Origin of the sequence: Candidatus Synechococcus calcipolaris G9 (genome assembly GCF_029582805.1) — a bacterium.
Taxonomy (GTDB): Bacteria; Cyanobacteriota; Cyanobacteriia; order Thermosynechococcales; family Thermosynechococcaceae; genus Synechococcus_F; species Synechococcus_F calcipolaris.
On sequence record NZ_JAKKUT010000001.1, the window covers coordinates 113,644 to 171,314 of the forward strand.

At 49.7% G+C, this 57,671-nt stretch carries 57 protein-coding genes and 1 tRNA gene (2 of these 58 only partly in view); 26 read left to right on the forward strand and 32 right to left on the reverse strand.

Annotated features, from left to right (window positions below):
• From L3556_RS00585 to L3556_RS00595, 3 genes are all read right to left on the reverse strand, one after another.
• Positions 1–140, reverse strand: the start of a protein-coding gene (locus tag L3556_RS00585) for a 16S rRNA (uracil(1498)-N(3))-methyltransferase (RefSeq protein WP_277865359.1). Its footprint begins 631 nt before the window's first position; 140 of the gene's 771 nt are visible here — the first part of the coding sequence; its start codon is at positions 138–140; its stop codon lies beyond the left edge, outside the window.
• A 137-nt stretch (positions 141–277) separates the two neighbouring features.
• Positions 278–961 carry a MerR family transcriptional regulator gene (locus tag L3556_RS00590; RefSeq protein WP_277865360.1) on the reverse strand — a complete coding sequence of 228 codons (684 nt, stop codon included), beginning with the start codon at positions 959–961 and terminating at the stop codon, positions 278–280.
• Between the two features lie 725 nt (positions 962–1,686).
• Positions 1,687–1,758 (reverse strand) — tRNA-Thr (locus L3556_RS00595).
• 195 nt (positions 1,759–1,953) lie between these two features.
• On the opposite strand from L3556_RS00595, the gene L3556_RS00600 reads away from it, so the two are divergent.
• From L3556_RS00600 to cofG, 4 genes are read left to right on the forward strand one after another with little or no spacing between them, the layout of a single operon-like run.
• Positions 1,954–2,958, forward strand: a complete 1,005-nt coding sequence (locus tag L3556_RS00600; protein WP_277865361.1) for a phosphoribulokinase — start codon at positions 1,954–1,956, stop codon at positions 2,956–2,958.
• Positions 2,959–3,009: 51 nt separating this feature from the next.
• Complete coding sequence (locus tag L3556_RS00605; protein ID WP_277865362.1) at positions 3,010–4,758, forward strand: DUF3352 domain-containing protein; 1,749 nt, start codon at positions 3,010–3,012, stop codon at positions 4,756–4,758.
• Positions 4,758–5,579, forward strand: a complete 822-nt coding sequence (locus L3556_RS00610) for an aldose epimerase family protein (protein ID WP_277865363.1) — start codon at positions 4,758–4,760, stop codon at positions 5,577–5,579. Before L3556_RS00605 ends, L3556_RS00610 begins: the two co-directional genes overlap by 1 nt.
• Positions 5,580–5,630: 51 nt before the next feature.
• Positions 5,631–6,614 carry a 7,8-didemethyl-8-hydroxy-5-deazariboflavin synthase subunit CofG gene (gene cofG, locus L3556_RS00615; protein ID WP_277865364.1) on the forward strand — a complete coding sequence of 328 codons (984 nt, stop codon included), beginning with the start codon at positions 5,631–5,633 and terminating at the stop codon, positions 6,612–6,614.
• A 36-nt stretch (positions 6,615–6,650) separates the two neighbouring features.
• Here the strand turns inward: cofG and L3556_RS00620 are convergent, their stop codons facing one another.
• Positions 6,651–7,352, reverse strand: coding sequence for an SIMPL domain-containing protein (locus L3556_RS00620; protein ID WP_277865365.1), 702 nt, complete (start codon positions 7,350–7,352; stop codon positions 6,651–6,653).
• Between the two features lie 163 nt (positions 7,353–7,515).
• On the opposite strand from L3556_RS00620, the gene L3556_RS00625 reads away from it, so the two are divergent.
• The 4 genes from L3556_RS00625 to L3556_RS00640 all read left to right on the forward strand — a co-directional run bounded on the left by L3556_RS00625 (position 7,516) and on the right by L3556_RS00640 (position 12,173).
• A complete protein-coding gene (locus L3556_RS00625; RefSeq protein WP_277865366.1) occupies positions 7,516–8,241 on the forward strand; it encodes a pyridoxine 5'-phosphate synthase in 726 nt (241 codons plus the stop codon).
• Positions 8,242–8,429: 188 nt separating this feature from the next.
• Positions 8,430–9,788: a MotA/TolQ/ExbB proton channel family protein gene (locus L3556_RS00630; RefSeq protein ID WP_277865367.1), complete on the forward strand. Its 1,359-nt coding sequence runs from the start codon at positions 8,430–8,432 to the stop codon at positions 9,786–9,788.
• A 160-nt stretch (positions 9,789–9,948) separates the two neighbouring features.
• Positions 9,949–11,559: a DUF6930 domain-containing protein gene (locus L3556_RS00635; protein ID WP_422110741.1), complete on the forward strand. Its 1,611-nt coding sequence runs from the start codon at positions 9,949–9,951 to the stop codon at positions 11,557–11,559.
• A 26-nt stretch (positions 11,560–11,585) separates the two neighbouring features.
• A complete protein-coding gene (locus L3556_RS00640; RefSeq protein ID WP_277865369.1) occupies positions 11,586–12,173 on the forward strand; it encodes a hypothetical protein in 588 nt (195 codons plus the stop codon).
• Between the two features lie 31 nt (positions 12,174–12,204).
• Here the strand turns inward: L3556_RS00640 and L3556_RS00645 are convergent, their stop codons facing one another.
• The 6 genes from L3556_RS00645 to L3556_RS00665 form a co-directional block, all read right to left on the reverse strand.
• On the reverse strand, positions 12,205–12,648 hold the full coding sequence (locus tag L3556_RS00645; RefSeq protein ID WP_277865370.1) for an NfeD family protein: 444 nt from the start codon (positions 12,646–12,648) through the stop codon (positions 12,205–12,207).
• 140 nt (positions 12,649–12,788) lie between these two features.
• Entirely contained in the window at positions 12,789–13,415 is a 627-nt protein-coding gene (locus tag L3556_RS00650; RefSeq protein ID WP_277865371.1) for a hypothetical protein, read from the reverse strand.
• Positions 13,416–13,459: 44 nt separating this feature from the next.
• The gene (locus L3556_RS00655; protein WP_277865372.1) at positions 13,460–14,263 is read right to left on the reverse strand and encodes a choice-of-anchor Q domain-containing protein; all 804 of its coding nucleotides are present in this window, start codon (positions 14,261–14,263) and stop codon (positions 13,460–13,462) included.
• The gene (locus tag L3556_RS16250; protein WP_422110745.1) at positions 14,211–14,342 is read right to left on the reverse strand and encodes a HepT-like ribonuclease domain-containing protein; all 132 of its coding nucleotides are present in this window, start codon (positions 14,340–14,342) and stop codon (positions 14,211–14,213) included. The genes L3556_RS00655 and L3556_RS16250 overlap by 53 nt, the downstream gene beginning before the upstream one ends.
• Positions 14,343–14,430: 88 nt before the next feature.
• Positions 14,431–14,754, reverse strand: coding sequence for a nucleotidyltransferase family protein (locus tag L3556_RS00660; RefSeq protein ID WP_277865373.1), 324 nt, complete (start codon positions 14,752–14,754; stop codon positions 14,431–14,433).
• 187 nt (positions 14,755–14,941) lie between these two features.
• Positions 14,942–15,802, reverse strand: coding sequence for an AbiJ-NTD4 domain-containing protein (locus tag L3556_RS00665; protein WP_277865374.1), 861 nt, complete (start codon positions 15,800–15,802; stop codon positions 14,942–14,944).
• Positions 15,803–16,191: 389 nt separating this feature from the next.
• Between L3556_RS00665 and L3556_RS00670 the strand changes: the two genes are divergently transcribed.
• Positions 16,192–17,379, forward strand: a complete 1,188-nt coding sequence (locus L3556_RS00670; RefSeq protein ID WP_277865375.1) for a cysteine desulfurase family protein — start codon at positions 16,192–16,194, stop codon at positions 17,377–17,379.
• Positions 17,380–17,399: 20 nt separating this feature from the next.
• Here the strand turns inward: L3556_RS00670 and rpsJ are convergent, their stop codons facing one another.
• The 7 genes from rpsJ to rpsD all read right to left on the reverse strand — a co-directional run bounded on the left by rpsJ (position 17,400) and on the right by rpsD (position 24,616).
• Entirely contained in the window at positions 17,400–17,717 is a 318-nt protein-coding gene (rpsJ, locus tag L3556_RS00675; protein WP_277865376.1) for a 30S ribosomal protein S10, read from the reverse strand.
• 150 nt (positions 17,718–17,867) lie between these two features.
• A complete protein-coding gene (tuf, locus tag L3556_RS00680) occupies positions 17,868–19,097 on the reverse strand; it encodes an elongation factor Tu (RefSeq protein WP_277865377.1) in 1,230 nt (409 codons plus the stop codon).
• A 19-nt stretch (positions 19,098–19,116) separates the two neighbouring features.
• Positions 19,117–21,192, reverse strand: a complete 2,076-nt coding sequence (fusA, locus tag L3556_RS00685; protein ID WP_277865378.1) for an elongation factor G — start codon at positions 21,190–21,192, stop codon at positions 19,117–19,119.
• A gap of 105 nt (positions 21,193–21,297) precedes the next feature.
• Positions 21,298–21,768 (reverse strand): 30S ribosomal protein S7, encoded by a 471-nt coding sequence (rpsG, locus tag L3556_RS00690; protein WP_277865379.1) that lies wholly within the window; start codon positions 21,766–21,768, stop codon positions 21,298–21,300.
• Positions 21,769–21,883: 115 nt separating this feature from the next.
• Positions 21,884–22,279, reverse strand: coding sequence for a 30S ribosomal protein S12 (gene rpsL / locus L3556_RS00695; protein ID WP_277865380.1), 396 nt, complete (start codon positions 22,277–22,279; stop codon positions 21,884–21,886).
• Positions 22,280–22,894: 615 nt separating this feature from the next.
• Positions 22,895–23,992, reverse strand: a complete 1,098-nt coding sequence (prfA, locus tag L3556_RS00700; protein WP_277865381.1) for a peptide chain release factor 1 — start codon at positions 23,990–23,992, stop codon at positions 22,895–22,897.
• Positions 23,993–24,007: 15 nt separating this feature from the next.
• Positions 24,008–24,616 carry a 30S ribosomal protein S4 gene (rpsD, locus tag L3556_RS00705; protein ID WP_277865382.1) on the reverse strand — a complete coding sequence of 203 codons (609 nt, stop codon included), beginning with the start codon at positions 24,614–24,616 and terminating at the stop codon, positions 24,008–24,010.
• A 227-nt stretch (positions 24,617–24,843) separates the two neighbouring features.
• Between rpsD and L3556_RS00710 the strand changes: the two genes are divergently transcribed.
• The gene (locus tag L3556_RS00710; protein ID WP_277865383.1) at positions 24,844–26,175 is read left to right on the forward strand and encodes a four-carbon acid sugar kinase family protein; all 1,332 of its coding nucleotides are present in this window, start codon (positions 24,844–24,846) and stop codon (positions 26,173–26,175) included.
• A gap of 43 nt (positions 26,176–26,218) precedes the next feature.
• Here the strand turns inward: L3556_RS00710 and L3556_RS00715 are convergent, their stop codons facing one another.
• Complete coding sequence (locus tag L3556_RS00715; RefSeq protein WP_277865384.1) at positions 26,219–27,970, reverse strand: hypothetical protein; 1,752 nt, start codon at positions 27,968–27,970, stop codon at positions 26,219–26,221.
• Between the two features lie 82 nt (positions 27,971–28,052).
• On the opposite strand from L3556_RS00715, the gene L3556_RS00720 reads away from it, so the two are divergent.
• The 8 genes from L3556_RS00720 to L3556_RS00755 all read left to right on the forward strand — a co-directional run bounded on the left by L3556_RS00720 (position 28,053) and on the right by L3556_RS00755 (position 35,890).
• A complete protein-coding gene (locus tag L3556_RS00720) occupies positions 28,053–29,621 on the forward strand; it encodes a glycoside hydrolase family 3 N-terminal domain-containing protein (protein WP_277865385.1) in 1,569 nt (522 codons plus the stop codon).
• A gap of 54 nt (positions 29,622–29,675) precedes the next feature.
• Positions 29,676–32,117 carry an MASE1 domain-containing protein gene (locus L3556_RS00725; RefSeq protein ID WP_277865386.1) on the forward strand — a complete coding sequence of 814 codons (2,442 nt, stop codon included), beginning with the start codon at positions 29,676–29,678 and terminating at the stop codon, positions 32,115–32,117.
• Between the two features lie 16 nt (positions 32,118–32,133).
• Positions 32,134–33,621: a diguanylate cyclase domain-containing protein gene (locus L3556_RS00730; protein ID WP_277865387.1), complete on the forward strand. Its 1,488-nt coding sequence runs from the start codon at positions 32,134–32,136 to the stop codon at positions 33,619–33,621.
• A gap of 93 nt (positions 33,622–33,714) precedes the next feature.
• Positions 33,715–33,993 carry a ssl2009 family thylakoid membrane protein gene (locus L3556_RS00735; RefSeq protein WP_277865388.1) on the forward strand — a complete coding sequence of 93 codons (279 nt, stop codon included), beginning with the start codon at positions 33,715–33,717 and terminating at the stop codon, positions 33,991–33,993.
• A 97-nt stretch (positions 33,994–34,090) separates the two neighbouring features.
• Positions 34,091–34,345 carry a 30S ribosomal protein S16 gene (rpsP, locus tag L3556_RS00740; RefSeq protein WP_277865389.1) on the forward strand — a complete coding sequence of 85 codons (255 nt, stop codon included), beginning with the start codon at positions 34,091–34,093 and terminating at the stop codon, positions 34,343–34,345.
• Positions 34,345–34,749: a KH domain-containing protein gene (locus L3556_RS00745; RefSeq protein WP_277865390.1), complete on the forward strand. Its 405-nt coding sequence runs from the start codon at positions 34,345–34,347 to the stop codon at positions 34,747–34,749. Before rpsP ends, L3556_RS00745 begins: the two co-directional genes overlap by 1 nt.
• A 4-nt stretch (positions 34,750–34,753) precedes the next feature.
• Positions 34,754–34,927, forward strand: coding sequence for a 30S ribosomal protein S21 (gene rpsU, locus L3556_RS00750; protein WP_277865391.1), 174 nt, complete (start codon positions 34,754–34,756; stop codon positions 34,925–34,927).
• Between the two features lie 9 nt (positions 34,928–34,936).
• Positions 34,937–35,890: a PhoH family protein gene (locus tag L3556_RS00755; RefSeq protein ID WP_277865392.1), complete on the forward strand. Its 954-nt coding sequence runs from the start codon at positions 34,937–34,939 to the stop codon at positions 35,888–35,890.
• An 11-nt stretch (positions 35,891–35,901) separates the two neighbouring features.
• Here L3556_RS00755 and L3556_RS00760 read toward each other — a convergent pair whose 3' ends face one another.
• Complete coding sequence (locus tag L3556_RS00760; RefSeq protein WP_277865393.1) at positions 35,902–37,338, reverse strand: FAD-binding domain-containing protein; 1,437 nt, start codon at positions 37,336–37,338, stop codon at positions 35,902–35,904.
• Positions 37,335–37,658, reverse strand: coding sequence for a hypothetical protein (locus L3556_RS00765; protein WP_277865394.1), 324 nt, complete (start codon positions 37,656–37,658; stop codon positions 37,335–37,337). The genes L3556_RS00760 and L3556_RS00765 overlap by 4 nt, the downstream gene beginning before the upstream one ends.
• A 262-nt stretch (positions 37,659–37,920) precedes the next feature.
• On the opposite strand from L3556_RS00765, the gene gcvP reads away from it, so the two are divergent.
• From gcvP to L3556_RS00805, 8 genes are all read left to right on the forward strand, one after another.
• A complete protein-coding gene (gene gcvP, locus L3556_RS00770) occupies positions 37,921–40,839 on the forward strand; it encodes an aminomethyl-transferring glycine dehydrogenase (protein ID WP_277865769.1) in 2,919 nt (972 codons plus the stop codon).
• A gap of 82 nt (positions 40,840–40,921) precedes the next feature.
• The gene (gene serS, locus L3556_RS00775) at positions 40,922–42,193 is read left to right on the forward strand and encodes a serine--tRNA ligase (protein ID WP_277865395.1); all 1,272 of its coding nucleotides are present in this window, start codon (positions 40,922–40,924) and stop codon (positions 42,191–42,193) included.
• A 128-nt stretch (positions 42,194–42,321) separates the two neighbouring features.
• Entirely contained in the window at positions 42,322–43,104 is a 783-nt protein-coding gene (locus L3556_RS00780) for a DUF4382 domain-containing protein (RefSeq protein WP_277865396.1), read from the forward strand.
• Positions 43,101–43,670 (forward strand): carboxypeptidase-like regulatory domain-containing protein, encoded by a 570-nt coding sequence (locus tag L3556_RS00785; RefSeq protein WP_277865397.1) that lies wholly within the window; start codon positions 43,101–43,103, stop codon positions 43,668–43,670. Before L3556_RS00780 ends, L3556_RS00785 begins: the two co-directional genes overlap by 4 nt.
• A 38-nt stretch (positions 43,671–43,708) precedes the next feature.
• Entirely contained in the window at positions 43,709–44,353 is a 645-nt protein-coding gene (cbiM, locus tag L3556_RS00790) for a cobalt transporter CbiM (protein WP_277865398.1), read from the forward strand.
• Positions 44,354–44,408: 55 nt separating this feature from the next.
• Entirely contained in the window at positions 44,409–45,125 is a 717-nt protein-coding gene (gene modB / locus L3556_RS00795; protein ID WP_277865399.1) for a molybdate ABC transporter permease subunit, read from the forward strand.
• A 45-nt stretch (positions 45,126–45,170) separates the two neighbouring features.
• Positions 45,171–45,959, forward strand: coding sequence for a molybdate ABC transporter substrate-binding protein (modA, locus tag L3556_RS00800; RefSeq protein ID WP_277865400.1), 789 nt, complete (start codon positions 45,171–45,173; stop codon positions 45,957–45,959).
• A 43-nt stretch (positions 45,960–46,002) separates the two neighbouring features.
• The gene (locus L3556_RS00805) at positions 46,003–46,470 is read left to right on the forward strand and encodes a TolB family protein (protein ID WP_277865401.1); all 468 of its coding nucleotides are present in this window, start codon (positions 46,003–46,005) and stop codon (positions 46,468–46,470) included.
• 54 nt (positions 46,471–46,524) lie between these two features.
• Here L3556_RS00805 and L3556_RS00810 read toward each other — a convergent pair whose 3' ends face one another.
• The 12 genes from L3556_RS00810 to L3556_RS00865 form a co-directional block, all read right to left on the reverse strand.
• Positions 46,525–48,738 (reverse strand): heavy metal translocating P-type ATPase, encoded by a 2,214-nt coding sequence (locus L3556_RS00810; RefSeq protein WP_277865402.1) that lies wholly within the window; start codon positions 48,736–48,738, stop codon positions 46,525–46,527.
• A 44-nt stretch (positions 48,739–48,782) separates the two neighbouring features.
• Positions 48,783–49,472, reverse strand: a complete 690-nt coding sequence (locus tag L3556_RS00815; RefSeq protein WP_277865403.1) for a DUF4340 domain-containing protein — start codon at positions 49,470–49,472, stop codon at positions 48,783–48,785.
• Between the two features lie 28 nt (positions 49,473–49,500).
• Complete coding sequence (locus L3556_RS00820) at positions 49,501–51,381, reverse strand: serine/threonine-protein kinase (RefSeq protein WP_277865404.1); 1,881 nt, start codon at positions 51,379–51,381, stop codon at positions 49,501–49,503.
• A 287-nt stretch (positions 51,382–51,668) separates the two neighbouring features.
• On the reverse strand, positions 51,669–52,142 hold the full coding sequence (locus tag L3556_RS00825; protein WP_277865405.1) for a lysozyme: 474 nt from the start codon (positions 52,140–52,142) through the stop codon (positions 51,669–51,671).
• 3 nt (positions 52,143–52,145) lie between these two features.
• Positions 52,146–52,523 (reverse strand): D-Ala-D-Ala carboxypeptidase family metallohydrolase, encoded by a 378-nt coding sequence (locus tag L3556_RS00830; protein ID WP_277865406.1) that lies wholly within the window; start codon positions 52,521–52,523, stop codon positions 52,146–52,148.
• Positions 52,524–52,742: 219 nt separating this feature from the next.
• Positions 52,743–53,072 (reverse strand): hypothetical protein, encoded by a 330-nt coding sequence (locus L3556_RS00835; protein ID WP_277865407.1) that lies wholly within the window; start codon positions 53,070–53,072, stop codon positions 52,743–52,745.
• Entirely contained in the window at positions 53,062–53,367 is a 306-nt protein-coding gene (locus L3556_RS00840; protein ID WP_277865408.1) for a hypothetical protein, read from the reverse strand. Before L3556_RS00840 ends, L3556_RS00835 begins: the two co-directional genes overlap by 11 nt.
• Positions 53,364–53,765: a hypothetical protein gene (locus tag L3556_RS00845; RefSeq protein WP_277865409.1), complete on the reverse strand. Its 402-nt coding sequence runs from the start codon at positions 53,763–53,765 to the stop codon at positions 53,364–53,366. The genes L3556_RS00840 and L3556_RS00845 overlap by 4 nt, the downstream gene beginning before the upstream one ends.
• 26 nt (positions 53,766–53,791) lie before the next feature.
• On the reverse strand, positions 53,792–54,190 hold the full coding sequence (locus L3556_RS00850; RefSeq protein ID WP_277865410.1) for a hypothetical protein: 399 nt from the start codon (positions 54,188–54,190) through the stop codon (positions 53,792–53,794).
• Between the two features lie 2 nt (positions 54,191–54,192).
• On the reverse strand, positions 54,193–54,975 hold the full coding sequence (locus L3556_RS00855) for a hypothetical protein (RefSeq protein ID WP_277865411.1): 783 nt from the start codon (positions 54,973–54,975) through the stop codon (positions 54,193–54,195).
• 25 nt (positions 54,976–55,000) lie between these two features.
• Complete coding sequence (locus tag L3556_RS00860; RefSeq protein ID WP_277865412.1) at positions 55,001–55,756, reverse strand: hypothetical protein; 756 nt, start codon at positions 55,754–55,756, stop codon at positions 55,001–55,003.
• Positions 55,757–56,096: 340 nt separating this feature from the next.
• Positions 56,097–57,671, reverse strand: the 3' portion of a protein-coding gene (locus L3556_RS00865) for an IMCp domain-containing protein (protein WP_277865413.1). It continues 702 nt past the right edge of the window; 1,575 of the gene's 2,277 nt are visible here — the last part of the coding sequence; the start codon falls outside the window, past its right edge; it ends in the stop codon at positions 56,097–56,099.

The following is a 57,671-nucleotide window of genomic DNA, read 5'->3' on the forward strand; positions in this document are numbered from 1 at the left end:
GGATTTAGACGTAATACCCGATAAAGATAATGACACTGGGCCGATGTCAAAGACAGGTTATCATCCCTCACCTGATCGGGGGCGATGACAAGACGCTGGAGATTAGCTCCGATCTTCTTTTCCTGGGGTTGATTACTCATTGCCGGGTTGGCATCCCTGGGGCACTTTCACAGATCAGCAATAAATTTCTGCTGCAAACAACGAAAAAAGCCTCGGAATCCAGCCAAGATTTCAGGAATTCATCCGAGGGCTAATAGTTTGGTTTTTACCTATAAACCTATTGATTGGTATAGGACGACAACAGTTGAACCAACTGCTGCACAATGGCTTCCTGCTCCCGCGTCACCTGGGGATAGCTAAAATCTTCGCGGATATGAACTTCAAATCCGGGCAAGACCTCTACCCGTTGCCATGTTTCTGGCAATGCCTTACCCTCATGGGTCACCTCACTACCTGCAACCGCTACGGAAGGTGTGGCAGGGGCAGCTACAGTAGAGCGATTTCCAAAGGGGGTCAGCGGCGGTGACGAGCGATCGCGGAGTTTCATTTCCGAGCGTTCCTGCACCTGCTGTAAAAATGCCAGGGCCGGGTTGATCGGTGGCGGGGTTAACTGAAGATGAACCCCCTGCTCCAACAAGGCCCGCAACTCTGGGGTTGTCATCCGATGCAATAGTTTGTAGATGGCACTAGCCGTATAGCCTTCCATCAATAAACGACGCACGACTAACACCTGGACTAAGTGGCGGTAGCTATAGCGTCCTTCTCGACCAATCCGGGTTGGCCGATCGATCAGCTTACAGGAGGTGTAATGGCGAATAAGACGAGGATTCACTTCCTCAAGAACGCGATTCTTGGAATCTTCCTGAGGCAAATGCTGCGGGAGAAGTTCATTTGCAATCTCCACCAGCTCGTCTAGAGACCACTGATCTTGGACATGGGAAAAATCATCAATAGTTGTCATGGCTCAGTTCTGACGATCCATACTGATAATACCAAGAATATTCTTCACGCCGTTTCCTTCCTTATTTGACTCTAAATGGTTGATATAGGCACTTGTCTGAATCAATAGTACATTGATTTAATCATCAGTCAAACCCTAGAGTTCCTGATATTTTTCTGACACAATGATACAGACTTTTTTTTACTTTGACGAAGGTAGACCTAGGGAAACACTACAAGTTTGGAGGTAAAACGGTACAGTCTATGGCTGTTCCGAAGCAGAAGCCTAAAGCCCAGGTACTTTTATAACTTTCGCCATCTAAAGTTTTAGAGATCGCTAAGATGTCTTAGGTTTCTACGCTTGATTCCAATTATAGCAATTTTATAACAACTGAGCTTGAAGCCGTCAATTAAGGTACTCTGACACAATATTTGGCCCAGTGATCATGGCTCAAAACCCGTCCTTAATAGTTGCCAAACCCAACCTAAGACAGGGATTCAGCCCGTTGAAAATGGTTAATTATCCTTGTGACGCTTTCCTTAGACAGTATTACGAAATTTTACGCTTCACGGCAGCTACCGCTGTTGATCCTCATTTACACTATTGGGTATCAGTCTCAAGAAATCTGTGGCTTAATTTAATTCTTTGAAAATATTTTGCCCATGGGACTTTGGTGAGAAATGGGACGTTAGGGAGCTAGATAATAGATATAATTCTATATTTACTCTAAAGTCAATATTTATCAAAGCCGATGATGGGATTTGAACCCACGGCCGCTCGATTACGAATCGAGTGCTCTACCACTGAGCTACATCGGCAGGGCAAGAATGACTTCTTATTTATTCTTAGTCATTTAATACTATCACAGGTGATTCAGGCCAAGACCGAACTGGATTTTGTACCTGAGGGTACATAAGGGGCCAAGAGCCTAGTAATATCAGTAAGGGATATACTTCCTCTCCCTGCAAATGTAGGGAATGCAAATTTTCTGAGAGTAAAGGGAATCGTCAGCTATGAGCAGTAAGCCAGACCGTGTGGTTCTCATCGGCGTTGCCGGAGACTCCGGCTGTGGTAAATCAACATTCTTGCGCCGACTGGCCGATCTGTTTGGCGAAGAATTTATGACGGTCATTTGTTTAGATGACTATCACAGTCTTGATCGCAAACAACGGAAAGAGACAGGGATCACTGCCCTCGATCCCCGCGCCAACAACTTTGATCTGATGTACGAACAGATCAAGTCCTTAAAAAATGGCGACTCGATCATGAAGCCCATCTACAACCACGAAACGGGCCTGCTCGATCCCCCTGAGCCAATTGAATCAAACCATGTCATTGTCATTGAAGGCTTACATCCCCTTTACGATGAGCGGGTACGGGGACTGTTAGACTTTAGTGTTTACCTAGATATTAGTGACGACGTAAAAATTGCCTGGAAAATTAAGCGGGACATGGCTGAACGGGGCCATAGTTACGATGATGTTCTCGCTTCAATCAATGCCCGCCGTCCCGATTTTATGGCCTATATTGATCCGCAAAAGCAATACGCCGATGTGGTGATTCAAATTTTGCCGACACAGTTAGTCAAGGAAGAAAAAATCGGCAATATCCTACGGGTGCGGATGTTGCAACGGGAAGGGATTGCTGGGTTTGATCCGGTCTATCTCTTTGACGAAGGCTCAACGATCAGTTGGGTTCCTTGCGGCCGTAAGTTAACCTGTTCTTACCCAGGTATTCGTCTCAGCTATGGCCCCGATGAATACTACGGCCACCAAGTCTCCGTGCTGGAGGTGGATGGTCGGTTCGATAAATTAGATGAAGTGATTTATATCGAAAGCCACTTGAGTAATACATCCACGAAGCACTACGGCGAGATGACCCATCTTTTACTCCAACATCGCGACTATCCGGGGTCTGATAATGGATCCGGGCTATTCCAAGTCTTGACCGGCTTGAAAATGCGGGCGACCTACGAACGGTTGACCACCAAAGAAACCCAAGCTGCCGGAAAACGGTAATCAGCTATTTCTGTCGGCAGAAACCCTTTGGGGTCTGGTGGCATTGCCTAAATGTCTAAAATTGTGTCTTTGGCCAGAGAGGATATGGACATGGAAGCATTATTCTGTCGATTTAGGGCAGCGGTGCGGGGTGTGGTTCTAGTTCTCATTCTGGTTGCGACGCTGGCAATGGGCATCCTACCCCCTGGGGTGGCTTGGGCCGCATCTCAAACGGACGCAAGCCTAGGGGCGATCGCCCAATTTATTCCCCGCCAGGCCCTAGTGGCTCTCTCCCTTGCCAAGCCGGTACAGGAACTTCCTGGGCCCTTAGGTACTCCCCTAGAGCAGATCCTGCGGGATGAATGGCAGAGGTTGGGAATCGGTGAACTTCGCCGGGTGAAGGACTGGGCGGATAATGAAATGGCCATTGCTCTATTACCGTCAGATACTGGTTCAGAAGCTCCGACTCTCCACGGTATAAATCAAGGCACAAACTTGGGCGATCGCCTCCTTTGGATTATTAAAATTCGCCGTAATGAGGCTGCTACTAACTTTTTAGATCGACTCTGGCAAGATAGACAGGGGAATGGGAGTAAGTCAGAAACCTATCAAGGGGTACGGGTGCTCTCCGCTGCGGGAAGCCCTCGCCTAGCCAATCCGAAATCCCTTCAGAATGGGCTGCCGGTGGCTACGGCCCAGGTAAAGGATCGGGTGGTTTTGATTGCCACCAATCCCCAACTCATTAAAGCGGCCCTGGCCAGTGCCCAAAGTCCCGATGCATCCCTGGGCATGATGGCAAGCTATCGTCAGGCGATCGCCACATTGCCCCCGAACCCCTGGGGATTCCTATATGGAAATTTACAATCCTTGGGGGATCCGTCCCAACTGTCGCCCCGCTACGATCGCCTCTTTCTGGCCCTTTATCAAGACGGAAAGCAACTCCTGATGGATATGGCCCTCAAGGGAATTGGGGAAACACCGGCTGAAGAGACTGGGGCAAATTCAACGATCGCCAGTGGTCTTCATTCAGACTTAGTTCAAGCCTGGCCAGCGGATCCAGGGATGGCCCTCATGGGTAAGGCCCTTCCCCAAGCCTGGCAGGATCTCAATGCCGCATTAATCACCTATCCAGCGGGCCGGGCCCAGTCAGGGGAGTCTATTTTGGAACGGGCGATCGCCGATCTAGGCCACCAATGGAAAATTGATCTGGTCAATACCATCTTTCCCCTAGGTTCCCAAGCCTACGCCCTAGGATTATGGCCCCAAGCACCGGATTCTACCCAACTGGATTGGCTGTGGACATCCCCGATCACCCCAGAAACCGATTCCACCTTAGCTACCCTAGATACCATTGCCACGGATAAAGGCTTTTCCCGCGATCCTATTCCCGTGGGTTCCCAATCCTTCCAGGCATGGACTAAACTCAATCCCGATCTTGAGAATACAGGCCGTTTAATCTCCCAGGTGGCAGGAGTCTACGGCCAAAATGGGGAGACGGTTTGGCTCGGTTCATCTCTGGTCACCCTATCGGAGTATTTTGATCATCTTGCCCACCCAGGCACAGACAAATCTAACCCATCTAGCTCGTGGCTTAAACTCAATCAATGGGGTGTAAAGGAGCGTGACATCCAGGGATTGCTGTACCTCAACTGGTCAAAGTCTCGTTTTTTACTAGAGCATCGCTTCCCATTTCTAAAAATCCTAGATACCTGGACAATGCCCCTAGGGGAGCAGTTGCAATCCATTGCCTTGATTAATCAAGGTCGTCAGGGCCCATTCCAGCGGGCAAGGGCAATTATTGAATGGGAGCAGGAAAGATAATGGCACATGAACTAATCTGTGGCGAATCACGGCTGACGGTGGTTCCAGAGCGGGGGGGCTTGATTTCCGGTTGGCAGTGGCGGGGGCAAGAGATTCTTTATCTGGATCGCGATCGCTTTGCCAACCCAGACTTAAGCGTGCGGGGAGGCATTCCGATCCTATTTCCCATCTGTGGAAACCTGCCCAACAATGAATTCATCTATGAAGATCAAAAATATAGTCTTAAGCAGCATGGCTTTGCCCGGGATCTGCCCTGGCAGGTGCAGGATCACCAAGGGAATTCCATTGTTTTAAGGTTAGGGGATACGGAGGCAACCCGTGGGGTCTATCCCTTTGAGTTTGATTTGGAATTTACCTATACCCTAGGGACTGATAGCCTGGGCCTGGAACTGCGGATCACCAATCCAGGGGAGCGGCCCCTGCCCTTTAGTTTGGGCTTGCATCCCTATTTTGCAGTTCAGGAGAAGGAGCAATTAACGTTTAATCTGCCCATCAATGGGATGGTGGATCAAAAAACACAGCGGCCCCTAACCTTTGCCGGTGGTTTTGATTGGGCTGCCCCGGAACTTGATTTAGCCTGTCGGCCCCTGTTGGGTCATCGGGCCCGGGTGAGCGATCGCCAGCGAGGGTATCATCTAGACCTGAACTTTAGTCCCGAATTTACGACTTTGGTGTTTTGGACGCTGCACGGGAAAGATTACTACTGTTTAGAACCCTGGACTGCCCCCCGCAATGCCTTGAATAGCGGCGTTGATTTAATTCATTTGCCTCCCCAAGCCTCGATGGTGCTTCAGGTTGAGTTACACCTTTCAGCCATTTAAGTTGTGCCAGACTTTTTGCCAGCGTCTTTGCCCGATTCAGGCGGTGATTGGATGGCTCTCCCCACCATGGCCCCGCAAAGGATTACCTACAGTCCAGCCTTTACCCTAGTGCCCACCTACGAATGCTTTAACCGCTGCACCTACTGTAATTTTCGCCAAGAGATTGGCCAGGCGAGTTGGTTGAGTATCGACCAGGCTACCCAAATACTAAAAAGTCTTCAAGGCAAAGAGACGATTGAAATTTTAATCCTCAGTGGTGAGGTGCATCCCCAAAGTCGCCACAGATCTACCTGGGTTGATCATAGTTTCCACATTGCCCAACTGGCCCTAGAGTATGGTTTTTTGCCCCACACCAACATTGGCCCCCTGAGCCGGCTAGAAATGGAGAAATTACGGACAGTGAATGTCTCCATGGGACTGATGCTGGAACAATTAACCCCCACATTACTGGATACCGTTCATCGCCATGCCCCCAGCAAGGATCCCCATTTACGCCTAGGACAATTGGAGCAGGCCGGTGCATTGGGCATTCCCTTTACCACGGGACTCCTTTTAGGTTTGGGGGAAACGGCCCAGGATTGGCAGGATACCCTAGGGGCGATCGCCGCGAGTTTTCATCGTTGGGGCCATATCCAAGAAGTGATTTTACAGCCCTATCGCTCCGGTCAAACCCAATTGGCCCCCTTGCCGGATTTCCCCCTAGACCAACTCCCCCAGGTGGTGGCGATCGCCCGTTCCATCTTGCCCGCTGAAATTACGATTCAAATTCCCCCCAACCTGGTTAATCATCCCGGCATTCTCCTCGACTGTTTGGCGGCAGGGGCCCGGGATCTGGGGGGGATTGTGCCCCAGGATCATGTGAATCCCGATTATGACCACGCTCCCCTATCTATTTTGAAGCAACTGTTGGCAAACCAGGGTTGGCAGTTGCAGCCACGCTTTCCCGTCTATACCCCCTGGAAATTCCAGTTTTCCCAAGAGGTTCAGGACAGACTGGACACTTGGTATCAACCCATCTCCCCAGACCAAGCCTAGGTGTAACTTGTCATTAATGTGTGTTGACTAATATGACTAATAGCTGATCTGCAATGTCACCGTCGCCTCAACGGTCAACTCCCCTGGCAATACGGGCGTGGCATCGGCGGAGAGGGCCGTTGCTCTCATCACCGGCAGACTGGGGGGAGTGGCCTGATTAATTTGAATATTCACCACCTGATTAGGACGGAGATTCAAGCTAGAGAGAACCACCTGAGCCTGGGTTTGGGCATCTTGGGTGGCCCGCTGCAAGGCAACATTACGGGCATCGGTGAGGTTGGCATCGGGGGCCGTGAAGGAAATATTATTAATCGTTGTGGCTCCGGCATTCACGGCTCCATCTAAAATTTGCCCTGCCCGATCGCCGCCAATCTGAAAACTGACGGTATTGCGGCCAATGTATCCCACCAGAACCCGTTGATTATTGGTGTATTGATAATTGGGCATCAAACTAATTCCCGTGGTTTGTAACTGACTGACATTGCTACCACGGAGGGCATTCACGACGGCATTGGAACGGCGGGCAACCTCCTGCTGCACCTCCTGGGCGGTTTTACCCTGCACCTCTACCCCCAAAGATACGTCGGCTAGGGTTGCCGTAATGGCTTGACTACCCCGGCCCGTCACTGTTAAAGTTCGTAGCATTTCTTGGGCCAGGGCGGGTTGAATGGCAAACAGGGCCAGGGCGATCGCTAGGACTGCCGATCGTTGGATCGGGGCAACGGAAAAATAAATCAAGACTATACCTCAGGATAGAACTATCAAAATAGGGTTTCTCAACTCCCTTTACTCTGGCATAGGGTTGGGGTGGGGATGGGGCTGTTTCAAAAATTGTAAAATCGATCCCTGTATGATCCTTTATCATGGCTAAACAGAAACTTGACATTCAGGTAAATCAACATTGCCTACCCTCGGTGTAAATATTGATCATGTGGCCACCCTCCGTCAGGCCCGTCAAACCATTGAGCCGGATCCCGTTGCCGCCGCTATTCTCGCAGAATTGGGGGGAGCCGATGGCATTACGGTTCACCTGCGGGAAGATCGCCGCCATATTCAAGAGCGGGATGTGCAAATTCTGCGGCAAACGGTACGTACCCATCTCAACCTGGAAATGGCAGCCACGCCGGAAATGGTGGCCATTGCCCTAGATATTCAGCCGGATTATGTCACTCTAGTTCCGGAACGTCGCCAAGAGGTGACAACGGAAGGCGGCCTCGATGCGATCGCCCAAGTCGAATCCCTAACCCAGGTTGTGGCTACCCTGCAAAACGCCGATATTCCCGTCAGTTTATTTATTGATGCGGATCCGGATCAAATTCGTGCTGCGGCCAAAACCGGGGCCAAGTTTATCGAACTCCATACCGGCCAGTATGCGGAAGCTGTGGGGGAAGGGGCCCAACTCCAAGAGCTACAAAACCTCGCTCGTGGCCTCTGGCAAGCCAAGGACTTAGGTTTGCGGGTGAATGCGGGTCATGGCTTAACCTATTTGAATGTTTACCCCGTGGCCCAATTGGAAGGGATGGAAGAACTGAATATTGGCCATACCATTGTCAGTCGGGCAGTTTTAGTGGGACTAGAGCGGGCCGTGCAAGAAATGAAGCGGGCGATCGCCGGCCGATTCCCCTAAGTTTCCCTAAATCTGGGGCGGGTATCCATGGGTTCCTTGCCGAGGATCCTCAAGGATATTACCGTAAGAAAAGCGTTTCCGCCTCATTCCTTGTTGTTGTGTATTTCGTTTATCTATCTCGGTTTGCCTATCTCGTTATTGTCCATCTTAATTACTGTTTACTGTCCATCTCGTTACCGTGGAAATTCATGACCCTTTCGCCCCCAGAATCTTCGCCTAACCCTACTGCCACCTCACCCATGGCGATCGCCCCCGTGATCGTGGATCGGAAAGACATTGATGCCAATATCTGGATTGCCCTCCTGGCTGCGGGTGTGGGAACCCTGGGGATTTATATTTTGCTGTTCCCCCTACGGGCGACCTATCTGGGCCAACTACTCTTTGAGCGGGGCTGGACCCAACCTGTAGCGATTTTGTTTGCCATTTTTGTGATGGCATTTACACTGCTGAAGGCCCTTGCCCTTCTTAGTCAATTGGCATCCCTGCGTCAAGGGTGGGTGCCCATGAACTTTCCCCTAAAATCTCCCACCGATGCCAGTTTAGCCCAGTTGCAGCATACCCTGGCCCAACGGCGATCGCTCCTGCCCGTGCGCTGTGCCCGTACCCTAGGGGCCTACATGGTGGGGGGCAGTCGGGAAGCGGCCAATGAAGTGGTGGCGGAAGATAGTAGTGCGGCCGCTGCGGCCTCAGAAGCCTCCTACACCATTCCACGGGTCTTGGTTTGGGCCATTCCCCTGTTGGGGTTTATTGGTACGGTGGTCGGTATTAGTCAGGCGGTCAGCGGCTTTTCTAGCTTTCTGCAAACAGCCCAAGAAGTCGATCAGATCAAGGAAGGAATTGGTGGCGTAACGACGGGCCTAGCCGTTGCCTTTGATACGACCCTGGTCGCCTTAATTCTGAGCGTGCTGGTGATGATTCCCCTTGTCATTGTGGAGCGGCAAGAATCTAAACTCCTCCTCACCATTGATGGCTACATTAACGACTACGTTTTAGCCCGACTTCCCATGGCCACCCCCACCGCCAGCTTAACCACCTCAGACCTGCAAGAAACAATCCAAGCCGTTCTCCGGGAGGAATTACCCAGTCCAGAAGCCCTGATGGAGCCAGCCCAGGCTACCCTGGAGCAATTAGTGAATCATTTAGGCCGTTTAGCCCAGGCCCTCACCAGCGATCGCAAACAGTTTCTCACCACCCTAGAGGAGCAGCACCATAACCAAGATCAGGCCTTCCAGCAGTTACTCCATGAATTTCAGGAGCGTAGTCAAGTCCTAGTGACCGAACTCCACCGTAGCCAGGACGACTTTTCCGGACACATTTCCAATCAGACCCAGGCCCTTGCCCAACTTCTAGAGCAAAGTAGTCAAACTCTGCAACAGCGATTGGAACTACTGGCCTCCCTGAATCAAGCCCTCAACGCCCTAGCGGAAACGGGGAGCCTTCAATTGGTAATCCATGACCTGAACCAAAGCCTAGAGCAACTTCAACCCGTACTCAAGCAACTTTCCCAGCCCCGCCGCGTCATGCTCGTTGAACAAAATGCGGAATAAATACCAGGGAAAAATTTTACATTTCTCAAAATTTGATTGCCAGTCCCCTGAATAACGGCCTACCTTAAGATAAAAACAGTCCATTAGATCATTATTGCTATTTCATTATTCCTATCACTCTCAATTCATTATCAATGTCCTCTATTCATACCCTACTCACGTGACTCTTCCTGCCTCTACGGTTCGCCGCCTCAAACGTCTTCCACAATTACCCGTCGTTTGGGAGGGTGCTTGGCGCACAATCGTTAACCCCAGAAATGAAAACGATCAACAAACCTGCATGGTGTGGGTCGATAGTACTAGCCCCGGTGTCAGGGCAATGGAAGTTATCAAAACTCCAGTCACACCAGAAGTTATGACGCGGCTATTGATGCAGGCTATAGAAAAACCCCAAGGGGGGCAGGAGGGTTCTCTACCCCAAGAAATTATCACTAGCGATCGCGAGTTTCAGTTTTTTTTGCGGGGAGCATTAAAAGATCTGGATATTGATATTACCTATGCGGATCAACTCCCTTTTAGCAGCGAATTATTTAACTACCTGGATCACGCTTCCACCTCAACCCCCGATGAGATTCCTGAGCCTTTGCAAGGAGTCATGGATGATGTCGTCGATCGCCTCTGGACAGCAGCCCCCTGGCAAAATCTCCTAGATAGCCAGATATTCCGTATTGCCTGTAAAGCCTTGGACAGTTGCTTCTTCGCCACATTTTTAGGATTTCTGGGCGAAGAGTATGGCGTTCTTCTCTATCGTAATCTTGATTCCCTCATCAGTTTCCGCCAAAATGTCTTCGAAATAAATTTAGAGACCAGTATAGAGTCTGACAATTTCAATGAGTCCGAGACAGCCTTTCTACGCCAAGACTGTATATTTCTGACCTTCAATCTTACGGATGAGGGAGATCGGTACCCTTCCCTGCTCCCTAGCCCGATGGACTCCCCCCCCAGCAGTAGCACTGTTGTTGTCCCTTCCTTTGGCAGTATTCATCCCTTAGAAGGGTTACGTACCTATCTGGACGAAGAAGAAGCGGCAATCATATATATGGGGCTAGAGGCATTTCTCAAGTTCTGGCAAAAAAATAATAAAAAGATTAACGTTAATCGATTTCCTGCCCTTGAAGCAACCACCAAGATCAAGCATCCGATCGCCCAGACCAATATTAGCTGGGTTGTGAGTACGTTGCCCGATGTGACCGCTACATTGCAAGCCATGGAGCCGGACAAGACAAATCCTTTTCTAAGGACAACAGGGGATGGTCTAGACCTGAAAGTTATCCCCATTAATGACAATTTTGTACCAGATAAGTCCTTGGTTTTCCTGGATGAGCGGCCCATGGCTTGGCTGGAGGAGGCGAAAAACTATACCAGGTATTACCAGGAGGGAGAATTACCCTTAAAAGCGTCTTCGATGGCAACCCTGATCATTCAAACGAGTCAACCAAAAGTACGGACAATGGTGCAAACCTTAGCGACAGGGGATGGTTTGAATTGGGTTCAAATCGTGAAGTCGGATGCCTCGCTCCATGAATCACCAAAGCATATTCTAATGCTACAAACCAGTGGCGGTGAGTTTATCTACTGTAATGAATACGATCCTGAAGATAAAGGGTACATGAAAGTCTTCAAACAATGGGATAAACTATGCCGGAAAAGTGGGGGGTGGTGTGTCGTCCTTTTAGCCAGTGGCATCACCGGAAAGGGACGGATGAACCCTCAATTTTCTGATCTATGGGCTTTCCTAGAGGTTCCCTATCTTTCCTTAGTAGATGACTAGAGCATTAGATGATTAGATGAACCCCCATGAAATTTCATCAACGGCTAGCAATCGCCCTATTTTTTCCCTTTTTACTAACGGCTCTGACGGGAGTTGGCCATCGCATTGGCCGTAGTTGGTTGGGGCTACCGAAATCCTTTGGCCGGGCGATGATGACCCTCCATGAAGGCCGATTTTTGGGGGAGAGCCTAATTCCTGTATATGTTTTAGTCTTGGGCCTGGGTCTTTTGGCCATGATTGCCAGTGGTTTTCTGCTATTCTTTCAACGACCAACGCCAGGGCTCTTCACGGCTCGAAAAATTCATCACCTGATTGCCCCCATCGCTGCCCTGCCGCTGATTGTCAGTGGCATCACCGGTATTTCCTATCGACTGGGTCGGGCCTGGTTTGGCCTGAGCAAGGAACAGGCGGCCATTTTCTTGTCCATTCATCAGGGAACCTATCTGGGGCCAACATTGCGACCCTTTTATATTTTGCTCATTGGCTTGGGGGCGATCGCCATTTTACTGAGTGGCGTTCAATTGATTCCAGAAGTTCGTCAACACCTTATTTTGCCCTTGAGAAAAATAGGTAAGAGATTCAAAAACTCAACCGTTGATGAAAACCCCACCTAGGTTAGGTAGCATCCAAATTATGGTCGCCAGATTACGGGCGATTGCCTAGGGCATCTTCGGGCATAATAATCAGCGTCGTTCCTTCCCGCCGTAGCACAAACACTTTTTTAGATTGGGGAATTTCTAGATAGGGATCATCACAGCGGGCCTGCCAAGAATTCCCTTCGTATAAAACCCGCCCGTGGCCCCCTGGAGCAATGGCCGTCAGGGTTTCTGCTTCAACGGCATCCTGGAGTAGGCGATCGCCCCGGCGGGGCATAAATCGTCGTCCCACATAAATCAGCATTACCGCTAGGATCAGCCAGAGAACAACCTGAAGCGGAAAGTAAGGAATCAGTAGGGAAACAAAGGCAATCACAAAGGCACTGAGGCCCAGCATCATTTCCACAAAGGCCGTAGGAAAAATAACTTCTAGGAAGCATAGGACGGCCCCTAAAATAATCCAGAGCCAAAAGGGATCAATCACAGCAGCCATTTTTTAGACTTCCCTGAGTAAATTAATGGGTTACATTTAGGACATGGAAAGGCTTTTTGGGGAATTTTAATATTTTTGATATTTATATTGTATACGGCTGACTTTAGCAGAACATTGGCAGGAGACTCTTTTTGATCGTTCTACCAAGTTTTTGCCTTAAATTTATCATCATTGAGAATCACCATACTATCACCAGACTGAGCTAGGACAAATAAACCCTGATGATAGGCATAGCGGGCAACCTCCGGTGGAACGACCATGCCAGCCACGGCTCCCATTAGTTTCATGGAGCGATGTTGGGGGGATAAGCGTCTAAATTTGGCAATGCGTTCGAGATGCTCATTCACATCGGTTTGGCTGAGTTTACTTTTGACTTCGACGGCAACAGCTTCATCACCATTGACCACCAGTAAATCAATTTCCAGGCTATCTTCCCCTGCTTCAATCGTGACATCACTGGCAAGTTGACGCACAGCGATACCCCGCTCTCGAAAGAGACGGACGGCGGCGGGACGGACTTGCCACTCGACAAACTCCCCAAGGCGATTGCCTAGATTACCAATTTGTTGATTAACTTGCTGGATTTGGCGATCGGTCTTGCGAGCTTGATCTTTGAGGATTTGCTCTGTTTCCTGGAAGCGGCGTTCTGCTTCCTGGAATCGACGCTCTGCTTCCTGAGACTGCTCCTTGAGAAGTCGTTCGGTTTCTTTTTGGGCTTCGGCGAGTTCACCCAATAAACGCCACACATCATCGGCGGTGGTTGCCATGGTTTTGACCCTAGATTTTTATGGCTTGTCTATCTCTAGGATACCTAACTGCACTCCGCCGCTAGGGCAGACTCTACGGGCACACCATCAATCTCTAAGACTATCTCATCTCTTTCTTCGAGTAATTGACAGAGGCTTTGCTCTAGGGGAAGTTGGGTTTGCTCCTGACCTTGCAAAATGGTTAGTAGCTCTTGGGGAAATTTCAACTCTACTGGCGCAGGCACAAAGACAAAGATGGTTGGTGGTGGTGTCACTGGGGGTACAGGAGGTTGGGGCACAGTTGATGTGACAGGTGTAACTACTAGCGGTGCTGCGGGGGGTTGCACGACAGGAGTCATGGCTGGAGTTGTTGTAGGAGGATCAGTAGGAGTAACGGGTAATTGAAACTGATATGCCCCCAAATCGAGCAAGCCATCCCTGAGACGAGGCTCCCCCCGCTGATCTGTTGCCGGCAAACCTGTTTGGCTAGGATCACCTACGGCTAAGGCCGGACTGTCCGGTAAGAGGGCATGGGTTTGGGTGGGGCCGCCATTGTTGGCGAGGGGGCCAATAATTTGACTGGTTGGAACTGAAGGAGTAATGACGTTGCCTGCCCCACTGGAGATCCCGCCACCAATGCCCAGAGTGTTGTTTTGCCCAACAAGGTTATTGCCGGTAAAGTTTAGAGCGCCACCGTTATTAATTTCAGGGCCGACAGTAGCAGTAGACTCATTACCACTAATAATGCTGTTGGTCACGTTGACCGTAACATTATTCACAATCCCGCCGCCGCCGCCGGATGAAGGATCCGTAGCCTTATTGCCACTGATCGCGCATCCCAGCCATCGCTCGCCACTCAATAGCATCATATTTCTGACGCAACCCATCTGGTAACTGTTTGACAGCTTCACCGATTACTTCAATACTACAAACGTAAGCGCGCTTCAGCGTTTCATCTTACACAAATTTCGCCTTGTCTAAACTCGTAGAACTCGCCATGATGTAGGTTGTTTCATCAAGAATGTGCTGTAAGTATTCACGAGCCAAGGGAGACATACTCGACCTCATCGAATATACGCGGACCAATATAAGGACTTAATGATTCTATCGTGATGAGGTCAACTGCTCTACCAAAAATATCCTCTAGAAAAAAAGATAGGTGTATAAAGTTATCAAACGTTTTCTGGGCTGGCTCAAAAGCAACCAAAATATCAACATCACTTTGAGGGTGAATTGCAGTGTCACGGGCAAATGAGCCGAAAACACCGCATCGTCTCACTCCCAAACGGTGTAACTCCTGGTGATACTCGTGGAGCAGAGCTAGTACTTGGGCTTTCATTTGTACTGGCATCGTTTGCATAGACTAATCATCTAATGCTGAGTCTATCACAGCACAAGAGGCTCACAGATAACACTCAAGCACCGTCCCAAACAGGATATAAAGCAGCCCAACGACCCTGCGTTTGTGCTGCGGGGCGACCAAGTCTGAAGTTAAGCAAAAAATGCAAACCCGTCAGCACGAAACGCTTGTTAGCGATCTGCTGGAATTATAAGTTACTTTTTATTTTTGCTTGTTTACTACTCAATAAGTTAATAAAAGCACTGCATGACACAATCATAAACAATGCATCTTCTTGATCTAAATTGTCAGCGTCAAGTAAAGCATGTCTTATTCCATCTGCATCACTTGTGTACCCATATAAACTTGAAAATGCTTTCAGTAAAGCAGGGTGAATTGTCTTATTATTTTCAATAATCTTTAATGCTTCTCCAAGTGTTGCCTTATCTTTATTAGCAATTTGTTTACAATGTGCTTCTACAGCGCTTATTGCTTCTTTAATTGAATTTCTATAATCAGGGTTTACTCTATCAGAGATAAGTTTTAGCGCGGATTTCAGATGAATCTGAATAGAGTTAGTTAAAGATTTATTATTTAAAGAATTTTCAATGGATATAATCTCTTCTTCGTTAGTAATTGGTGTAATTATATCATCTACAAATCGATATCCAGATAATTCAATTTTTAATACTTCATTAACATACTGTATGAATTTCTCATTGGTTTTGTTACCTGAATAGAGTTCTGTAAAATAATTTGGTAGTATTTCTATAAAATTATAAACCTCGTACCATTGGGCAGAGAAAAAATACTCTTTTAGATAACTTTTGATAAGATAAGTTTGAGATGATAACTCGTCAATTCTATTTTTAAAATAGTATACCCATAAGCTATTAATCAATTGCACAAAATCAGAGTTATTATCGTGAAAATAAAATGCATTAATCTTATTCAAGTAAAATATATTAACAGCATTCCATAGAGAGTTTCTGAGATTATCGTCTATTGAATCAATCTGTATTACTGATTTTATAGGTGTAATTCCTAATCTTTCGGAAAAGCTTGGCATAAATTTAGTGTTAAATGTATGATTTGAAAATTGACCGCTAACTACTATATATGCAGAGACTTTCCATATATACGCCAAAGTAGTGAATAGCGTAAAATTTATTTCCTAATCTGGATTGTAGCCATGCTAACACTCTGATTTTTAGGTGTCAATATTGACTAAATAGCTGACATAAAAACTGCCAAAATTGGGATTTAAGCATGGTTGGTCAAGGGATTTGGCTGGTGGGGTAGGGCCTGTCATGTGGAACTTTACCGTATAATGTGCCTATTTGGGATGAAATAAAGCGATTTGATGCATATATATCCTGGCGAAATTAGAATCAAAGAATCTCTGTTGTAACCATTTAGAGATTCACAAAGAATTAAGGATTTCAGGCAATCAATAGGATGTCCCAGCAACCGATCTATTTAGATGCCCAGGCCACAACTCCCCTAGATCCAGTGGTTTTAGAGGCAATGTTGCCCTACTTTATTGAGCGGCCGGGGAATCCTTCCAGTGGTGGGCATCGCTATGGCTGGGAAGCGGCAGCGGCGATCAAGGAGGCGAGGAAGAGGATTGCGGAGGCGATCGCCGCAGAGCCCCAGGAAATAATCTTTACCAGTGGGGCGACGGAGGCCAATAATTTAGCCATTAAGGGGGTAGCTGAAGCCTATCTCACTAAGGGACGACATCTAATTACCGTCGCAACTGAACATCAAGCGGTTCTGTCCCCCTGCCGGTATTTAGAATCCGTCGGGTTTGAGGTCACTTACCTATCGGTACAAGGGGATGGCTTAGTTAACTTAACTCACTTAGAGCAGGCGATTCGAGCCGATACGGTTTTAGTCTCGATCATGGCGGCCAATAATGAAATTGGGGTTCTTCAGCCCATATCCGAAATTGGTGCTATCTGTCGTCAACGGGGAGTTTTGTTTCATACGGATTCCGCCCAGGCGATCGCCAAAATTCCCCTGAATGTTCAAACCCTAAATGTAGATTTAATGTCCTTAACCGCTCACAAAATCTATGGACCTAAGGGCGTAGGCGCTCTCTATATTCGCCGGCCCTCGGTCAAACTTGCGGCCCAAATTCATGGCGGCGGTCAAGAAAACAACTGGCGATCGGGAACCCTAGCCACACCACAAATTGTCGGTTTTGCCAAGGCAGTCCAGATGGGACTAGAGCAACTTGAATCGCAAACCCTTCGATTGCAAGCATTGCGTCAAAAACTTTGGCATGGACTAGAGTCCCTCCAGGGGATTGAACTGAACGGTCATCCCCAGAACACCCTAGCGGGTTGCTTAAATGTGACGATTCATGGCGTTGATGGCCCACGACTGTTGGCAGAATTGTATCCCCACTTAGCCATCTCTTCCGGATCGGCCTGTAGTTCTAACCAGGGGCAACCATCCCATGTCCTCCTCGCTCTGGGGCGATCGCCCGCCCTAGCAAAGGCCTCACTACGATTTGGTTTGGGACGATACACGACGGAAGCAGAGATTGATCAGGCCATCCATATCATTCAAAACACCGTGGCAAAACTGCGGGGGTACAATTACTTAAATCTACTTAAACCATCCCAAAGCAAGAAATAAATTTAGAGATAATAAAATGTCTAGAGCTTCACTTCAATATCAACACCGGAGGGTAAATCCAGTTTCATCAGGGCATCAATGGTTTTAGGAGAGGGTTGATAAATATCAATAATGCGGCGATGGGTGCGGGTTTCAAAATGCTCCCGCGAGTCCTTATCTACGTGGGGCGATCGCAGCACACAATAAATTTTACGTCGTGTCGGCATGGGGATCGGGCCCACAGGGGAGGCCCCTGTACGTTTAGCCGTATCTACAATGCGATCGCAGGATGTGTCGAGTAATCTGTGGTCAAAAGCTTTTAAGCGGATGCGAATTTTCTGCTGTTGCAGGATAGCCATAATAAAGTCCTTAAATTTTCTAGGTTCAGTTAAAAGAAAAAATAGCCGTCAACATCAGGAACACAGAATTCATATCCAAGGAATTCACAATCAAAGGCCGCCCATTGAACCCTAGAGAGTATCAACTTAGCGGCCTAGATCATGGATTGCCTACTTCAAGATTTTGGAAACCACACCTGCTCCGATGGTACGGCCGCCTTCCCGAATGGCAAAGCGCATTCCCTGCTCAATGGCGATCGGGTTGATCAACTCCACCGTCATTTTGATGCGATCGCCGGGCATCACCATTTCCGCATCACTGCCATCATCAGCGGTAAAGGCCGTAATGGTACCCGTTACATCCGTTGTCCGCACATAGAATTGAGGGCGGTAGCCAGAGAAGAATGGCGTTTTCCGTCCCCCCTCTTTGTCCGTCAAAATATAGACTTCCCCTTCAAATTGGGTGTGGGGGGTAATCGAACCGGGTTTGGCAATCACCATTCCCCGCTGAATATCTTCTTTTTTCAAACCCCGGAGCAATAAACCCGCATTGTCCCCAGCCATCCCTTCATCAAGACTTTTCTTGAACATCTCAATGCCGGTGACCGTAGTTGTGCGTGTTTCCCGTAAACCCACGAGTTCCACCGTTTCATTTACCTTGACCTTACCGCGCTCAATCCGGCCCGTGGCCACCGTACCCCGACCAGTAATCGAGAATACGTCTTCCACTGCCATCAAGAAGGGCTTATCCACATCCCGCGTTGGGGTAGCAATGGACTCATCCACCGCATCCATCAGATCGTAGATTTTATCAACCCACTCATTGTCACCCCGCTTCAGGGTGGGAGTTTCCGTCATTGCCTCTAGGGCCATTAAGCCAGAACCACGAATAATGGGCAAATCATCGCCGGGGAATTCATACTCACTCAAAAGCTCCCGCAGTTCTAGTTCCACGAGTTCAAGGAGTTCATCGTCGTCCACCTGATCCACTTTGTTCAGGAAAACAACAATGCTGGGAACCCCCACCTGACGAGCCAAAAGAATATGCTCCTTGGTTTGGGGCATGGCACCGTCTGTTGCTGCCACCACGAGAATAGCTCCATCCATCTGGGCGGCCCCAGTGATCATGTTTTTCACATAGTCAGCGTGGCCCGGACAATCCACGTGGGCATAGTGGCGTTTTTCCGTCTCATACTCGACGTGAGCCGTATTAATCGTAATCCCCCGCTGTTTTTCTTCGGGAGCAGCATCAATTTCATCGTACTTACGGGCGGAAGCTTGGCCCAAAGCCGATAGGGTCATCGTGATCCCAGCAGTCAGAGTTGTTTTACCGTGATCAACGTGACCAATGGTACCGATATTAACGTGGGGTTTTGTCCGTTCAAATTTAGCGCGTGCCATGTTTTTCCTCTATGTGTAACTATGCGTTCCCTTTATTTTTGGCAATGATGGTTTCAGCCACATTACGGGGTACTTCGTCATAATGGCTAAATTCCATTGAGAAGATACCCCGCCCCTGGGTATTAGAACGAATATCAGTGGCATAGCCAAACATCCGTTCTAGAGGAACCTTGGCTGTGACTTTGGCAAGACCTGCCTCCGTTGTTTGTCCCTCAATTTGACCGCGACGGGAAATCAAATCTCCCATCACGGTTCCCAGGAAGTCTTCTGGAACCTCAACTTCGACCTTCATCATTGGCTCCAGTAATACCGGATTGGCCTTCATTACGGCACTCTTAATGGCCATGGAACCGGCAATCTTGAAGGCCATTTCAGAGGAATCGACATCGTGGTAAGACCCATCCACTAAGGTGATTTTTAGGTCAATCACGGGATAACCTGCCAAAATACCCGATTCACAGGCTTCTTTCATCCCTTGCTCTGCCGGGCCAATATACTCCTTGGGTACAACCCCACCCACAATCTTGGAAACAAATTCAAAACCTGTTCCTGACTCAGCGGGTTCGAGTTCGATGACCACATGGCCGTACTGACCTTTACCACCACTTTGGCGAATAAATTTACCCTCGGAACGAACCGGTTGACGCACGGTTTCCCGATAGGCAACTTGGGGTTGACCAATATTGGCTTCCACCTTAAACTCCCGCAGCATCCGATCCACAAGAATTTCTAGGTGGAGTTCGCCCATGCCAGCAATGACCGTTTGATTAGTTTCGGAGTCAACACTCACCCGGAAGGTGGGGTCTTCCTCGGAAAGGGACTGGAGGGCTTTGGAAAGCTTTTCCATATCCTGCTTGGTCTTGGGTTCGACTGCCACCGAGATGACTGGCTCTGGGACAAATAAAGATTCTAGAACAATGGGTGAGGCATCTTCGCAGATGGTATCCCCCGTAAAGGTATCCTTGAGACCGAGGGCAGCCCCCAGATCCCCCGCCCGCAGTTCATCCACTTCAATGCGATCATCCGCTTTGAGGACAATGAGGCGGGAAATACGTTCCTTCTTATCCTTAGTGGCATTGAGGACATAGCTGCCTTTTTTGAGAATGCCGGAGTAGACGCGCACAAAGGTGAGACGACCATAGGGATCGGACATGATCTTAAACGCCAAAGCCGCCAAGGGTTGGGTATCATCCGCAGCCCGCGCCACCTCACTGCCATCGGGCAGTAAGCCCTTAATGGCCGGCACATCAATGGGAGCCGGTAGGTAGTCCACTACCGCATCTAGCAGCAATTGTACCCCTTTATTTTTGAATGCAGAACCGCACAGCATCGGCACGATCGCCCCGGAAATGGTGCCTTGACGCAGGGCAGCGCGAATTTCCGCTTCAGTTAAATCTTCCCCTTCCAGGTATTTCTCCATCAGGGTGTCATCGGTTTCGGCGACAGCTTCCACCAGTTTGATCCGGTATTCTTCCGCCAGTTCAACCATATCGGCTGGAATTTCCGTATCTTGAATGTCTTTGCCCAGATCATCCTTGTAGACCTTAGCCCGCATCCGCACTAGGTCAACAATACCCGTTAAATTATCTTCGGCACCAATGGGGAGTTGAATGGGGACGGCATTGGCCCGGAGGCGATCGCGAATTTGGCCATACACTTTGTAGAAATTAGCCCCGGTGCGATCCATCTTATTGACGAATACAATACGAGGCACACTATAGCGATCTGCCTGCCGCCAAACTGTCTCTGACTGGGGTTGAACACCACCGACAGAACAAAAAACAGCAATCACACCATCGAGAACCCGCATGGAACGCTCGACTTCAATGGTGAAATCAACGTGGCCGGGGGTGTCAATAATATTAATTTGATGATCATTCCAGGATGTACTAATGGCGGCAGCCGTAATCGTAATGCCCCGCTCCCGTTCCTGGGCCATCCAGTCCGTGACGGCCGTACCGTCATGAACCTCACCCATTTTATGGACGACACCAGAATAAAATAAAATCCGTTCGGTTGTGGTTGTCTTACCCGCATCAATATGAGCGGCAATCCCGATATTTCGCACTCGCTCGAGCGGGGTCGTCCGTGCCACAGCTACCTCCTTATCCTTAGCATTGCTTTAGAATTCTTAAATAATTGTATCCAACTCCTGAACCCCTTGCGTGATCCTTGAGTAATCTCACCAATCAGACGCATATTAATAGCGGTAATGGGCAAAAGCTTTATTTGCATCCGCCATTTTGTGGGTTTCTTCCCGCTTACGGATCGTACTTCCAGTTTCGTTGGCCGCATCCATCAATTCATTGGCAAGCTTGGCCGTCATCGATCGCCCAGCCCGCTTCCGGGAAAATTGCACCAACCAGCGCAGGGCCAAGGCCACACCGCGATCGGAGCGGACTTCCATGGGGACTTGATAGGTGGCACCACCAACCCGACGGGCCTTAACTTCCACTAGGGGAGTTGCATTTTTGATCGCCCGCTCAAATACCTGCAAGGCTTCCTCTCCCGTGCGCTCTTCGACGGTCTTCATTGCGTCATAGACAATCCGACTGGCAATAGATTTTTTGCCACTGAGCATAATCCGCTGAATCAGCATACTGACTAAGCGATTGTTGTACACCGGATCCGGAGCCGTGGGGCGTTTTTGAGCACGAGTTCGACGGGACATAGTTCCTTGGGGTGATGAGACTTAAATAACGTAGAACAAAAAAAGATAACCGGGAATTTCAACGGGGACTAAGCCATTAGGGGAAAAGTCCCTGAGGGATAAAGATCCATCTGGCTTATTTCTTGCCAGCGGCAGCCCCTTCCTTGGGACGCTTGGCCCCATATTTAGAGCGGCCTTGCTTGCGATCTTTCACGCCAGCGGTATCCAGAGTGCCACGAATAATGTGGTAACGGACACCGGGTAAATCCTTAACCCGACCACCGCGAATCATGACGACCGAGTGCTCTTGGAGGTTATGGCCAATGCCTGGAATATAGGCGGTGACTTCAAAGCCAGAAGTTAAACGTACCCGCGCTACTTTCCGTAAAGCTGAATTAGGCTTTTTTGGGGTCGTAGTGTAGACCCTCGTGCAAACTCCCCGCCGTTGAGGACAGCTTTTGAGGGCAGGCGACTTGGTTTTCTTTTTGAGAAGTTCCCGCTCTTGGCGGATAAGTTGCTGGATGGTGGGCATTACCGACACTACTGATTATTTCACCGAACTATCATTGTAGTGATCAGAGGGGATAGGTGTCAAGACAAGCTCAAAAAATCTAATACCGTTGCTCAATGGTCGGTGCTTGTCTAGGTCATCGTCGTTCTGGTTCGACCAGTTCCACTCGCTAAGGAGATAGTTTATATTTCTGCCCATTGCTGGATCAGGATATTACTGATTACTATTGTGAAGGCTTGGGGTATGAAGCTGGCCGAGTTTTTACGCCAAGTGAGAAAGTTTTGCTGGCAGTTATGAAGCAAACGAAGAAGACAAGGAAAGAGATTGATCAATTTTGTTGTAGATGCCCAAATTATCGGTTGCCAGGCTAGAAGAGATTGGTGAGACGCTATGGAAAAGTTAATCGGAGCAGATAACGCCGACCCAGATGAGGAATTGTTTTACTGTCCATTAATAGAACAACCCATGTGTTCTGCCTATTGCTATGACTTGAACTTTCAATCGGCTGGTGATTTTATAAAACCTACTTTTTTGCTGACAGTGATGAGGGTGACAAACAAGACCAAGGAAGAAGTTGATGAGTTTTGCTCTAAGTGCCCTCGGTATAACTTCTAGGTTTTAAGACTTCGCCAGATTTTATAGGTTCTGATCCGCCGCCAGTTGGGCTAACTGTTCCTGCTGATCTCGACTAATGCAGGATTGAACCACCGTTTCGATGTCCCCTTCCAGGATGGAACTCAGGCTAAAATTTTGGGCGAGGCGATGATCGGTGACGCGATCGTCTTTGTAGTTATAAGTGCGAATCTTTTCGGAGCGATCGCCCGTGCCCACCTGAGACCGCCGCATTGAGGTAATGGCATCTTGGTGTTCCCGCAATTTTAGTTCGTAGAGCTTGGCCCGTAAAATCTGCATCGCCCGCTCTTTATTTTTTAATTGACTCCGTTCTTCCGTACAAAAAATACGAATACCCGTGGGTTTGTGGAACAGATCAACAGCGGTTTCAACTTTGTTGACGTTTTGCCCCCCCGCACCACCGGATCGGGCCGTACTCATTTCAATATCTTTGGGATCAATCTGAACCTCAACTTCATCCACTTCCGGCATAATTGCCACGGTAGCCGTTGAGGTATGCACCCGTCCCCCCGCTTCCGTGAGGGGAACCCGCTGCACCCGATGCACGCCAGATTCAAACTTGAGTTGGCTATAGACGCGATCGCCCTTGATTTCCAGGATGGCTTCTTTGACCCCCCCCATCTCCGCCAAGGATTCGCTCACTAAGTTCACTTGCCAGCCCTGGGTCTTGGCATAGCGGGTATACATCCGCACCAGATCTCCGGCCCAGATGCCCGCTTCATCGCCACCGGCCCCTGCCCGAATTTCCAGCATGATGTTTTTATCATCGTTGGGATCCCGGGGCAGCAGGAGTACCTTTAGGTGAGCTTCTAGGTTGGCAATTTTTTCCGAGAGGTCGGCAACTTCTTCCTCGGCCATTTGCCGCATTTCAGCATCGCTGCCGGTATCCTTGAGTAGTTGCCGAGTTTCCCTTAACTCTTGGGTGAGGGACTTCCAAGTATCGTAGACTGTTACCGTTTCCTCTAGGGCAGCCCGACTTCTGGCGACCCGCTGAAATTCATTGGGATTCACCGCTACATCCGGATCCGCCAAACGCCGCGTCAATTCATGGAACGTTTGTTCAACGGAACGGAGTTTATCCAGCAGATAGGCTTCAGCCATGGCTAAAAAAGGAATTTAGACCTTACGAGAGTAGAACTCAACCACTAGGAGTTCGTTGACTTGCAGGGCAATCCATTCCCGTTCCACAATGCCATTCACCTTACCTGTCAGGTTGTTTTTGTCAAACTCTAAGTGACTAGGAAGATTGGCTAAACCAGGATTTTGAAGATTAGCTTCCACTAGCTTACGGGAGCGATCGTTGTTGCGAACCCCAATGATTTCCCCAGGGCGGCATTGATAGCTGGCAATAGAAACGGTTTTGCCATTGACCGTAATGTGGCCGTGGTTGACCAGTTGCCGGGCCCCAGGGATGGTGGGGGCCATGCCCAAACGGAATACCGTATTATCTAGGCGCATTTCTAGAAGTTGCAATAGGGCTAATCCGGTGGAACCACTTACCCGCCGTGCCTTGCGAACATAGCGCACTAACTGCCGCTCGGATACACCATAGTTAAAGCGTAATTTTTGCTTCTCATCTAAGCGAACTGCATACTCAGAACGCTTCCGCCGCGCTTGGCCATGTTGACCAGGGGGATAGGAACGTTTGGGTGATTTGCGGGTTAACCCAGCTAACTCACCGAGACGACGAACAATTCTTAAACGGGGGCCACGATATCGAGCCATGTAACGTTACCTACTGTTTGTAACCTTTAGGAAAAGAACAGGGTGTCTAGACATGGGAAATCCAAGACCCCTACCGGATCGGCTTTCCTAGTATAGCGAGGGATGGGGGCGATCGCAAGATCAATTCTGCAATTAAAATCGATCCTGGAATTAATCTGGAATTAATATGGACTGGGATTAAAATGGTGAGTGTTGATTAAAAATACGTTGACGGTGACTGGTTTCCGATGGCGCACCCTACCAAAATTATTGTTCTAGACGATGATCCGACGGGATCCCAAACCGTTCATAGCTGTTTGCTGCTGACTTGCTGGGATGTGCCGACCCTGACTATGGGTTTGGCGGACAGTTCACCAATCATGTTCATTTTGACCAATACCCGTGCCCTCCCTGCGGATCAGGCAGAGAGCGTCACGAAGGAGGCTTGCCAAAACCTCAAAATTGCCCTCCTCGACCAACCCAACGTGCCAGATTTTTTAGTGGTCAGCCGCTCCGACTCCACCCTGAGGGGGCATTATCCGATTGAAACCGATGCGATCGCCACGGCATTGGGCCCCTTTGATGCCCATTTTTTAGTCCCGGCATTCCTAGAGGGGGGACGCATTACCCGTGATAGCATTCACTACCTGAAGATTGACGGGAAACTAACGCCGGTGCATGAAACGGAATTTGCCCAGGATTCTGTCTTTGCCTATCACCACAGCTACTTGCCGGACTATGTTGCCGAGAAAACCCAGGGGCGGATTCCGGCGGATCGGGTGGAGCAATTTTTGTTAAAGGACATTCGTCAAGGCATTCAACCCCGATTGGCCCAGCTTCAGGGAAATATATGTGGGGTCGTGGATGCTGAAACCCAGGGGGATTTGGATCGGTTTGCCGAGGATGTCTTGGCCGTTGCCGCCACCGGAAAACGGTTTCTATTCCGCAGTGCGGCCAGTCTGCTCACGGCCTTAGCCCAATTACCACCCCAACCCATTCCTGCCGAGTCCATGGGGCAATATCGCCGTAGTTCCCACCCAGGGGTCATTGTTGTCGGCTCCCATGTTCAAAAAACCACGGAGCAGTTGACCTGTTTGCTTGGAGATTCCGGTGTGGTCGGCATTGAGTTGGCGGTGGCGGAGTTAGTCGATAACGGAGATGCGGCCCCCGAGTTAATTCAGGACAGTTTAGGGCAAATCACCAGGGTGTTTGAGGCTGGTCAAACGCCGGTACTCTTTACCAGTCGCCAGGAATTACAGTTTGCCGATACCACCACCCGCCTGGCCTTTGGCCTCAAGGTCTCCGAGGTACTCATGGCCATTGTCCGGGAACTGCCGCCCCAGATCAGCTTTTTGATCAGTAAGGGGGGCATTACATCCAACGATGTTCTGAGTACGGGACTCAACTTACCCACAGCCCGACTGTTGGGACAAATTTTACCGGGGTGTTCAGTGGTACGGACTGGGCTCGATCATCCCCGTTTTCCAGAGTTGCCGGTGGTGCTATTTCCCGGAAATGTGGGCGATCGCCAGGGGTTACTTACGGTGTATAAACGCCTCATGGCTTGTGATCTCGCCTAATCTCCCTGGTTCCGAATGCGAATGACGATTCCTCATAGCCGTTTTAACTATGGGGATGATCCAATTTGTTGACAAGGTACTTGAGGGCATCTTCATTAAACAACATGGCTTCAAAGTCCCCAAGCATCTCAATGTCAGGGCTGTAGTAGAGATTGACGTTACCGCGATCAGTGTCTTCCCAAAATTTGGGTTGGGCTTGACGCAGGCGATCGCAATTGTAACTGACGGTTCGCCGAAATAGCTCGAGGCCAAGCACATCCGCGTCTTCTAAAATATCGTTGGCAATGCGTTGGGCAAAATCTGGGTAGCGATGCTTGAGATAAAACAACCCCAGGCCCATTTGAATGAGACGGACACCATTATTAAAATTAGGAGCCTGATCCCGCTGATCTCTAGAGTGATCTCGGTGGCGATCGCGGCGATGGGCCTCCGGCGGATTATCCAGTAACAGCATTTCCTCCAAGAGTTCCCTTTGACTCTGCTCCGACCAGTTTTTCTGATGCACGAGGATTAATATCTTTTTCATTTCAGCGGCAAAGACATCCACAATAAAATAGAGGGCTGGACTCGTTCTCGCCAGGTGATAGATTTCATTCCCATAGAGGCGAAGATAGTGAAAACTCTGTTGGGCCGTATCCATTTGTTGATTCTGAATCAGACATTCAATGAAGCGACGATAATGAAAGGCTAAGTTATATAAGTTACGAGCTTCATTATGTTTAATGCCATGCTTAATGGCAAAACGCAACATGGTGTTCAAACGAATAATGATTAAATTGAGTAAATAATAGTTTTTGCTGACTAGGGTTGCATCGGTAATACTACACATTTCTGCCCCACAAAGGGAGGCCAGGTCAAATTCGTCCCCATCTAAAAAGCGAATATAGGCATTGCCCAAGAGCCGGAGACATTTTTGTTCATAAAAGGTTTGTTGAGTCTCAATCTGCTCAAATTGATCAAAGAGGGTTTTGAAGGAAATATCGGAACAGACGGCGGGGGTTAGCTGGAAAAAGGGAGTAGGGATATTTTTCTTATGAAATATGTAATTTTGTAGTAATAGGCTAATGGCTTGAATAATATCGGCCTGGGGTTCCTTAAAATCCACATAGGTGAGGAGATCATCTAGCTGATTTAGGCTATCTAAAAGTTTCTTTTGCCAACGCTGCACATAACTGGAACGCTTAAATAAACTCTCATTGCCAGATTCAGCCAGGGCATGAATGATTAACTGTTGACGATGGTAGATTTGGCTAACGACATTTTCCGGTTGGGTTGATTTCAGAATATAGAAAATATAGGGAAGGGCAGTAATAATGGCAAAGGGCAAGAAAATATAGAGATTGAGGAGGGTACTGCCCAGGGAGGGCCACCCCAACTCCGTAATAATTTTGACGTAAAGAATGTGAGTTCCGGAGAGGACAAGAAACCAGACATAGATCAAGCTGATCCAGTCCTGCATATACAATTCGGTGATTTTGGGAATGCTTTGGGCGGCAATGGAAATGACAATGATCAGGGTTCCCAGGGTCAGTCCAATGACCGCCAACCAAACCTCTGGGGCAAAGCCAATGTCAATGAGGGGATCAATATCCGCAAAAATGCGCTGAAGATAATCGACAAAATAAAAATCCTGTTCGATAACAAGCTGGCTAAAAAAATCCAGGCCACTAAGAATGGTGAAACTAATTAAAAAGGCGCTCAAGGATCGGGGCAAAGCCTCCAGGAGCGATCGCCCCCGCTGGATCAAGCGGTTCAATGTTTGCCCACTGGCAGGAGTTCGCTGAATACTGGCCATGGCTACCACCCCGATAAGCTACCCTTAAGATTAATCCCTAATTGCTGCGCTGCGTTCTTCATTTTTACCCCTGTGGTTGTCTATGACTGGTTTACCTCATCCCGATCGCCTCTCCCTGGCCCAATTGGTGGCCCAAATGATCGTTGTTCGCGCCAGTGGCTATCTGTTCGATCACCAAATTCAATATCCAGACTGGGAGCCAAACCAAGCCACCCTACGGGGGTTGATCCAGGATTTTGGGGTGGGGGGTGTCATTCTCTTGGGGGGAAGTGCCGCCGAACTGGCCTATCGCTGCCAGGAACTTCAGTCCTGGGCCCCCATTCCCCTACTCATTGCTGCGGATATAGAGGAAGGGGTGGGGCAACGGTTTGTCGGTGCAACTCAGTTTCCACCGTTGGGGGCCCTGGGTTCGATTGCCCAAAAGGATTTAGAACGGGCCAAGGAACTGGCCACCGCCATGGGTGCTGCCACGGCCCAGGAGGCGATCGCCCTGGGATTGAATTGGATTTTAGGGCCGGTGGTGGATGTCAATAATAATCCCCAAAATCCGGTCATTAATGTCCGTGCCTTCAGCGATCGCCCGGAGATCGTAGCCCAATTGGCCATGGCCTTCATTGCCGGAACCCGACCCTATCCTGTACTGACGGCGGCCAAGCATTTTCCGGGCCATGGAGATACCCAAACCGACTCCCATTTAGAGTTGCCGGTACTGAGTCATCCCCGCGATCGCCTCGAAAAACTCGAGTGGCCACCCTTTGCCGCTGCGATCGCCGCCGATGTTGATGCCGTGATGACGGCCCATTTACTCCTCCCTGCCCTAGACAAGGATGTTCCGGCAACCCTTTCCGAGCCAATCTTAACGGAGATATTGCGTCAAGAATTGGGCTTTGAAAAACTGATTGTCACCGATGCCCTGGTCATGGGGGCGATCGCCCATCGCTATGGCGTGAATGAAGCTCCCCTGTTAGCCCTAGAGGCGGGGGCCGATATTTTACTCATGCCTGGGGATCCCGCTGGAGCGATCGCGGCCATTGTGGCGGCGGTAGAAACCGGGCGTGTTAGTCGGGAACGCATTCAACGATCCGTAGAGCGAATTTTCCAGGCCAAGGAACGGGTGTTCGTTCAATCCCCCCCCGTTTCCCTGAGGGATCTGCATCAACCGGCCGCCGTCCAGACCGCCCAAGCCATTACCCAGGAGTCCATGGTACAGATTCCCCTAGAGCCGGTAGCATCGGGTCTAAACTGCATTATTGTGGATAACATCCTCAACTGCCCCTTTTTAAATCGCCAAGCACCGGCCCTCCAGATTCCACCGAAGTTGGGACACACCAAGGAACTGATCATTGATCAACGGATGCCCTCACCGGCAATTGCTCACTTACCCACCCCCCCCACCCTGATCCAGATATTTAGTCGCGGTAATCCCTTTCGGGGGTCTGCTGGTCTCAATGTAACGGCCCGGGAAGTCATTTCCCACTACCTCAAAAACAGGGCGATCGCTGGCCTGATTGTCTATGGCAGTCCCTATATTTTCCAGGAGCTTTCGGCCCAACTGTCGCCGGAAAGTCCCTGTTTATTTAGCTATAGCCAAGATGCCGCAGCCCAGGAAGAAATATTCTCATTTATGTCATCGATGTCATTTATAAAATAATCAAAATGGTCTTGAGTAGAATGAAACATTCAGCCACCGCTACCCCCTAAACCCATGGCCCAGTTCAACTGGAAAAAACTTTACCCCTATGGCTTCCAACTCAATCGTCGCCGCTGGTGGTTAGAGATTGGCACGATCGCCCTGCTCTATACCCTATTTTGTTGGCTTGTACTCAAGCGGTTGCCCATTTTAGAAGCCACCTATGGCTCCCCAGTGTGGCCCGGGGCAGGGATCACCGTCGGCGGACTCTTGGCCTGGGGCAGACGACGCTGGTTTGGGGTTTTTCTAGGGGCGGCGATCGTTAACTTTTTGGTCAAGGACGATCCCGCTTGGGCCGCCACCATTGGTACCCTAGCCGTAACTGTGGGAGTCGTCCTCACTGTTTCCGCCATGAATCAGTGGATTGGTAAAGCTCATCCCTTTGAAAGGGTTAGGAATGTCGTACTTTTTACCCTTTGCTCCCTTTTTAGCGGCACTCTGATTCAGTCCCTCGTGGGGGTCACTTTAATTTTCATTACCGAGCAACTACCCAGGGAACAATTTCTAGGATTTTTAGCCAACTGGTGGATTGGCGACAGCATCGGCGTCTTAGTGATTGCCCCAGTATTTTTTACCTGGTGCGCCCCCGCCAAGAAATTCGACTCTATCCGATATTCTCTGTTAACACCAAAACGACCCCAGGAATTCGTTATTATTTTGGCCAGCTTAGGGGCGATTGGATTAGGGGCCTTTGGCTTGAGTCAACCCGTAGATTACCTCCTATTTCCCCCCCTGCTCTGGTGTGCCTTTCGCTTTTCCGCCCAACTGACGACCCTACTCGTGGCCATTGTTGCCACCAGTGCCGCCATCTGCACCGCCTACAAACTGGGAACCTTTTATCGAGTTTTTCAAGAGAGCGAATCCCTACTCCTATTTCAGTTATTTATTGGGGTGATGGCCGTAACAGTGCTAGTGGTCTTGGGAATTGTGGCAGAAAACGAACGGGCCCAACAACAACTCAATCAACTCAACAGCGAACTAGAGCAGCGCGTCCTCGATCGCACCAGTGCCCTCCAAGCCAGTGAAGCCCGGGCCCAGGAACTCGCCACCAAAGCAGAGGCGGCAAACCAAGCCAAAAGTGCCTTTATTGCCAACATGAGTCACGAATTGCGATCGCCCCTGAATGCGGTTCTTGGCTTTTCCCAACTCATGCTCCGCAGCCGTGAGTTACCCCCAGATCAGTACGAAAATGCCGGGATCATCTATCGCAGTGGTGACTATCTTTTAACCTTAATTAATAACATTCTGGATCTATCCAAACTCGAAGCTAATAAAGCTACCCTTAATCCCCATAGCTTTGATCTGGTGCGTCTCCTCGAAGACTTGGAAGATATGCTGCATCTGCGTGCCTCCAGTGCCGGCCTAGACTTGATTTTTGAGTGGAGTGATGACCTGCCACGGTACATCTACACCGACGAAATGAAACTGCGCCAAATATTGATTAACTTACTGAGTAATGGGATTAAATTTACCAGCGCTGGGCGCGTCTGGCTTACCGTTGACCATCAACCCACCAATGACCCGGAAACCTGGCAATTGAATATCGTCGTTGGAGATACGGGACTAGGCATTGGAGCCAAGGAATTAGAGCATTTATTTGATCCATTTACCCAGGGACAAGCGGGGCGGGAAAAGCAGGAAGGTACTGGCCTGGGACTTAGTATTAGCCGCAAATTTATTCAACTGATGGGGGGCGAGATTCAGGTTGAAAGCACCCTGGGCCAGGGAACCCGTTTTTCCTTCCATATTCCGGTGCAAATCGGCACGGGAACCCTCATCGATAGTGACTCTGGGAAACAACAGGTCAAGGCCCTAGCTGCGGGGCAGCCCACCTATCGCATTTTGGTCGTGGATGATAAGGACGTGAATCGTCAACTCATGATCAAATTATTAACGCCCCTAGGCTTTGAGGTGCAAGAAGCCGCCAATGGTCGCGAGGCGATCGCCCGCTGGGAAGAATGGGATCCCCACCTGATTTGGATGGATATGCGGATGCCCGTCATGGACGGCTACGAAGCCACTAAATTTATTAAATCTACAACCAAAGGCATGGCCACCGCTGTCATTGCCCTCACCGCTAGTGTCCTGGAAGAAGAGCGGGCCGTCATTCTCTCCGCGGGTTGTGATGACTTTCTCCGCAAACCCTTTGCCGAACACACTATTTTTGATGCCCTGACAAAACACCTAGGCGTAACCTATATCTACGAAGATAGCTCTACCCCTGCCCCGCAAATGGAGGCCCAAACCCTAGAATCCTCTGAGCAGTTGGCCGGATTACCCCAAGACTGGCTCAATTCATTTTTTGAAGCGGCCCTAGAAGCGAACGGCCAAGCGGCAACTGACCTCGTGGATGCAATTCCCCCCTCCCATCAACATTTACAGGCTTCCCTAAAAACCCTAACTCGGCAGTTTCAATTTGAAACCCTTGTTAACCTAGTAGAACCACTGATGAGTTAATTTTGGGGTTCATGGTATGACTATTAAATTACAGAATAATAGTGATAATAGTATTGTGCTGAGTACCAACCCTGCCCCACAAAAAGACATTGTACTTAAATCTCCTGATTTTGGATTTTCCATGACCGCCGATGCCGCCCCATACACCGGTAAGGGAACCATCCTGCTCGTGGATGATATTCCTGAAAATCTCCAGTTACTCGGCGATATTTTAATTCGTCTCGGTTATACAGTACGCAGTGTCACCAGTGGCAAAATGGCCCTGAAAACCGTCCGGGTGAAACAGCCAGATATTATCTTGCTTGATATTAAAATGCCAGAAATGGATGGGTATCAAGTCTGCGAAGCCTTAAAAGCCGAGCCGGAATTGCAACATATTCCAGTGATTTTTATCAGTGCCCTAGATGACGTGTTGGATAAGGTCAAAGCCTTCTCCTGCGGTGGAATTGACTATATTACGAAACCCTTTCAGGTGGAAGAGGTGGTCGCTCGTATTGAAGGGCCCCTCACAATTCAACGGCAGCAAAGGCAACTGCACGAAGAAGTCAAAAAACGGCGGGAAGCCGAGGAAGTTCTCTACCAATCCCGCTCCTTACTGGCCAGTGTGTTGAATTCCTCTTTGAACGGGATTGCCGCCATGCAGGCGGTACGCAGACCTGCCACCGGGAATATTGAGGATTTTCGCTGCTTAGTAGTGAACCCAGTCATTGCCCGGGCCCTCAACCGCGATCGCGAAGAACTGGTGGGCAAAATGGGTTTTAAGCGGTTTTTGCATCAGTTTGAGATTGATCTCTTTGAGCAGTTCGTGGCGGTGGTGGAAACCGGAGAGCCGATCGCCCAGGATCTTTGCTTACAGGGACAGGACACCTTTTGGTATCACCTCACTGCCGTTAAATTAGGGGATGGGTTTGCGGTGACGCTCCAAGATATTACCGATCGCAAGTCCATTGAAGTTAAACTCCAACAGGCTAACCAAAAACTAGAAGAACTAGCCAATCTGGATGGACTCACCCAAATTGCAAACCGCCGCTGTTTTGATCAACGCATTCAAGCAGAATGGTTGCGCCTCAGCCGTGAGCAGCAGCCCCTATCGCTGATCATATTGGATATTGATGCCTTTAAGGCCTACAACGATTTCTATGGCCACTTAGCCGGAGATGACTCTTTAAGGTTAATTGCCCAGGCGATCGCCCAGACAGTGAAGCGGCCGGCAGATATGGTTGCCCGTTTTGGCGGAGAAGAATTTGTCATCCTTTTGCCTGCTACCGATAGCGAGGGAGCCATTAAGGTGGCAGAAGACGTTCAGTCCCTTATTGCCGAACTGGCCATCCCCCACAAGCAGTCCCCAATTAGTGAAATGATCACGGTCAGCTTGGGCATTGCCACCCTGATTCCTGATACGGATAGGAATTCTAACCTATTGATTGGCCGGGCGGACGAGGCCCTCTACCAAGCCAAAGATGGGGGACGAAACCGTTACATTGTCGCTTCTTCGACGAATTAAACTATCGCAAATCTCTGTTAAGCTAGAGCAGAACGGGCGGCCAATCACTGTGATGGGCCGGTTTAGACGCTATATTGTTGGCTTTACCGAACTATGGATAATCGTGGCGATCGCTTTGGAGTTGGCTTTATTGCTGGGGCTATTTTTGGGGGCGTAGTGGGATCCTTAGCCAGTATTTTGATTGTTCAGAAATTATCAGAGTCGGGCGGTGAATCCTTGGCACTGAAGGGCAAAAAAAACGCAACGGACACCCTCAATGGTAATGATGAATCCGCCATGGAAGATATTCGGATTGAGCTAGAGTCCAAAATTGCCCAGATCAACGAAGCGGTGGATGATCTTCAGCAACGACTCAGCAGTGAGCAAACCTAAGAGTAAGCAAACCTGAGGATCGGGGTCTTTACGTCTCTCCTATGATCCTGTAAGATGGAGTATTGCAGAAAAAATATTGGAGTCGTTGCCGGTCAGAATGATTAAACTCAGACTCAAACGCTACGGGAAAAAGCGTAACGCTACCTATAGAATCGTTGCCATGAACAGTCGCGATCGCCGTGATGGTCGTGCCCTTGAAGAACTCGGCTTCTATGATCCAATTCGGGATGAAACCCGCCTCAAGGTGGATGCCATTGTGCAGCGGCTACAGCAAGGGGCCCAACCCACGGAAACCGTGCGGCGCATCTTTGAAAAGGCCAATCTTTTTGAGCAGGTGAAGGCTTCATCCTAATGGTGACTGGTTCATCCCTAGAAAGCTCAGATCCTTCGGCAACAGGTTATGTAGTGCCAGATTATGCCGCGTTGGTGCGTTATCTCCTAGAGCCATTTATGGAGGCCCCCCAATCTCTGCGGCTCCATACTGAGCAGTCCCCAGCGACGGCCCGGCTCTGGATTCGTGTCGCCTTTGACGGCGAAGATAAGGGGAGAGTCTTTGGCCGCCATGGCCGAAATATCCAAGCTGTACGCACCGTGGTAACGGCGGCTGCCCAATCTGCGGGCCATTCCATTCACCTTGATATTTATGGTGAGCGAGATCAACGCAGTGACTCTAGAATAAATGATACTGACCGTTCGTCTCGGCGACCGCGTCGTCCATCCCGTCCATCTAATTCCCATCCAAGGAGGCAAAGTTAATCGCGTGTCTGAAGTGCGTTTAGGTGAAAATGAAACCATTGAGTCGGCCCTGCGTCGATTTAAGAAAAAAATCCAAAAAGCGGGTATCTTATCAGAAGTCAAACGGCGGGAACGTTACGAAAAACCCAGCCTAAGACGGAAACGGAAACAGGAGGCCGCCCGTAAACGCAACCGTTAGGCGTTGCCTATGACAGAATCCTTAACAATTGATTTAAGCAGCACCGAAAATGCGATCGCCCTGGCCGGAGAACAAGAAGCTAACTTAGCTATATTTGCCGCTCAGACTGGGGCGAAACTTGTTTTACGGGGTCAGGATCTCTACATTTCCGGTACCTCTAACCAGATCAAACTCTGCGAAAAAGTTATCCAGGATCTGGGAACCCTGTGGCGGGATGGTCGCCCCATTTCTGGGGTTGATATTCTCACCGTTCGCCATGCCATTGATACCCAGCAGCAGGATGCCCTAAAGGATCTCCAGCAAGATGTTTTAGTGCGGACGCGCCGGGGGGATGTAATTCGGGCAAAAACATTTCGGCAGCGGAAATATATTCAAGCCATTCGTCACTACACCTTAACCTTTGGGATTGGCCCGGCGGGAACCGGAAAAACCTTTTTAGCCACGGTGTTAGCGGTACAGACCCTATTGGCGGGAAAATATGAGCGTTTGATTTTAACCCGACCCGCCGTGGAAGCGGGAGAGCGTTTGGGCTTTTTACCGGGAGACCTTCAGCAAAAGATTGATCCCTACCTGCGGCCCCTCTACGATGCCCTCTATGAATTAGTGGAACCGGAAAAAATTAGTAACTTAATGGAACGGGGTGTGATTGAAGTTGCCCCCCTGGCCTACATGCGGGGGCGTACCCTCAATAATGCCTTTGTGATTTTAGATGAAGCCCAGAACACAACTCCGGCCCAGATGAAAATGGTGTTAACCCGCATTGGCTTTAACTCCTGCTTAGTGGTGACCGGGGATGTGACCCAAACGGATTTGCCCCAGCATCAGTCATCCGGCTTAACCGTGGCAGCAAAAATTCTCGCCGACGTGGATGGAATTGCCTTTTGCTACCTAACGAAGGGGGATGTGATTCGCCATCCTCTCGTGGAAAAGATTATTGATGCCTACGAGCGTTATGGGAATTAACCCTCAAATAATTAACCCTTAAAGTGCCGCTGGTAGAGCGCTTTGAAATGCTGCTGCTGGACACGATGATCGACGATCGCCGCCGGATAGTCACAGCGTTGGCGATCGAGGGGGGGGATTTGCCCTGTCAAGAGATCGGCGGTATCAATTCCCCGCAACTCCGGTAGCCATTGGCGAATGTACTCTCCTTCCCCATCAAACTTTTGGGCTTGACTTGCCGGATTAAAAATCCGTAAAGGCTTGGGGTCCATACCACTGGAGGCACTCCACTGCCACCCCCCATTATTCGAGGAGACATCCCCATCAATCAGATGTTGCATGAAGTATTTTTCGCCCCATTGGGGTTGAATCACTAGGTCTTTGGTTAAAAAACTGGCCACAATCATACGACAGCGATTATGCATCCAGCCCGTTTCATTCAGTTGGCGCATGGCCGCATCCACAATCGGGTAGCCCGTTTGCCCCTGACACCAAGCTTCAAAGTAATCTAGGCGATTTTCCCAGGGAAAGGTGGCAAAGCCGCTGCGGTAGGGCCCAGCCTCTAGTTCGGGAAACCAATACATGACGTGCTGATAAAATTCACGCCAAGCCAGTTCCTTTTGCCAGGTTTGCACACTGGCGCGGGCTTCGTCACTATTGCAAGCAGCCATGGCCTGCTCACTGGCGGCCCAAATCTGACGGATCCCCACCACGCCAAATTTAAGGGCGGGACTCAGCAGGGCCGTTCCCGGCTGGCCAGGATAGTTGCGGGCTTCGCCGTAGTCGTAAATGGCTTGAGCAGTAAACCCATCTAACTGGTTTTTTGCTGCCCGTTCCCCGGGTTCCAAAACGAAGGGCCCATCCCAATGAAATCCTAGATCCTTGGCGGTGGGGAGGGCGATCGCCCCCAATTGCTTGACCTGCTCTAACTCATCGGCGGTTAATCCCAGCAAATGGGTGGGGGCAGAGACCGGGGCCGGCTTGTCCAGGGAGACCCATTTTCGCCAAAAGGGACTATAGACGGTGTAGGGGGTGTCCTGTTGGGTGTAGACCTGATCGGGGCTGTGCATTAATTGATCCCAGCAGGTTTCCACCTTAATGCCCCTAGCTTGGAGATGATTCACCACCTGGCGATCGCGCTCCTTGGCATAGACTTCCACATCATGGTGCCAGTGAACCGCTTCTACGTTCAGGGCCTGGGCAAGGGCAGGAATGAGTTGAATTGGGCTTCCCTGAACAATCAGCAAAGTCCCCCCCAAGTGTTCATAGGATCGTTGTAATTCCTGAAGAGAGCCGATCATATAGTGAATCCGCACTGGAGCCATATCATCCCGACTCAAAATAGCTGGATCCAAGCAAAATACACCCACAACTCGCGGGGTGTGGGAGCAAGCCTGGCTCAAACCAGTATTATCGTTAATCCGCAGATCGCGGCGATGCCAAAATAAACGAAGGGGAGGCGAGGTCATTGTTTGAACGAAAACATTTTTGCCATACATGCCCGCTCAATGGGCTGTAATGTCGAGTTATCCGGGGCATCCCCTAGCTGCTGAAACTCAGCAAAGCTCATTTGATCCTGAATGCCTTGGATCATGCAGGTACAAAAACTGGTGCCGCGATTACTAAAACCTGGGGGGGCCTTTTGCTGAAATTTTTGGGTACAGTCGGTGATAAAGCTTTCTACTGCTTCGGGGGGGTAACTTTCAGCTAGGGCAGGGGCGATACCCCCAACGGCCAAGCTAAATAGGGGGGCCATGACAAAAAGAGGAACGGCAAAAAGAGATTTCATAGAAAATTAACCTGAAACTGCGGGATTGTATACATTCAGTCGATTATTTTATTCTCGCAGATCAATGGTGGCAGATCAAAAACCGCCCAACTGACTGCCGCAGGGTTCGTAAAAGGCTCGTTTTCGGAAAATTGCATAGGCAAGTGGCCATCGGCTCAAAAATCGTTAAGATTAGTAAACAATATCCGCCTTTTTATTTTGTATCTATATAAATATGCACCCTTCCGTTGCCCCAACCCTTTCCATTCCCAGCCCTCTTGAGATGAATGGTTCTCATCCAAGTCATACACTGGCTCATTTTAGCGATCGCCACATTGGCCCCAATGCCCAAGACATTGCCGAGATGCTAGAGGCCTTGGGTGCAACCGATTTAGAGACCTTCACCGATCAGGTGATTCCGGCGGCAATTCGCAGTGCCGATTCCCTGGCCCTATCAACGGCCAAGAGCGAAACCGAAGCCCTTGAAACATTACGGGCGATCGCCAGCAAAAACCAAGTGTGGCGTAGTTTTATCGGCATGGGCTATGCCAACTCTATTACGCCGGCGGTGATTCAACGCAATATTCTCGAAAATCCCGGCTGGTATACCCAATACACCCCCTACCAAGCGGAAATTGCCCAGGGTCGTTTAGAAGCACTCTTAAATTTCCAAACCCTTGTCTGTGAGTTGACGGGCCTGGACATTGCCAATGCCTCCCTATTGGATGAGGCCACCGCAGCGGCGGAAGCCATGACCATGAGCCTCAATCTCTGTAAAAATTCCCAGGCAAATTGTTTTTTAGTGGCCGCCAATTGTCATCCCCAAACCCTAGGGGTGCTGCGTACCCGGGCTAATCCCCTCGGCATTGACATCCAGGTGATTGATCCAGAAGATCCACCCACGGAATCCCCCCTGGTCTTTGGTCTGCTCTTGCAGTATCCGGCCACCGATGGGGCCCTCATTGACCATCGCCATCTGATTGAGTGGGCCCATCAGCAGGGCCTCCTGGTGACCATGGCCACGGATCTATTAGCCTTGACCCTACTAGCCCCCCCTGGAGAACTGGGGGCAGATATTGCGGTGGGTAGTAGTCAACGGTTGGGGGTTCCCTTGGGTTATGGAGGCCCCCATGCGGCCTTTGTTGCCACCCGTGCAGCCTATAAACGGAATTTACCCGGTCGCTTGGTGGGGGTGTCCAAGGATGCCATGGGTCAACGGGCCCTGCGTTTAGCACTGCAAACCCGGGAGCAACATATTCGCCGGGAAAAGGCTACGAGTAATATCTGTACGGCCCAGGTTCTGCTGGCAGTCATGGCCAGTATGTACGCGGTATACCACGGTCCCCACGGTCTGCGGGCGATCGCGCAGGGGGTCTATGATCTGACGAACCAATTAGCCCAGGGCTTGGAACAGTTGGGCTATTCTCTCAAGCACGATCACTTTTTTGATACCCTCTGGGTTTCCCTGGGTACTTTGCCCCTCGATATTCTCAAGGAGCGGGCGGCGATCGCCCAGATTAATTTACGCTATGGCGATGGGACGTGGGTGGGCATTAGTTTAGACGAAACCACCACGGAAACGGATATTCGGGATCTGCTGGGATTATTTACCCCCATTGAGCAACGGGAGTCACAAGACCCCCTAAATTGCCACCCCCTGACAATGACTGCCTCTGGGAATGGTACCGTCCCCAAGCGCATCCCACCCACCCTCACCCGAACCAGTCCCTATCTGAACCAACCCGTTTTTAATACCTACCATTCTGAGCACGGTCTCCTGCGCTATATCCACCGTCTCCAGGCTAAGGATCTATCCCTAACCACTTCGATGATTCCGCTGGGATCCTGCACGATGAAGCTGAATGCTACGGCAGAAATGATCCCCGTCAGTTGGCCCGAGTTCAGCCAAATTCACCCCTTTGCCCCCCTGGATCAGGCCCAAGGCTATCAAACGCTGTTTCACTCCCTGGAGGGAATGCTGGCGGAAATTACCGGGTTTGCCGGGGTCTCTCTCCAGCCCAATGCTGGTTCCCAGGGGGAGTATGCCGGCCTGTTAGTCATTCGCCGCTACCACCAGGAACGGGGCGATCGCCAACGCAGCCTTTGTCTAATTCCCACCTCAGCCCATGGCACCAATCCCGCCAGCGCAGTCATGGCCGGCATGGAGGTTGTCACGGTGAATTGCGATGCCCAGGGCAATATTGATCAAACCGACCTGAAACAAAAAGCTGAAGCGGCCGGCGATCGCCTAGCGGCCCTGATGATCACCTATCCCTCGACCCACGGTGTCTTTGAAGCCGGAATCCGGGAGATCTGCCAAATCATCCATGATCAGGGTGGTCAAGTCTATATGGATGGGGCAAATATGAATGCCCAGGTGGGATTATGCCGCCCCGGTGAGTTTGGCGCGGATGTGTGTCATTTGAATCTCCATAAAACCTTCTGTATTCCCCATGGTGGGGGTGGACCGGGGGTGGGGCCCATTGGCGTGAAGGCCCATTTAGTCCCCTTTTTGCCCAGTCATCCCCTAGAAGATCACCGCACCAGTATTGGCCCGGTCACGGCGGCCCCCTGGGGCAGTGCCAGTATTTTGCCCATTTCCTGGATGTACATCACGATGATGGGAGGCGCGGGGTTACGTCTAGCTACCCAGGTTGCTATTCTCAATGCCAACTATATTGCCCAGCGGTTGCAGCCCTACTACCCTGTCCTATACAAAGATCACCAGGGCTTAGTGGCCCATGAATGTATTTTGGATCTACGCCCCCTGAAAAAGACCGCCGGCATTGAGGTGGAAGATGTTGCCAAGCGACTAATGGATTATGGTTTCCATGCCCCAACGATTTCCTGGCCCGTAGCGGGAACAATGATGATTGAACCGACGGAAAGTGAAACCAAGGCGGAGTTGGATCGCTTCTGTGAGGCGATGATTTCCATTCGGGCTGAAATTGCCGCCATTGAAAATGGTACGAGCGATCGCCGGGATAATCCCCTCAAGCAGGCCCCCCATCCAGCCCTAGCCGTCACTGCGGATCATTGGCCCCATAGCTATCCCCGTTCCATAGCGGCCTATCCCAGTCAATCAACTCAGGATTTTAAGTTTTGGCCCGCCGTTGCCCGGATTGATAATGCCCATGGCGATCGCAATTTAGTCTGTACCTGCTTACCGGTAGAAGCCTACAGCGAACAGTCAACAACTTAATGGCTATAAATTCTCAGGTCACTCACTCCCTAAGCCTCCCTTCTTGGTAGGATGATCACCAGTCCTTACCACCTGTCCCACCGTGATCGATATCAAGCTACTCCGTGATGATCCAGAGGCCTTTCGCAATCGTCTGGAGCGACGAGGGGACTATGACCTCGAACCCATTTTGGAATTGGATCGCCAACAACGGCAACTTGAACAGGAGCGATCGCAACTACAGGCCCGTAGCAATACCATTGGTGGCTTCGTGGGGGCAAAAATCAAATCCGGGGTATCCCCAAAATCCGCCGAGGTTAAGGCACTAAAAGACGAGGCCAGTGAACTCAAGGGGCGTCTGAGCCAACTGGAACCCCAGGAACGGGAACTCAAGAGCCAGTTAGACCAGTTGCTTCTGACCATTCCCAACTTGCCCAGTGACACCACACCCATTGGCAAGGATGAGCAGGATAATGTTGAGGTGCGGCGTTGGGGGGATGATCTCATTGCCGGGGGCGATCGCCTACCCCATTGGCAGATTGCCGAGAAGTTGGGCATTTTGGATGTGGCTCGATCTGTAAAGGTTGCCCAAAGTCGATTTGTCACCCTAGTGGGGGCCGGTGCTGCCCTAGAGCGGGCCTTGATTCAATTCATGCTGGATCGCCACACCGCCCAGGGATATATTGAGGTGCTGCCCCCCCTTTTAGTGAATACGGCCGCCCTCACGGGAACGGGTCAACTTCCCAAATTTGCGGAAGAAAGTTTTCGCTGTGCGGAGGATGATCTCTGGCTTATTCCCACCGCCGAAGTTCCCGTTACCAATCTTTACCGGGATGAAATTATTCCTGGGGAGCAACTGCCCATTTACCACTGTGCCTATACCCCTTGTTTTCGGCGAGAGGCGGGCAGTTATGGACGGGATACCCGTGGTCTCATCCGTCTGCATCAATTTAGTAAGGTGGAACTGGTGAAATTTGTCCCACCAGAAACCTCAGCCCAAGAACACGAAGCCCTAGTGGCGGATGCAGCAGCTATTTTAGAGGCCCTGGGTTTGCCCTACCGCGTCATCGAGCTTTGTACCGGCGACTTAGGATTTTCAGCGGCAAAATGTTATGACCTCGAAGTGTGGCTACCAGCCGCAGGTTGCTATCGGGAAATCTCCAGTTGCTCTAATTTTGGGGATTTTCAAGCCCGTCGAGCCAAGATTCGGACAAAGGAAGCAAAGCAAAAAGGAACCCAATTTGTCCACACCTTAAACGGCTCCGCCTTAGCAGTGGGACGAACCATGGCGGCTATTTTGGAAAATTATCAAGAGGAGGGGCGAGTGCGCTTACCAGAGGTATTACAACCCTACTTGGGCCGGGAATTTCTCTAAATCCAAAATAGTACAGATGTTAATGACCTATCCCCCCTAGGTGCATTGCGTCAATCAAATAACCGGGGTTTACTAGGATCGTTGCTCCGTCAATGGGGTGACAAATAGTAATCATTTTTTGGTGTCCGATGCGCCCCAAATCATTCTTGAGTTCAACCATACCCCTATTAGCCATCACTGTGGGCCTTGCTGGTTGCCAGGGAACTCCAGAGGGAACCCTAGATATTTTTGTGACTGGGGAAGAACGAATTTCCGAAGGGTTTGAAACAAAAGATGGCTGGCAACTCCACTTTGATCATGCTTACGTGACCCTGGATAACATAACGACCTACCAGACCAATCCCCCCTTTGAACCGGGGCAGACCCTACAAGCGACCACTGAGGTTAAACTTTCTGGCCCAAAAACGGTAGACATGGTTGCCCCTGACCCCGTCCTGATTGAGTCGGTCATGGCTCCCACAGGCCATTACAATGCCCTGTCCTGGGAGGTAGTTGAACCCACGGCGGGCCCCAGTGCCGGAAGTGCCCTGATGTTGGTGGGAACGGCCCAGCGGCAGGATGAGGTGGTGAATTTTTCCCTAGGGTTTCCCATGGCTCTGCGTTTTGTCTGTGGGGAATACATTGGCGATGAGCGCAAAGGCCTGGTGAGTACGGAAAATAGGGCTGATCTGGAAATCACCTTTCATTTTGATCACCTGTTTGGGGATGCAAAGAAGGATAAGGAATTCAATGACGCTGCCCTAGATTTTTCTACCCTGGTGACCCTCAGTGGCGATCGCCCCCTGGAATTGGATGCCGCCGCGATCGCTGAAAAATTAACTCCTTCCCAGAGGACACAGCTAGACAAGATATTGGCAAGTTTGGGCCATGTCGGTGAAGGTCATTGCCAAGAGGAGTCCACTAGATTATGACGATGAACCCTAGATCGGTTGCTTTCCCTTGTTCGTCTAATGCCCTATCCCAGGGTGTAACTGCCCTAGGGCTGATGCTATTGACCTTTGGCCTTCCCTTGGTTTGGTCGGGCCGGGCTCTCGGCCATGCAGTGGTGCTGAACTACCAACCCATTCAAGAAATTGAAATTCAAGCCAGCTATGATTCTGGGGAACCCATGGCCGGTGGTCAGGTCTTGATCTATGCCCCGGATACGCCCACCCAGCCCATAATGCAGGGATTGACCGATGATCAGGGCCGGTTTCGCTTTCAACCCGATGGCGATCGCCCTGGCTATTGGCAAGTCCAGGTACGTCAGGCGGGCCATGGTGGTCGCCTGAATATTTTAGTGGAGTCACCTCAGTCTGACCCAACATCGGAATTGGCTCCAGAATTAACAATAGAACGTTCCCAGGTGGAACAGATGGGACAGCCAGGAACCTACACACCGTTGCAATTAGGGATTATGGTCGGGGCCGTTTTTTGGGGAAGTTTTGGCACGGCCTGCTTTTTTTGGTCAAAAAAACAATCCTCAGTCCCCAATTAACGCATCTCACATTAAGTAAGAGTTAACGAAAACTAACGATGCATATTCCTGATGGTATTTTGCCCCCTTCGGTTTGTTTAACTGGGTATGGTGCCACGGGATTACTCACCTGGGCATCCTTAAAGCAACTTCAGCGACAATATACGGATACCAGTGAACTGGTGCCCCGCACGGCATTTTTGACCGCAGCATTTTTTGCCGTATCCTTAATCCATATTCCGGTTCCCCCCACCAGTGTCCATCTCATGCTGCCGGGTTTAATGGGGGTATTGTTGGGGTATGCTGCCATGCCAGCTATTTTAATTGGTGTCTTTCTTCAGGCAGTGATGTTTGGCCATGGTGGATTAACAACGGTGGGGGTGAATACCTTGATTTTGGGGATACCGGCCCTAGTTGCCTATCACATCTTTGCCAGTTATCGATGGTTAGGGCGGCATTGGCCCTTTTCGGGGGGGCGATCGCTCTGGGCCTTTTTAGCGGGAGCCAGTGGCGTGGTGGTGGCGGTTTGTTTATTTAGTGGCTTACTCTTGGGATTTTTGCCCACCCAATTGGATCGGGAAACGGAGCAACTGGCTATTTTTATTCTGGTGATGGCCCATCTTCCCCTAGTCATTATTGAGGGTGTGATGACGGCGGCGATCGTTAATTTCCTGGGGCGCGTTAAACCAGAGTTACTCTATTAGTATGCTAGTGTGCCCTATTGTCCCTAGAATGTCATCTTAACAATGTCGTCCCTAAATGTCCTCTCTTAGAGATTCCCTTCCCTTAATTTGGCCAGCGTTAATTTTATCTGTAAAAATCACCATTGTAACCAGTGGTTGTCTGCTAGTGATTGGTTTAGGGTTAGGAATCTTTCTAGCAAAAAAACAATTTCCAGGAAAAATTCTGATCTCCACAGTCTTATCCTTACCCTTGGCGTTACCTCCAGTGATTGTGGGCTATTTTCTCCTACTAGGTTTAGGACGCAGTAGCCCCCTGCAAAGTTGGTTGGGCATTGATCTACTCTTTACCTGGCAGGCCGCTGCGATCGCCGCAACAGTGGTGGCCTTACCCTTGATGGTGGAATCCACTCGGGCAGCTATTGAAAATGTGGATCCGGAACTGGAAATGGCTGCCCGTACCCTAGGCTCTACTGAGATCGGTCTTCTTTGGCAGGTCACCATTCCCCTGGCCTATCGTGGAATTCTCGCTGGCTTTGGTTTAAGTGTGGCCCGTGGGTTGGGGGAATTTGGAGCAACCTTAATGATTGCCGGAAATATTCCTGGACGAACCCAAACTATGCCCTTAGCCATTTACCATGCGGTACAAACCCAACAGTATACATTAGCTAACATAATGGTTTTAATTATGACGATCCTTGCTTTTTTAGTGCTTTGGTGGGTACGATTTTTAGAATCCCATCATCCCCAAAGCCGAGGGAAAACAACGTCTCATCCCAAACGAGAACATCGCTAACAAAATTAAATTACTAATAAAAATTATTTCCAGGAGTGTTAAATAATGCGCTTCAAACAATATATCTACTGGTTTTTACTACCACTCATTACGCTGGTTTGGATCGTGGGTTGTACTCGGACACCGCCGATCGCCTCTACGGAGCTAACAGTCTCCTCGGCGATCGCCCTTACGGAACCCTTAGAAGCTCTCAAACCAATATATCAAGAGAATCATAATCCGATTAATATTACCTATAATTTTGGTGCATCAGGGCTTCTCAGGCAACAGATTGAACAGGGTGCCGATGTTGATGTATTTATTTCAGCTTCTCAAAAAGACATGGATGATTTGGCGAACCAAAACCTGCTGGTGTCGAATACACGGGCGAATATTGTTGAAAACAGAATTGTTTTAGTGATACCCAAAAAAGCTAATTCAATTCGGATCACAGGGATGGAGGACTTAACGAAGCCTGAGGTGAATAGAGTTGCGATCGGTAACCCGGCTACCGTTCCGATGGGTAGATACTCTGAAGAGATTTTTAAGAATTTAGATTTGATGGACGCAGTGCAATCCAAACTCATTTTTGGTGAAAATATTCGCCAGGTTTTAAGCTATGTGGAAACAGGCAATGTGGATGCGGGTTTAGTCTGGGTGACAGATGCCAATACGACGGATCAGGTGACGATCGTGGAATCTATTTCCGAAACCTTGCATTCTCCAGCGATTTATCCAGCGGCGGTGGTAGCTCAAACATCCCATCTTGAGTCGGCGACTGCCTATGTGCAGTTTCTCCGCAATGAGCAGGCCAAAAAGATATTTACCGAGTATGGTTTTATCCCTATTCCCTAGAGGGGTTGTCAGGATGAGGTCTAAAAGGAAATGGGTTCTGGCCATGGCCTGGCTCGTGTTAGCAGGTTGCCAGGATTTACAGGGGTTTATGCCACCGCCGGTAATTGAAGGAGCCGGTATCAATAGCCAACAGGCGGACGAACATCCTTCCCTGAGTGCCGATGGTCGTTACTTAGCCTTTGCTAGCGATCGCCTGCAAAGTCGGAATATTTATCTCTACGACCTGGAAACACGGCAGTTTCTGCCCCTACCTAACCTGAATCGCCAAAACTCCAGCCAAGATCAGCCCTCCCTAAGTGCCAATGGCCGGTTTATTGCCTATATTTCAACGGAACGGGGTCGCCCCGATGTCTTTGTCTACGATCGCCAAACCAATCAACCCCAATTAATCAGCCAGGCGGTTCAAGGGATTACCCGTTTCCCCACCATTAGCGGGGATGGCCGTTTTGTGGCGTACCAGAGTAGTGAACGGGGGCAATGGCATATTGAAATTTTTGACCGCGGCCAGTGATGAATCTCTAGCATGGGATAACCTGCAAAAACCGTCAGACTAGATCAGACTTAATCAAATCCGATAACGATAGAGCCGCAGGGCATTACTCACCACGGAGATGGAACTCAAGGCCATGGCGGCCCCAGCAAAGATTGGGTTGAGGAGCCAACCGGCCAGGGGATAAAACAGGCCCGCTGCCAGGGGGATGCCCAGGGTATTGTAGACAAAGGCAAAAAATAGATTCTGACGAATATTGTTCAGGGTGGCCCGGCTCAACCCTAGGGCCGCGACGACACCCCCCAAGTCTCCGGTCATCAGGGTTAAATCACTGGCGGCGATCGCCACGTCGGTGCCGGTTCCAATGGCAATGCCCACATCTGCCTGGGCCAGGGCCGGGGCATCATTAATGCCATCCCCGACAAAGGCAACTCGACCATCCCGCTGCAAGTCCTGAATGGTGGCCGCTTTTTCGGCGGGGGTGACTTCGGCAATAACGGTATCAATTCCGAGGGTCTGGGCGATCGCCTGGGCACTGGTGGCATTATCTCCCGTGAGCATGACAATTTGAATGCCCATGATCTTCAGGGTACGGATCGCAGCGGCGGCGGAGGGTTTCACCGTATCCGCTAGGGCAAAAAGACCCTGGATCTGCTGATTGCGGGCGATCGCTACCACGGTGTGGCCCTGGGCGGCTAAATCTGCGGCCCGCGATCGCCAGGATTCAATGGGGATATCTGATTGGGCCAACCAGCGGAGGGTTCCCACCTGAATCCGTTGATCCTGAACCGTCCCCGTGACCCCATGGCCAGGAATGGCCTGAAACTGCTCTACGGGCGGCCAGGTCTGCTCTTGGTTCTGGGCATAGGTGACAATGGCTTGGGCGAGGGGATGTTCCGATTGTTGCTCCACACTGGCGGCCAGTCTTAACAGTTCCAATTCCCCTTGGGCCCCCGGCAACTGGGTGAGAAAGGTGGTGACACTGGGGGCCCCTAGGGTTAGGGTTCCGGTTTTATCAAAGACAATGGTTTGGATAGTTGCTGCATATTCGAGACTGGCGGCGGTTTTCACTAAAATTCCCTGTTTAGCTGCTTGGCCGGTTGCCACCATAATCGAGGTGGGGGTGGCTAATCCGAGGGCGCAGGGACAGGCAATGATTAAAACACTGACGCTAGTAGTCATGGCCATGGCCACATTGCCGCTGAAGAGTAGCCAAGTGATCAAAGTGAGAAGGGCGATCGCCAGAACCACAGGCACAAACCAGGCGGTAATTTGATCACCGATCTGCTGAATGGGGGGCTTTGAGGCTTGGGCCGACTCCACCAGTTCAATAATTTGGGCTAGAACCGTCTCGCTACCAATGCGAGTCACAACCATGACCACACTGCCCGTTTGATTGAGGGTTGCGCCAATGACCTCATCCCCGGGCCCCTTATCCACGGGTAAACTTTCACCACTGATCATGGATTCATCAATACTGGTGTGCCCCTGCTCAATTTGGCCATCAAGGGGAATGGTTTCCCCTGGCTTCACCCGCAGGCGATCGCCCACTTGGATTTGCTCTAGGGGGACAATCTCTTCTCTCTGATCGCGAATCACCCGGGCCGTCAGCGGTTGCAATGCGATTAACTCCCGCAGGGCCGCCGTGGTGCGTCGTCGGGCCCGGGCCTCTAGCTGTTGCCCCAATAGGACGAGGGTAATCACAATGGCCGCCACTTCGTAGTAGAGGGGGGGCATGGCCCCGTGGGGATGCTCCCCTTGGTCAGCCCAAAGAGTCATTCCCACAGAAAATAAAAAGGCCGCACTCGTACCCAGGGCCACCAAGGTATCCATCGTTGCCGTGCGTCGTTTCCAGGCGGCGATCGCCCCGTGGTAAAAACCACTGCCGCCCCAGACCATCACCGGCAATGTCAGGGCAAACTGTACCCAAGGCTCCTGGAAAACCATCAGGGACGCTGGTAGGGCAAGGCCCGTCATCATGGGTACGGAACCCACAAAAAGTAAGCTACTGGCAACGGCACACACCAGAAATTTAGGGGTAAACACTGGCAGCGGTTGCTCAGAGGAGGATGCCGCTGTGATCTCCGTTGCGCCATAACCCGCCTGATCTAAGGCCTGCTGGAGTTGGCGTTGATGGATGAGATCGCCATCATAGGTGACCCGCAATTGGCGATTGGCCAAATTCACCTGGTAGGCCGCCACTCCAGGGGTTTGCTCCATCACCCGCTCCACGGAACGCACACAACTGGCACAGTGCATTCCCGTTAATTCAAAGGTTACTTGGGCCATGGCTGCGACGCTTTCCCTTCAGGTCTGCAACCAGCCTAAAGGGTCTAGTCTACTGGAGAGTCAAGCTCCGTATTGAGTTCCTCTTGCTCCTGCGCATCTAATGAACTGGGGGGAGAGCCAGTGGCGGCAGGTTCAGGAGAGTCGTTTTCTAGCGTTGACTCCAAGTCAGGGGAAACAGTTGGCTGACTTTGCCATTCGGAGACGGGGCGGGTCACGGCATTGAGTAAGTCCGTGGACACCAAGACAATCTCCATTTCCTCCAGCAGTGTTTCAGGAGGATCTACCTGGGCATACACCTTCTCTTGATCAAAGGTGCGATTGCCGATGAATAGGCGATGACGGGTCTGATCCGCAAGGGTAATATCCACCGTGGCGGTGGGCTGACCGAGGCCAAATTCATAGATGGTTTGGGATGGCACATCCAGGGAGCGATCGCTACGGCTCGTGGCCAATAAATTCAACAAAAATACGACGGCTCCCTCTTCGGCCATACCGGCAACGGGTTTGAGTATTTTCCACTTTCCCGAATCATCTCGCTGGAGTTCGATCACCCCATCCCTAGTTTGAATCCGCAAACCAATGACATCGGACTCCTGAAAGGTAAAGAGTTCGTCGGCGGTGGTCACTTCCGAAGCGGGGGGAGGCAGTTGCTGTTCAAAAAAATAAAGACCGCCACCGAGAATGATCGCAGTGGAGAGAAGAATGAGGGTCTTTGATTGGATGCCAATGCCCATAACTTGAAAAGTATATGTGTTCCCGAGGTTAATGGGGACGCTGCCAGAAACAAAGTTCCCCGTTTTGATGCCCAGTAGCCAACATTCCCTGACAATAACTTAACCCAAGACTGGTAATGGTTGCCCCACTCTGCCAGGTTGAAACCAAGGTATTTTGGACAAACGACCAGAGGTAAATGTGCCCCTGTTGATCACCCCGGAAAAGCCATTGACTATCCTGGCTGAGGGCAAAGGCATCTAAACTAAACGTGGATGGGCTAGGGAGAGAAAATTCCCCCAGGATGGTTTGATCCCGTACCCGCCAAAGCTGACTGCTCCCAGATAATGCTATCACAAGAAGATATTCACCTGTGGCTGAAAATTGTAGAGATTCCACAATCAGATCCGGTAAACTCCAACCTTCCAATAGGCAACCCGACTCTAAACTAAACAGACGAACCGCCCCATCGTCTCCCCAAAAGGCCAAAAGGCCGATGTCTGGACTAAAATCCGCCGGATAGGGCTTCGCCGCTAGGGAAAGCACCTCTAGGGGTTGGTTTTTGTCTACCTGCCAACGCATCATCTGGCGATCGCCCCCATAGCTGACCAATTGTTGACCATCGGGGCTAAAGGTAAGGGCAGTCAGGGCCTCGTAGTGATCCCGTAGTGTCTTGCGGAGTTTACCGGAGGCGCAATCCCACAAGTTAATAATGGTATTGGTTCCCCCACTGGCCAGTAGGGTGCTTTGGGGATTAAAAACAAGCCGCTGAACGATGGCCGGTTTTTCCATGGCGATCGCCGGGACCCAGGGGGGAGCATGGGTTCCCTGCCAGAGGGTTTGGCCCTGTTCTAGGTGAAAAAGGCCCACCTGACCGTGATCATTACCCCAGGCTAAAAATTGATTGTGGGGTGACCAGGCCAGGCTACGGATTGGGTGTTTACCTAAGGATCCACGCCAAACTAATGACCAGGGAGCATGACTGGACTGAAATACCTGAGGGGATGGGGCCGACGGTTCAGAGATGGGGGCGGTGGCTACACCAGGGGAAGGAGACCAAAACTGATGTAGATCCCTGAGAACCATGGGGGAATGGCTATAGCGGGACTTGAGGGAAATGGCCAGTAATCGATCCAGGAGTTGACCAAGGCGGGGGGAAACCCGGACGTTCTTGGGTAGGGCTTGCCGCCAAGCAAATCCATCCTCTAGGGGATCATAAAGGTCTGAGGGGGAGACCCCGGTGAGTAAATAAATGCAGGTAGCTCCCAAACTATAGAGATCACTGGCAAAGACGGCCTTGCCCAAAAGTTGCTCCGGGGCCGTAAAACCAATACTGCCAATGCGGGTTCCCGTCATTCCCGTTCCCCCGGTCTCGTACTTGGCGGCCCCAAAGTCTACTAGCATAATCAGGCCATCGTCACGGCGGCGAATCACATTTTCGGGCTTAATGTCTCGATGGATCACGTTCCCCTGGTGAACAAAATCCAGCACCGGCAGTAAGTTGGCCAATAGTTGGGCGATCGCCTCCGGGGAAAAGGGCCCCTCTTGGTCTAGGGCCTGGGCCAGATTAAGACCATCAATAAATTCCTGGACAATGTATTGCCATCCATCCTGATCGCAGTAGGCATAGAGATCGGGAATTTGCAGGTGGGGGCCAAGTTCTTCCAGACGTAGGGCTTCTTGGTGAAAAAGTTCGGCGGCCTTAGGGGAAATATTGCCACTCTCAGGACACAACTGCTTAATCACACAGGGTGGGTGGGAGGGTTTTTGCCTATCCCGGGCCAAAAGGGTGCGCCCAAATCCACCTCGCCCTAAAATTCTCTCCGCTTGATAGCGATCGCCAAGGCAAAGCTTTAGACCACAGGAGAGGCAAAACTTCGCATTGTCCGGATTGTGGGGTTGGACACAGGCAGGATTCAGGCAGTAAATCATGGATGGGGGAGAATGGATTCGTTAAAGCTCACGCCGGCCGGAGTACCTCGAACGCCCGGGGGGATCCGCTGTTGGTAGGGTTCAGTTTTGGGACTACCAGGTTTTGGGGGAGAGTAGTGCAGATTTCAACCGCCCATTAGCCTGATTGATCCATCCTTTCATCGCTTGCCTAAAGTTTGCCTAAAATTTTAGCCTAAACCGATGGAGAGTAGGGAACTCGAATCCGTTGAGCCAGCAGTATAAGCCCTATTCTAGCAAGGGTTACAAGCCCTGCCTAAAAATCTTGCCTAAAGTTTGCCTAAAATCAGCCCTTGATCCCTCCAATTTTGCCCTAAAAACATCGCTTTTTCAGCCTTCCGCCGTCGCTCCAAACCGGCCAATACCTTCCCATCAGCATAGACCCAGCGATCAAACTGTTTAGCTGCTTCAGCCTTATGCCCCTGATTGAGCAAAAACAACAGCGTAGATCGCCCAAACGCCCCCAGACCAATATTGAAAACAAAGCTAACCAAGGCTTGCCGCTCCAGGTCACTCAGGGAAACCTGAACCAGCTTCATTAACCCGTCCTGGGCAATACCCATATCCCGTTGCAATAGGGTGTTAGCCTCAGCCAGGCTCACAGTTTGGTTAGGGTGAATCGGCTGGCCCGTCTGTCCGATCGTCGCCCCCCATCCAATAGTCCAGATTCCTGCCGGGCAACGGTAGGCCGTCAGAGACAATCCTTCAAAATGCTTAATCAGATCAGCAGCATCATCTAGCATCAGTCAGCCCCAGCGGCCCCGGGGCCCTAAATCCAAGTGGAAGTGGCCTGACCCTGGATAGACCCCAAACCCACCGGGCCAATCAATCAATAGAGTTCTCACCTGGGCGATCGTCATATCCACCGCAAAATCTACCGCCAACCCCGTTAGATGGTGCGAATTACTCACCCCACCGGCCCGACTGTTCCATGGCTCTGGCCGATACCAACTTGTCACCGTCCAGGGCTTACCTGACCTAGACCGATAGGGCTGGATCGCCTTGGCCAACGCCAGGATATTGTCAAAATGAACGACTTGGGCCGGAATCCGTTGCCCTTGGTGTAGGGCCTCCCCCCAGGTGAAATTTCCCCCAGGAATGATCGGTGTTCTTAAAAAACTCATTGTGATTCCCTGATGTGTTCTGTATAAGTACCGTTGCCAGAATTTAGATTGCTAAAAAGGAGCGTTACCTTAGTGATGTCCAACCCCAACAGTCCAGACACCAAAGCAATCAAAATAACCAATTGCCTGTTGTCGTTTTTCCGTAATTCGTCAATGTCAGATTTAATCCTATCCAAGCTCCTTTGGATGGAATCAACCTGTTTCCTTATTTCGTTCCAATCAGGCATTTTCCAACCTCCAGAAATTATCACCCTTAACCAACACTGAATTGGGATAGTACAAAACCGCAGTAGGAACCGTCCTATGAATCCGTTCATTAATCTGTAACGTTTGGGGTATTGCCTGAATAATCACGCGGCCATGGGGCAACGTCTGATATTTACCTACCCCTTTTTTGTATTCAAAATAGGCAAAATGCCGATAAAACCTAGGGTGTGCTTGCCAGTGTTGCAAAACAAAATAATCAGGTAGCTCACCAATCGCTTCTAATAGTGGGTCAAATTCTACTTTCAGACCGTAATTGGTATGATATTGATAGTTAGAAAACATGAATAGTTAACCTAAATTGTGAAAACAACGACAATGATAAATACCATACTGAATTACTCAACTGGGGAGGAATGAGCAAGATTTCCTGAGTATCCACAAATACGCTACCGGGTAATTTTCGTTTATAGATTTCATCTTCTATAGTTGTTTTTACGACAAAAGAGACGGGAAACTCTAGCCCTTCATCTATCTCTAAATCAGGAGTAAGAAACAGTACATAATTACCGCCAGTGAATTCGCCAGTATAAGTAAAAGTATCCAAGAGAGTAATGTCATCATAAATAATGGTACTCATAGGTATGGAGTTAGTTTACTCATCGTTTTGTAGCCTTCGCCCTTATACCGACCAGTTTTTACATTTTGTTGATTGAGTATTTCCCTTACGTGAGCCTTGTTTAGGGGATTGGTAGGGCGATAAGGGACAATCACATCAAAACGGCTAATCTGTTCCTTGTTGAATGGATTATCTAGGCAGGTTTCAACGTGCCTGCACAGCAAATTTCCCTTGATGTCTTGGGTTATTTCTGTGATCAGCTTTAATCCAGCATCAATGACTGGATCACCCGTTTCAGTAGGCAATGTTCTAGCCGTGCTTAAGGTAGTAATTGGAGTTTGAATGTTTTCATCCTCCAGTACCTTATATATTCGTTGTCTGCCTATGACCTGGACATTAAAATCAAGATCATAGATCATCACTAAATCCTTGTAACGTCTCGTAGTCATTGACTCCAAACCTTAGTGAAAAACTGAGGAATATTATCACCAGTTAACTCGGTGTAGATAATTGAACTATTTGCCGCTATTGCCTGGAAAAATTGGATAAATCTATCATTGTTTCCACGCCATGGTACAGGCACTTCTAGAAACATATCAGCAGCAATGGCTAATCTAGCCCTACGAATACTGGAATAGGGGATAGAGCATTGTCCCTCTCGATTGCTGCTAATCAATTGCTCTGGGAGCAGACACCAAGATCGCCAAACATCAGGTAAAAATGGCTGTTCAAAGTTGTATTCTGAACTTTGTCTTGCCCCATCAATGATCAAAACTGTGTTGATGGCAACTTGATCAAAAACTACTCCCAGATCAGATGTGTATTGAGTGATGTAGAGAGTCATCACTAAATAGGAATCAACCCAGAGCCAGGATCACCAATTAGATTGTGAGCATTCCTGATTGATTCACCTTTGTAGGATAAACACAATCCCAACGGAGCTAGGGCTTCGGCACATTCCGCCACCCCAGTAACGGAACTGACCGGAACTTTACGGGCGATCATTGGGCTGTTAGGTTCCCCAGGAGTACGCTCTCGATTGGCCTTTAGTGTCAGATGTCGAGGTCGAAAGCCTGGAATCGGCAACGTACACGCATCTTTGGGGCCTGTATTTTCTAAGCACGTCAGAATGACAGAACTGATCGCATCTGGTAATAGTTCCACTGCGTATTTATAACGCACTTGGCCCATAACATCCGATGTGTAATCGTACCCCCCTGTGAGCTTTTCGCTTTTAGCTCCAGTTGGCAGTGAGTAAGGCGTAGCGTTTGGAGTACCTCCTCCTGTCAAACTGGGAGGGATCACCCGCCATTCTTCTCCATCCAAATCTACACAGATGACATCATCCCTGGCAGATAGGACGGCTATACAAGTGGGTACTTTAGACGGTTCATCAATAGGAAAACGGATTCGTTCACCTGTATTGAACGTCACCACTACAGCACGGGGTTTGAGAATTGAGGCAGAACCACATACTGAATCAGGCATCTCAATCTGAGCGCAATCCGTAAAGGGATCAAGCTTCCCTTCCTTCATCTTGAAACGTAGTTTCTTGATAGTGTGTAACTGCCCATTGACGATCAAATCACTTTTATATTCGACAACCTGACGGCTAATAATTGGGGCCATTCTATTTTCCTCTCTTAGCCCTTAGCTAGATATGGTTGACATCAAGGGTTTGATCTTCTGGATCAATCAATTGCTGAATTGTGATCGCGTAGTTACGGTTAAATAGCGACAACAATGGCAACTCACTTGATTGGATTCCAGATAATGGATTAGGGGTGGCTGTCCAAGTAGCCGGAATGGTGGCCCCTGTGTTATTCCCAATGGCCCGAGATACGATCGCGCTGGCATTCTGGGCATTTCTCAACACAACGTTAGAAGCCAGGTACAAAACCAAGCTCCCAAACCAAAGCCGTGAATCTGCCTCTACATCTAGATCACCATGGGCCGGTGAACCATGCGTAACCAGTAAGGAACTAGGAATCAAAATTCCCGCCGATCCAGTGGATGCTTCTGCATTCAGTTTTGAGGCATTAGGAAAAACATCATCAATAGCCAGACCACCCAAGCCATTAAAATTTCCAGTGGTGGGTAGAGGCACTGGGCCCATGGAGTTATTGGCATGATTGGCCAAGTAGCCAACAGTAGCGGTAAATTGCTCGTTAATCGTGTCTAACTGCGGGCCAGTAGGTGTACTTTTAATCAAGTTAAAGCCCAATGTGCCCGGATTACTCAGTAAAAATAACTGAATAGCGGTCAGAACAGCCAAAACCGCCTTACTTTCCTTGTCTGCCGCAGCGGGGGCCAATTCATCAGCTTCTAGCCCAGGTAAAGACGCAACTGGGAGGAAAACACCTTGAGCTACAGTGTTACCACTGGCATCAAAATATTCAAAATTAAGCATTTATCTCTGTCCAAAAGACGCTAGTTAGACTATACCCTCAAACCCAGTCTGTGCTAGGCTTTCAGGAATAGTAACTAATGTTCGTCAGTAGTGACGACACGATGATGGTTCATAGGTGGAAAGAGGTTAAAAATGCGAACTAAAGGTAATAATTCACGCTCTAGTAAGTACTCGTTCAAGAGCAACTATCCGCGCTGTGAGTATAATTCCGAAGATTGGTATATCCCATTAACAAAATTCTGTCAGCAAAATTACTACACGCGATCCCAGGTGTATAAAATGATGAGAGATTGCAAAGTTTATGTAAGCCAACACAAAGGACGGCTATTCGTGAAATGGGCTAACACCCATCAGCAGGGGGCTTGAAACATTTATTATCTGTTGGGTTCATTTCATCATCAAACAATACGATAGATGCCCTGACAGCTCTAGTAGTTTGCCCTTTTATTGTTCTTTTTGGGCTACCACCTTTAGTAATTCGTATTCGATAGTCATCATACTTTGATAATGATTGTAATTGCATTAAAACCCTGTTAGCTTCTTCTTCCGAATCAAAATATCCCCCTGTCCATAGTCTGCTATTTCCATCGAAAAATAAACGCCCATAAACATTACCTCTAACCCACATTAAAGAGTCAAAATGTTCACACCAGTTCAAATCTTCAATGGGATTAGGGATGTGGATATTCCAAGCCGAACCCCTATGTTTTGGATAATTCAACCCAAAGGTTATTACTAATTGACTTTCAAGGTTGTATTCCGAATAAACATCACTGGGAAGTACGACATTACAGCCATCATCATTTTCATCCTTGCATTGCTCGATCGCTAGCTTGGCCATTTCATGGAATTTTTCCTGAGTCTCTACGGGTATCGCCCCTACCAATGTTCTGACTACCACCGGGTTACTGACCGGGTTGCCATCCTCATCACATTCAATCGTAGGTAGCAAGACATTCTCGGTTGGTGGTTCCACGATTTCAGGAACTTCTACAATCCGGTCTACTTCTACGATTGTAGGAACTTCTATAACTCGATCCACCTCTACAATCGTAGGAATTTCTATAACCCGATCCACCTCTACAATTTCAGGAACTTCTATAACTCGATCCACTTCTACAATCGTAGGAACTTCTATAATTCGCTCCACTTCTACAATCGTAGGAACCTCTATAACCCGTTCCACTTCTATGATTTCAGGAATTTCTATAATTCGTTCCACTTCTACAATCTTAGTAATTTCTACAACCTTAGTAGTTTCAATAATTTGAGGGCAATCATTGCTTTTATTTAGCAATTCCTCGAATTTTTGATTAAATTCTAAACTTAATTCAAAACATGGTTTATCCCCAGGTTGATTAAATGTGGGGGGACATGGGGAACACGGCAATACCATAGGTTTGCAATCATCTGAATCGGTTTCTATTTGAATAGGCGGATCAGGATCAAGGGGAGGAAATGGAATAGGAATAGGAATGGGAATCGGTTTCTTGTCTTTTTCTTGCTCTGGGGTTGGGTCAGTTATCGGAATCGGAATGGGAATGGGAATTTTGTCCGGTTCTTTCTCTAAATTTGGGTCTATTTCAGGCTTTACGGTGATGGGTAAGCCAATAGGGGCAGGTTTTGTGATTGGTTCTGTTTTGGGTTTAGTTTCTGGGATAGGGTCAGTGAGAGGTGGGGAATAGGGAACGATTGGGGCAGGGGTCGGAATGACAAAGGGGATCGGCTCTTTGTAGGGGTCTTTATACGGTTCCTGAAATGGTGGTAATTCTGGGGTACGGGTTGGTTGTTGGGGCTGGATGTTGGGTGAAATTTCTGGACGGTTGGGGTTAATTGTTGGGGATGGAGGGCGATCGGGAATAACCAGCGGGGTGGTTTCTGGCTGGGATGGGCTAGGTGTAGCAGGGCTAAAGGG

Excerpts from the sequence above, each read along its gene's own strand:
- L3556_RS00610 (WP_277865363.1), top strand. The coding sequence starts at position 4,758 with ATGGCACATGAACTAATCTGTGGCGAATCACGGCTGACGGTGGTTCCA.
- L3556_RS00850 (WP_277865410.1), bottom strand. The coding sequence starts at position 54,190 with ATGACTCTCTACATCACTCAATACACATCTGATCTGGGAGTAGTTTTT.
- L3556_RS00715 (WP_277865384.1), bottom strand. The coding sequence starts at position 27,970 with ATGGCCAGTATTCAGCGAACTCCTGCCAGTGGGCAAACATTGAACCGC.
- rpsJ (WP_277865376.1), bottom strand. The coding sequence starts at position 17,717 with ATGGCTATCCTGCAACAGCAGAAAATTCGCATCCGCTTAAAAGCTTTT.
- L3556_RS00760 (WP_277865393.1), bottom strand. The coding sequence starts at position 37,338 with ATGACCTCGCCTCCCCTTCGTTTATTTTGGCATCGCCGCGATCTGCGG.
- L3556_RS00855 (WP_277865411.1), bottom strand. The coding sequence starts at position 54,975 with ATGGCCCCAATTATTAGCCGTCAGGTTGTCGAATATAAAAGTGATTTG.
- rpsP (WP_277865389.1), top strand. The coding sequence starts at position 34,091 with ATGATTAAACTCAGACTCAAACGCTACGGGAAAAAGCGTAACGCTACC.
- rpsG (WP_277865379.1), bottom strand. The coding sequence starts at position 21,768 with ATGTCCCGTCGAACTCGTGCTCAAAAACGCCCCACGGCTCCGGATCCG.
- L3556_RS00710 (WP_277865383.1), top strand. The coding sequence starts at position 24,844 with ATGGCGCACCCTACCAAAATTATTGTTCTAGACGATGATCCGACGGGA.
- L3556_RS00660 (WP_277865373.1), bottom strand. The coding sequence starts at position 14,754 with ATGCAAACGATGCCAGTACAAATGAAAGCCCAAGTACTAGCTCTGCTC.
- L3556_RS00605 (WP_277865362.1), top strand. The coding sequence starts at position 3,010 with ATGTCTAAAATTGTGTCTTTGGCCAGAGAGGATATGGACATGGAAGCA.
- L3556_RS00590 (WP_277865360.1), bottom strand. The coding sequence starts at position 961 with ATGACAACTATTGATGATTTTTCCCATGTCCAAGATCAGTGGTCTCTA.
- L3556_RS00830 (WP_277865406.1), bottom strand. The coding sequence starts at position 52,523 with ATGAGTTTTTTAAGAACACCGATCATTCCTGGGGGAAATTTCACCTGG.
- prfA (WP_277865381.1), bottom strand. The coding sequence starts at position 23,992 with ATGGCTGAAGCCTATCTGCTGGATAAACTCCGTTCCGTTGAACAAACG.
- L3556_RS00785 (WP_277865397.1), top strand. The coding sequence starts at position 43,101 with ATGACGATGAACCCTAGATCGGTTGCTTTCCCTTGTTCGTCTAATGCC.
- rpsD (WP_277865382.1), bottom strand. The coding sequence starts at position 24,616 with ATGGCTCGATATCGTGGCCCCCGTTTAAGAATTGTTCGTCGTCTCGGT.
- L3556_RS00765 (WP_277865394.1), bottom strand. The coding sequence starts at position 37,658 with ATGAAATCTCTTTTTGCCGTTCCTCTTTTTGTCATGGCCCCCCTATTT.
- L3556_RS00630 (WP_277865367.1), top strand. The coding sequence starts at position 8,430 with ATGACCCTTTCGCCCCCAGAATCTTCGCCTAACCCTACTGCCACCTCA.
- L3556_RS00730 (WP_277865387.1), top strand. The coding sequence starts at position 32,134 with ATGACTATTAAATTACAGAATAATAGTGATAATAGTATTGTGCTGAGT.
- L3556_RS00810 (WP_277865402.1), bottom strand. The coding sequence starts at position 48,738 with ATGGCCCAAGTAACCTTTGAATTAACGGGAATGCACTGTGCCAGTTGT.
- L3556_RS00665 (WP_277865374.1), bottom strand. The coding sequence starts at position 15,802 with ATGCCAAGCTTTTCCGAAAGATTAGGAATTACACCTATAAAATCAGTA.
- L3556_RS00755 (WP_277865392.1), top strand. The coding sequence starts at position 34,937 with ATGACAGAATCCTTAACAATTGATTTAAGCAGCACCGAAAATGCGATC.
- L3556_RS00820 (WP_277865404.1), bottom strand. The coding sequence starts at position 51,381 with ATGATTTACTGCCTGAATCCTGCCTGTGTCCAACCCCACAATCCGGAC.
- L3556_RS00805 (WP_277865401.1), top strand. The coding sequence starts at position 46,003 with ATGGCCTGGCTCGTGTTAGCAGGTTGCCAGGATTTACAGGGGTTTATG.
- L3556_RS00735 (WP_277865388.1), top strand. The coding sequence starts at position 33,715 with ATGGATAATCGTGGCGATCGCTTTGGAGTTGGCTTTATTGCTGGGGCT.
- L3556_RS00720 (WP_277865385.1), top strand. The coding sequence starts at position 28,053 with ATGACTGGTTTACCTCATCCCGATCGCCTCTCCCTGGCCCAATTGGTG.
- L3556_RS00825 (WP_277865405.1), bottom strand. The coding sequence starts at position 52,142 with ATGCTAGATGATGCTGCTGATCTGATTAAGCATTTTGAAGGATTGTCT.
- L3556_RS00600 (WP_277865361.1), top strand. The coding sequence starts at position 1,954 with ATGAGCAGTAAGCCAGACCGTGTGGTTCTCATCGGCGTTGCCGGAGAC.
- L3556_RS00650 (WP_277865371.1), bottom strand. The coding sequence starts at position 13,415 with ATGGCAACCACCGCCGATGATGTGTGGCGTTTATTGGGTGAACTCGCC.
- L3556_RS00645 (WP_277865370.1), bottom strand. The coding sequence starts at position 12,648 with ATGGCTGCTGTGATTGATCCCTTTTGGCTCTGGATTATTTTAGGGGCC.
- L3556_RS00840 (WP_277865408.1), bottom strand. The coding sequence starts at position 53,367 with ATGAGTACCATTATTTATGATGACATTACTCTCTTGGATACTTTTACT.
- modB (WP_277865399.1), top strand. The coding sequence starts at position 44,409 with ATGTCCTCTCTTAGAGATTCCCTTCCCTTAATTTGGCCAGCGTTAATT.
- L3556_RS00655 (WP_277865372.1), bottom strand. The coding sequence starts at position 14,263 with ATGATGCTATTGAGTGGCGAGCGATGGCTGGGATGCGCGATCAGTGGC.
- L3556_RS00640 (WP_277865369.1), top strand. The coding sequence starts at position 11,586 with ATGAAATTTCATCAACGGCTAGCAATCGCCCTATTTTTTCCCTTTTTA.
- L3556_RS00745 (WP_277865390.1), top strand. The coding sequence starts at position 34,345 with ATGGTGACTGGTTCATCCCTAGAAAGCTCAGATCCTTCGGCAACAGGT.
- L3556_RS00835 (WP_277865407.1), bottom strand. The coding sequence starts at position 53,072 with ATGTTTTCTAACTATCAATATCATACCAATTACGGTCTGAAAGTAGAA.
- cbiM (WP_277865398.1), top strand. The coding sequence starts at position 43,709 with ATGCATATTCCTGATGGTATTTTGCCCCCTTCGGTTTGTTTAACTGGG.
- L3556_RS00670 (WP_277865375.1), top strand. The coding sequence starts at position 16,192 with ATGTCCCAGCAACCGATCTATTTAGATGCCCAGGCCACAACTCCCCTA.
- tuf (WP_277865377.1), bottom strand. The coding sequence starts at position 19,097 with ATGGCACGCGCTAAATTTGAACGGACAAAACCCCACGTTAATATCGGT.
- cofG (WP_277865364.1), top strand. The coding sequence starts at position 5,631 with ATGGCTCTCCCCACCATGGCCCCGCAAAGGATTACCTACAGTCCAGCC.
- rpsL (WP_277865380.1), bottom strand. The coding sequence starts at position 22,279 with ATGCCCACCATCCAGCAACTTATCCGCCAAGAGCGGGAACTTCTCAAA.
- L3556_RS00845 (WP_277865409.1), bottom strand. The coding sequence starts at position 53,765 with ATGATCTATGATCTTGATTTTAATGTCCAGGTCATAGGCAGACAACGA.
- L3556_RS00815 (WP_277865403.1), bottom strand. The coding sequence starts at position 49,472 with ATGGGCATTGGCATCCAATCAAAGACCCTCATTCTTCTCTCCACTGCG.
- L3556_RS00780 (WP_277865396.1), top strand. The coding sequence starts at position 42,322 with ATGCGCCCCAAATCATTCTTGAGTTCAACCATACCCCTATTAGCCATC.
- L3556_RS00725 (WP_277865386.1), top strand. The coding sequence starts at position 29,676 with ATGGCCCAGTTCAACTGGAAAAAACTTTACCCCTATGGCTTCCAACTC.
- gcvP (WP_277865769.1), top strand. The coding sequence starts at position 37,921 with ATGAATGGTTCTCATCCAAGTCATACACTGGCTCATTTTAGCGATCGC.
- L3556_RS00860 (WP_277865412.1), bottom strand. The coding sequence starts at position 55,756 with ATGCTTAATTTTGAATATTTTGATGCCAGTGGTAACACTGTAGCTCAA.
- modA (WP_277865400.1), top strand. The coding sequence starts at position 45,171 with ATGCGCTTCAAACAATATATCTACTGGTTTTTACTACCACTCATTACG.